Source organism: Xanthomonas vasicola (genome assembly GCF_000772705.2).
Classification (GTDB): Bacteria; Pseudomonadota; Gammaproteobacteria; order Xanthomonadales; family Xanthomonadaceae; genus Xanthomonas; species Xanthomonas vasicola.
Map to the genome: position 1 here is coordinate 1 of NZ_JSBW02000081.1, position 56,611 is coordinate 56,611.

45 protein-coding genes, 6 tRNA genes, 1 other RNA gene and 1 pseudogene are annotated in these 56,611 nt (G+C 61.7%); 31 read left to right on the plus strand and 22 right to left on the minus strand.

Annotated features, from left to right (window positions below; all coding sequences use genetic code 11):
• On the plus strand, positions 1–112 hold a 112-nt coding region (locus NX05_RS18680), incomplete at its 5' end, for an IS3 family transposase (RefSeq protein ID WP_131830002.1).
• A gap of 420 nt (positions 113–532) precedes the next feature.
• On the opposite strand, the gene NX05_RS18685 is transcribed toward NX05_RS18680, so the two are convergent.
• Together NX05_RS18685 and NX05_RS18690 are read right to left on the minus strand one after the other, a co-directional pair.
• The gene (locus NX05_RS18685) at positions 533–3,976 is read right to left on the minus strand and encodes a hybrid sensor histidine kinase/response regulator (RefSeq protein WP_053012882.1); all 3,444 of its coding nucleotides are present in this window, start codon (positions 3,974–3,976) and stop codon (positions 533–535) included.
• Between the two features lie 212 nt (positions 3,977–4,188).
• Positions 4,189–4,569 (minus strand): response regulator, encoded by a 381-nt coding sequence (locus NX05_RS18690; protein WP_039434890.1) that lies wholly within the window; start codon positions 4,567–4,569, stop codon positions 4,189–4,191.
• Between the two features lie 138 nt (positions 4,570–4,707).
• On the opposite strand from NX05_RS18690, the gene NX05_RS18695 reads away from it, so the two are divergent.
• Positions 4,708–4,794 (plus strand) — tRNA-Leu (locus NX05_RS18695).
• Positions 4,795–5,170: 376 nt separating this feature from the next.
• Positions 5,171–5,347 carry a hypothetical protein gene (locus NX05_RS24505; protein WP_010373260.1) on the plus strand — a complete coding sequence of 59 codons (177 nt, stop codon included), beginning with the start codon at positions 5,171–5,173 and terminating at the stop codon, positions 5,345–5,347.
• Between the two features lie 296 nt (positions 5,348–5,643).
• Here NX05_RS24505 and NX05_RS18700 read toward each other — a convergent pair.
• The 6 genes from NX05_RS18700 to NX05_RS18725 form a co-directional block, all read right to left on the minus strand.
• Positions 5,644–5,719, minus strand: a tRNA-Glu gene (locus NX05_RS18700).
• 48 nt (positions 5,720–5,767) lie between these two features.
• A tRNA-Ala gene (locus NX05_RS18705) sits at positions 5,768–5,843 on the minus strand.
• A 768-nt stretch (positions 5,844–6,611) separates the two neighbouring features.
• Positions 6,612–6,687, minus strand: a tRNA-Glu gene (locus NX05_RS18710).
• A gap of 47 nt (positions 6,688–6,734) precedes the next feature.
• Positions 6,735–6,810 (minus strand) — tRNA-Ala (locus tag NX05_RS18715).
• Between the two features lie 91 nt (positions 6,811–6,901).
• Positions 6,902–7,363 (minus strand): c-type cytochrome, encoded by a 462-nt coding sequence (locus tag NX05_RS18720; RefSeq protein ID WP_010373262.1) that lies wholly within the window; start codon positions 7,361–7,363, stop codon positions 6,902–6,904.
• A gap of 8 nt (positions 7,364–7,371) precedes the next feature.
• Positions 7,372–7,770, minus strand: coding sequence for a c-type cytochrome (locus tag NX05_RS18725; protein ID WP_033009810.1), 399 nt, complete (start codon positions 7,768–7,770; stop codon positions 7,372–7,374).
• 204 nt (positions 7,771–7,974) lie between these two features.
• On the opposite strand from NX05_RS18725, the gene NX05_RS18730 reads away from it, so the two are divergent.
• Genes NX05_RS18730 through NX05_RS18740 form a run of 3 tightly spaced genes read left to right on the plus strand, consistent with a single transcriptional unit; the run spans position 7,975 to position 15,700 of the window.
• Positions 7,975–9,108, plus strand: a complete 1,134-nt coding sequence (locus NX05_RS18730; RefSeq protein ID WP_039434894.1) for an efflux RND transporter periplasmic adaptor subunit — start codon at positions 7,975–7,977, stop codon at positions 9,106–9,108.
• Positions 9,105–12,617 carry an efflux RND transporter permease subunit gene (locus NX05_RS18735; protein ID WP_039434897.1) on the plus strand — a complete coding sequence of 1,171 codons (3,513 nt, stop codon included), beginning with the start codon at positions 9,105–9,107 and terminating at the stop codon, positions 12,615–12,617. The genes NX05_RS18730 and NX05_RS18735 overlap by 4 nt, the downstream gene beginning before the upstream one ends.
• Positions 12,614–15,700, plus strand: a complete 3,087-nt coding sequence (locus tag NX05_RS18740; protein ID WP_039434899.1) for an efflux RND transporter permease subunit — start codon at positions 12,614–12,616, stop codon at positions 15,698–15,700. Before NX05_RS18735 ends, NX05_RS18740 begins: the two co-directional genes overlap by 4 nt.
• 482 nt (positions 15,701–16,182) lie before the next feature.
• On the opposite strand, the gene NX05_RS18745 is transcribed toward NX05_RS18740, so the two are convergent.
• The 5 genes from NX05_RS18745 to zwf form a co-directional block, all read right to left on the minus strand.
• Complete coding sequence (locus tag NX05_RS18745; protein ID WP_039434902.1) at positions 16,183–16,842, minus strand: bifunctional 4-hydroxy-2-oxoglutarate aldolase/2-dehydro-3-deoxy-phosphogluconate aldolase; 660 nt, start codon at positions 16,840–16,842, stop codon at positions 16,183–16,185.
• Between the two features lie 51 nt (positions 16,843–16,893).
• Complete coding sequence (gene edd / locus NX05_RS18750) at positions 16,894–18,810, minus strand: phosphogluconate dehydratase (protein ID WP_039434905.1); 1,917 nt, start codon at positions 18,808–18,810, stop codon at positions 16,894–16,896.
• 126 nt (positions 18,811–18,936) lie between these two features.
• A complete protein-coding gene (pgl, locus tag NX05_RS18755) occupies positions 18,937–19,656 on the minus strand; it encodes a 6-phosphogluconolactonase (RefSeq protein WP_017115690.1) in 720 nt (239 codons plus the stop codon).
• Positions 19,653–20,660 (minus strand): glucokinase, encoded by a 1,008-nt coding sequence (gene glk, locus NX05_RS18760; protein WP_017113182.1) that lies wholly within the window; start codon positions 20,658–20,660, stop codon positions 19,653–19,655. The genes pgl and glk overlap by 4 nt, the downstream gene beginning before the upstream one ends.
• Entirely contained in the window at positions 20,657–22,087 is a 1,431-nt protein-coding gene (gene zwf / locus NX05_RS18765) for a glucose-6-phosphate dehydrogenase (protein ID WP_039434909.1), read from the minus strand. Before zwf ends, glk begins: the two co-directional genes overlap by 4 nt.
• A gap of 423 nt (positions 22,088–22,510) precedes the next feature.
• On the opposite strand from zwf, the gene NX05_RS18770 reads away from it, so the two are divergent.
• Together NX05_RS18770 and NX05_RS23170 are read left to right on the plus strand one after the other, a co-directional pair.
• Entirely contained in the window at positions 22,511–23,608 is a 1,098-nt protein-coding gene (locus NX05_RS18770; protein WP_039434912.1) for an ABC transporter ATP-binding protein, read from the plus strand.
• Positions 23,609–23,657: 49 nt separating this feature from the next.
• Positions 23,658–23,731: non-coding RNA, sX9 sRNA (locus tag NX05_RS23170), on the plus strand.
• A 1-nt stretch (position 23,732) separates the two neighbouring features.
• Here the strand turns inward: NX05_RS23170 and ygfZ are convergent.
• Complete coding sequence (gene ygfZ / locus NX05_RS18775) at positions 23,733–24,605, minus strand: CAF17-like 4Fe-4S cluster assembly/insertion protein YgfZ (protein WP_026112837.1); 873 nt, start codon at positions 24,603–24,605, stop codon at positions 23,733–23,735.
• A gap of 39 nt (positions 24,606–24,644) precedes the next feature.
• Here ygfZ and NX05_RS25050 point away from each other — a divergent pair, with 39 nt between their 5' ends.
• The 10 genes from NX05_RS25050 to lolD all read left to right on the plus strand — a co-directional run bounded on the left by NX05_RS25050 (position 24,645) and on the right by lolD (position 31,240).
• Positions 24,645–24,815, plus strand: a complete 171-nt coding sequence (locus tag NX05_RS25050) for a DUF1674 domain-containing protein (RefSeq protein ID WP_005929790.1) — start codon at positions 24,645–24,647, stop codon at positions 24,813–24,815.
• Positions 24,816–24,871: 56 nt separating this feature from the next.
• Positions 24,872–25,267 carry a succinate dehydrogenase, cytochrome b556 subunit gene (gene sdhC / locus NX05_RS18780; RefSeq protein ID WP_039434916.1) on the plus strand — a complete coding sequence of 132 codons (396 nt, stop codon included), beginning with the start codon at positions 24,872–24,874 and terminating at the stop codon, positions 25,265–25,267.
• Positions 25,264–25,650: a succinate dehydrogenase, hydrophobic membrane anchor protein gene (gene sdhD / locus NX05_RS18785; RefSeq protein WP_039434920.1), complete on the plus strand. Its 387-nt coding sequence runs from the start codon at positions 25,264–25,266 to the stop codon at positions 25,648–25,650. Before sdhC ends, sdhD begins: the two co-directional genes overlap by 4 nt.
• Before the next feature lie 33 nt (positions 25,651–25,683).
• Positions 25,684–27,474, plus strand: coding sequence for a succinate dehydrogenase flavoprotein subunit (gene sdhA, locus NX05_RS18790; protein ID WP_039434923.1), 1,791 nt, complete (start codon positions 25,684–25,686; stop codon positions 27,472–27,474).
• A gap of 9 nt (positions 27,475–27,483) precedes the next feature.
• Entirely contained in the window at positions 27,484–27,687 is a 204-nt protein-coding gene (locus NX05_RS18795) for a hypothetical protein (protein WP_026112479.1), read from the plus strand.
• A gap of 16 nt (positions 27,688–27,703) precedes the next feature.
• Complete coding sequence (locus NX05_RS18800) at positions 27,704–28,486, plus strand: succinate dehydrogenase iron-sulfur subunit (RefSeq protein ID WP_039434926.1); 783 nt, start codon at positions 27,704–27,706, stop codon at positions 28,484–28,486.
• A 110-nt stretch (positions 28,487–28,596) separates the two neighbouring features.
• Positions 28,597–28,845, plus strand: coding sequence for an FAD assembly factor SdhE (locus tag NX05_RS18805; protein ID WP_010378796.1), 249 nt, complete (start codon positions 28,597–28,599; stop codon positions 28,843–28,845).
• Complete coding sequence (locus tag NX05_RS18810; RefSeq protein WP_039434930.1) at positions 28,796–29,248, plus strand: hypothetical protein; 453 nt, start codon at positions 28,796–28,798, stop codon at positions 29,246–29,248. The genes NX05_RS18805 and NX05_RS18810 overlap by 50 nt, the downstream gene beginning before the upstream one ends.
• Positions 29,249–29,271: 23 nt before the next feature.
• Complete coding sequence (locus NX05_RS18815; protein ID WP_039434933.1) at positions 29,272–30,513, plus strand: lipoprotein-releasing ABC transporter permease subunit; 1,242 nt, start codon at positions 29,272–29,274, stop codon at positions 30,511–30,513.
• A complete protein-coding gene (gene lolD / locus NX05_RS18820) occupies positions 30,506–31,240 on the plus strand; it encodes a lipoprotein-releasing ABC transporter ATP-binding protein LolD (RefSeq protein WP_010373322.1) in 735 nt (244 codons plus the stop codon). The genes NX05_RS18815 and lolD overlap by 8 nt, the downstream gene beginning before the upstream one ends.
• A 209-nt stretch (positions 31,241–31,449) precedes the next feature.
• Here the strand turns inward: lolD and NX05_RS18825 are convergent, their stop codons facing one another.
• On the minus strand, positions 31,450–32,514 hold the full coding sequence (locus NX05_RS18825; protein WP_039434936.1) for an SDR family oxidoreductase: 1,065 nt from the start codon (positions 32,512–32,514) through the stop codon (positions 31,450–31,452).
• A gap of 302 nt (positions 32,515–32,816) precedes the next feature.
• Between NX05_RS18825 and NX05_RS18830 the strand changes: the two are divergent.
• The 12 genes and pseudogenes from NX05_RS18830 to NX05_RS18885 form a co-directional block, all read left to right on the plus strand.
• A pseudogene (locus NX05_RS18830) lies at positions 32,817–35,359 on the plus strand (DNA internalization-related competence protein ComEC/Rec2); the annotation flags it as partial.
• Complete coding sequence (locus NX05_RS18835; RefSeq protein ID WP_039434941.1) at positions 35,253–35,915, plus strand: MotA/TolQ/ExbB proton channel family protein; 663 nt, start codon at positions 35,253–35,255, stop codon at positions 35,913–35,915. The pseudogene NX05_RS18830 and the gene NX05_RS18835, both read left to right, overlap by 107 nt.
• Positions 35,916–35,918: 3 nt before the next feature.
• Entirely contained in the window at positions 35,919–36,383 is a 465-nt protein-coding gene (locus NX05_RS18840; protein ID WP_039434943.1) for an ExbD/TolR family protein, read from the plus strand.
• Positions 36,380–38,149, plus strand: coding sequence for a lipid A export permease/ATP-binding protein MsbA (msbA, locus tag NX05_RS18845; RefSeq protein ID WP_039434945.1), 1,770 nt, complete (start codon positions 36,380–36,382; stop codon positions 38,147–38,149). The genes NX05_RS18840 and msbA overlap by 4 nt, the downstream gene beginning before the upstream one ends.
• Positions 38,146–39,183 (plus strand): tetraacyldisaccharide 4'-kinase, encoded by a 1,038-nt coding sequence (lpxK, locus tag NX05_RS18850; protein ID WP_039434946.1) that lies wholly within the window; start codon positions 38,146–38,148, stop codon positions 39,181–39,183. The genes msbA and lpxK overlap by 4 nt, the downstream gene beginning before the upstream one ends.
• A gap of 321 nt (positions 39,184–39,504) precedes the next feature.
• The gene (gene kdsB, locus NX05_RS18855) at positions 39,505–40,284 is read left to right on the plus strand and encodes a 3-deoxy-manno-octulosonate cytidylyltransferase (protein ID WP_039434948.1); all 780 of its coding nucleotides are present in this window, start codon (positions 39,505–39,507) and stop codon (positions 40,282–40,284) included.
• A complete protein-coding gene (locus NX05_RS18860) occupies positions 40,281–40,745 on the plus strand; it encodes a low molecular weight protein-tyrosine-phosphatase (RefSeq protein ID WP_017121444.1) in 465 nt (154 codons plus the stop codon). Before kdsB ends, NX05_RS18860 begins: the two co-directional genes overlap by 4 nt.
• 23 nt (positions 40,746–40,768) lie before the next feature.
• A complete protein-coding gene (locus NX05_RS18865) occupies positions 40,769–42,187 on the plus strand; it encodes a nhl repeat protein (protein WP_039434951.1) in 1,419 nt (472 codons plus the stop codon).
• Positions 42,184–44,040: an excinuclease ABC subunit UvrC gene (gene uvrC / locus NX05_RS18870; protein WP_039434953.1), complete on the plus strand. Its 1,857-nt coding sequence runs from the start codon at positions 42,184–42,186 to the stop codon at positions 44,038–44,040. Before NX05_RS18865 ends, uvrC begins: the two co-directional genes overlap by 4 nt.
• Positions 44,040–44,672 carry a CDP-diacylglycerol--glycerol-3-phosphate 3-phosphatidyltransferase gene (gene pgsA, locus NX05_RS18875; RefSeq protein WP_010373338.1) on the plus strand — a complete coding sequence of 211 codons (633 nt, stop codon included), beginning with the start codon at positions 44,040–44,042 and terminating at the stop codon, positions 44,670–44,672. Before uvrC ends, pgsA begins: the two co-directional genes overlap by 1 nt.
• 36 nt (positions 44,673–44,708) lie before the next feature.
• Positions 44,709–44,784, plus strand: a tRNA-Gly gene (locus tag NX05_RS18880).
• A gap of 225 nt (positions 44,785–45,009) precedes the next feature.
• On the plus strand, positions 45,010–46,944 hold the full coding sequence (locus NX05_RS18885) for a tyrosine-type recombinase/integrase (protein ID WP_039434956.1): 1,935 nt from the start codon (positions 45,010–45,012) through the stop codon (positions 46,942–46,944).
• A 66-nt stretch (positions 46,945–47,010) separates the two neighbouring features.
• Here the strand turns inward: NX05_RS18885 and NX05_RS23180 are convergent, their stop codons facing one another.
• Positions 47,011–47,661, minus strand: coding sequence for a LysR substrate-binding domain-containing protein (locus NX05_RS23180; RefSeq protein ID WP_080764594.1), 651 nt, complete (start codon positions 47,659–47,661; stop codon positions 47,011–47,013).
• Positions 47,662–47,763: 102 nt separating this feature from the next.
• On the opposite strand from NX05_RS23180, the gene NX05_RS18890 reads away from it, so the two are divergent.
• The gene (locus NX05_RS18890) at positions 47,764–48,057 is read left to right on the plus strand and encodes a helix-turn-helix domain-containing protein (protein ID WP_039434960.1); all 294 of its coding nucleotides are present in this window, start codon (positions 47,764–47,766) and stop codon (positions 48,055–48,057) included.
• A 27-nt stretch (positions 48,058–48,084) separates the two neighbouring features.
• Here NX05_RS18890 and NX05_RS18895 read toward each other — a convergent pair whose 3' ends face one another.
• The 6 genes from NX05_RS18895 to NX05_RS18920 form a co-directional block, all read right to left on the minus strand.
• Positions 48,085–48,969, minus strand: coding sequence for a LysR family transcriptional regulator (locus NX05_RS18895; protein ID WP_039434963.1), 885 nt, complete (start codon positions 48,967–48,969; stop codon positions 48,085–48,087).
• A gap of 458 nt (positions 48,970–49,427) precedes the next feature.
• The gene (locus NX05_RS18900) at positions 49,428–50,180 is read right to left on the minus strand and encodes a hypothetical protein (protein ID WP_253956544.1); all 753 of its coding nucleotides are present in this window, start codon (positions 50,178–50,180) and stop codon (positions 49,428–49,430) included.
• Positions 50,181–50,355: 175 nt separating this feature from the next.
• The gene (locus tag NX05_RS18905) at positions 50,356–50,853 is read right to left on the minus strand and encodes a hypothetical protein (protein ID WP_216746016.1); all 498 of its coding nucleotides are present in this window, start codon (positions 50,851–50,853) and stop codon (positions 50,356–50,358) included.
• Between the two features lie 82 nt (positions 50,854–50,935).
• A protein-coding gene (locus NX05_RS18910) for an IS3-like element IS1389 family transposase (RefSeq protein WP_089504421.1) occupies positions 50,936–52,038 on the minus strand; the annotation gives its coding sequence in 2 pieces (ribosomal slippage) (positions 50,936–51,780 and positions 51,780–52,038; 1,104 coding nt in all).
• The gene (locus tag NX05_RS23185) at positions 51,938–53,359 is read right to left on the minus strand and encodes a hypothetical protein (RefSeq protein WP_207895305.1); all 1,422 of its coding nucleotides are present in this window, start codon (positions 53,357–53,359) and stop codon (positions 51,938–51,940) included. The genes NX05_RS18910 and NX05_RS23185 overlap by 101 nt, the downstream gene beginning before the upstream one ends.
• 275 nt (positions 53,360–53,634) lie before the next feature.
• Positions 53,635–56,409, minus strand: a complete 2,775-nt coding sequence (locus tag NX05_RS18920) for a DEAD/DEAH box helicase (protein WP_230597755.1) — start codon at positions 56,407–56,409, stop codon at positions 53,635–53,637.
• Between the last annotated feature and the right edge of the window lie 202 nt (positions 56,410–56,611).

Here is a 56,611-nt window from a genome sequence, read left to right on the forward strand (position 1 = left end):
GGAGGTGTTCGACTACATCGAGATGTTCTACAACCCACAACGCCGTCATGGTTCAACCGGCGACCTGTCGCCTGTAGAGTTTGAACGGCGCTACGCGCAACGAGGGTCTTGAGTGTCTACGGAACCCTGGGCGTATCATATCTCTCCGCATGACAAGCTAGCCTTTTAAGCTACCAAGACAGTCTCTGGTGCGGTGTCCTTGCCGCTTGCGGCATGGATACCACCATTGAGGCCCCACGGGTTCGCGGTGTGTCCCGCAAGCGGCGAGAGCACCGCACGCTCGAGCAGTCAAGCTTTTCGCTCTCTGAGCGCTATCGGAAGCGCACACGCGGTGCAGCTAGGCTTCGTCGATTTCGCCGATCAGTGACAAGTAATTTGCTCAGCATTTTCCGCAAGTGGCGGGGGCATCACGCCCTAGACTCACTGAGCGTTCCACCATCTCAGCCCTGTAGTAAGTAAAAGCCATCGATGCAGGCAAGCATCCTCAATGTGCCGATCGGTGACCAAGTCATCGACCAAGCACGCTGCGGCGCTATTCCACCGCATCCCGCGCCGCACGCGTCGGCAAGATCAAACGTTCGATCAGATCGACCAGGCCGGGCGGTTCCACTGGCTTACCCATGTGCGCGTCGAAGCCGGCCACCACCGCGCGGTCGCGGTCTTCTTCGCGGACATACGCGGTGAGTGCGATGGCCGGAATGTGCCGCGGTAGATCGGCGCTGCCCGAACGTACCGTGCGGATCAGGTCGTAACCATCGCGCAATGGCATTGCGATATCGCTTACCAAGACATCGAAGTGCGCATTTGCCAAACACTGCTCAGCCGCATCCACCGAGCCGGCAGCCTGCACCTGCGCGCCGGCCAGCATCAGGAACTGCATCACTGCTTCGCGCGAATCCTGATCGTCGTCGACCAGCAACAGGCGCACGCCAGCCAGACGGTGACGGCAGTCGTCCGGCAACGTGCCCGCGTGTGCGGTGTCTGCCGACGCAGGGCGCAAGTCGCTGACCCCGTTCCGGAACGGCAACACGATGGTGAACAGCGCGCCCTGGCCTTCGCCCGCGCTCGATGCACCCAGGCTGCCGCCATGCAGATCCACCAACTGACGTGAGATCGACAAGCCCAATCCTAGGCCGCCGACACGGCGTGTCGTGCCGGCATCGGCCTGCCGAAAACGGTCGAAGACATGCGGCAGAAACTCGGCCGCAATGCCGATGCCGGTGTCCTGTACGCACAGGCGCAGGCGCTCGTCTTCGATGTCCATCGCCACTCGCACGGTGCCGCCGGTCGGGGTGAACTTGAGCGCATTGCTGAGCAGATTGGTGAGCACCTGCTGCAGTCGCCCGGCATCGCCGAAGAACCACAATTCGCCATCGCAAGGCGCGTCCAGTTCCAGCGCAATTCCGCGTGCTAACGCGGTCGGCTGCATCAGTTCCAGCGTGCTGCGCACCAGCCCGGCGATGTCGAAATGCTCAGCCTGCAGGCGGATCTTGCCGGACATGATCGCGCTCATGTCCAGCAGGTCGTCGATGATCTGCTTCTGCGCACGCGCACTGCGCTCGATGATCACCAGACCCCGGCCCAGATTGGCAGATTCCGCCACGTCGGATTGCATCAACCGCGACCAACCCAGAATCGCATTGAGCGGCGTGCGCAACTCGTGGCTAAGCGTGGCCAGGAATTCGTCCTTGACCCGGCTGGCATGCTCGGCTTGGCCGCGTGCGGCGGTTTCTGCCTGCAACGACAACTTGAGCTTGGCATCCACGCGGGTGCGTTCGATCACGATGCCGGCCAGATGCGAGGCCGAGCGCGCCATTGCTTGTTCGCGTAACGAAGGCAGGTGCGGGCGGTCGTAATAAATGTTGAGCGTGCCCAGCACCTGCCCGTTGCTGGCCAGGATCGGAGTGACGCAACACGCTGCGATGCCCATCGCCGCCGAGATCGCATGATGGCTGGCGAAGCTGGCATCAGCCTGGATGTCCGCACAGATCACCTGACGGCCCAGATGTGCCGAACGCGCGCAGGGCGGCCCATCCGGACCGATCGGCGATGGTTCGAAGTGCCCGCGGTATTCGATTGGAAAATGGGCTGCCGAGCCGAAGCTCAAGGTGTGGCTGATCTCATCGCGTACCATCACCGAGCAGTACAGCGGGATTTCGCCGCGCGCCTCCACGCTCAACGCAATCGCGTCCAGCACCACCGGCAATGGCGCGCCGGTGGTGATCAAACTCAGGATTGCCCGGTCCGATGCAGTGGCATCTTCGATATGTTTGCGTTCGGAAATATCGGTGAGCGAGCCGATGTGCCCGAGAAAGCGTCCATCGCTGGCGAAGTGCGGCGATGCGGTATCGATACACCAACGGTATTGCCCATCGTGGCGGCGCACGCGGTATTCGGCGAGGAATTCGCCGCGTTGATTGAGTGCCTGTTCGAAGGCATATCGCACGCGGGCCGCGTCGTCGGGATGCATCACATCCCACCAGCCCTGGTCCAGCGCCTGATCTTCGCCCTGTCCGGTGAAGTCGTACCAGCGTGGATTCCAGTACACGCAATCCCCTTGCGCGTCGGACATCCAAATCATTGCCGGCACGGTTTCGCAGAGCGCACGGAAGCGCACCTCACTCTCGCGCAATTGCTGTTCGAACGCGCGCCGGTCATGGATATCGGTATAGGTGCCGATCCACTCGCTGATGCTGCCATCGTCGCCGCGCACCGGCAGGGCGCGCGCCAGGTGCCAGCGCGACTGCCCATCGTGACGCAGCAGTTCGCATTCCACCTCGAATGCGCGTTCGCCGCTCAACGCCAGTGTCCAGGCCTGCGCGGACAGGCGTAGGCCGTCGGCAGTGTGCGCGCGGTGCCACGTGGCATCTTCGCTGTTAGAAGGATACAGGCCGGTGTACTCGTACCAGCGTTGGTTGAAGTAGTGCGGTCGCCCGTCTGGATCGGCAATGAAGATAATCTGCGGCAGCGTGTTGGCGAGGCGACGCAGGCGCGCTTCGTTCGCGGCCAGTTGCTGCTGCGCCATGGCCCGTTGCATTGACTCCCAGCAGCGTGCCGCCACCAACCGCACCAGTTCGATCTCGGTTGACAGCCACTGCCGCGGTGCGCGCTGATGCACGCCGATCGCTGCCACCAGGCGGCCGTGTTTGTGCAATGGAATGGCCAGCGAGGCACGCAAGCCGGAGCGTCGGTACTGCTCGGCCACATAGTCCGGTGCGCCCGGTGCCATGGCATCGGTGGTGAACCAGGGACGATTTTGCAGCAACGCATCGCGCAGGCCCTGCGCCACTTCCAAGGGGAAGTCACCTTGCAGGCTCGGCATGTCCTGCACATGGTCGCTGATCACATGCATGGTGCTGCCATCGGCGGCTGCCAGGCCGAACGCGCAACGGTTCGCGTGCAGGTGTTCACCGAGCAAGCGCACGCTGGTGTCGATGATCTGTCGCGGATCGGATACGTGCTGTAGCGCGTCCTCCAGCATCAATAAAAAGCTGTCGCGACAGTCGCTGTGGCGTTGTTCGCTGACGTCAGTAGTTGAAGCCGCAACGCCGACGTACAAGGCACCCAACCGCTCGCCGGCTTGCAGCACCGGGCTGCATGACCAGGTCGCCAGATCCAGGGTTGTTGTGGTCACTTGCTCGCCATCGCCATCGCCATCGCCATCGCCATCGCCATCGCCATCGCCATCGCCATCGCCACCGACTGCGTTCGTCAGCGCCGCAAGCGGCTGCCCGAACGCCGCCGGATGGCGCGGCCCAAGCACTGCAATGCAGGCGTCGTTGTAGATGCAGCGAGCGTCGGAGCCCCATACCAACAGCATCGGAGCTTGCGCATGCAAGCAGACCGACACCGCTGTGCGCAGTGCGGGGCTTTCGCGCAGCAGGGCGTCCGCAGCGTGCGCGGATGCGGTCAGCAATGCTGCAGTTTCGCTCGTCTCCGGCAGCAAGCCGGCCAACGGCGACACGGCGATATCCATCCAACGACCCGCCCGACATTCTTCGATGCCAGATTCTAGTAGCAACCGGGACGGCAACGGCGGCGTCGAGGAGGCCACGATTCAGCCAAGCGGCTTGCTGCGCAGGCCATCAAGCACGCTGTAGGCGCGAGGGTAGGGTGGTAAAGAGGTGGCATGCCGCCGGCCCAGGCACTCGTACATTAGCGGGCTAGCGTCGCAGCAGGTCGCGCAGCTCAGCCATTGGCGCCACTCAACTCGCGCGCCCTGGACAATGCGCCAACCAGTTCTTCGGACAGGTAAGGCTTGGTCAGAACGACCCCGCGCTCGAAACCGCTCGGAATGCTGCCTGTGGCAACGCCAGTCGCCAGCACGAACGGGATACCGCGCTCGGACAACAGGCGTGCAACCGGTTCGCTGGTTTCGCCGTTGCCCAGGCGATAGTCCAGCACTGCGATGTCCGGAGCGTCGGCGCTGATCAGCTGCAAGGCATCGTGCACTTCGCCGACCGGCCCCATGACGATGGCACCCGCCTGGACAAGCTGCAGGTCGAGCAGCATGGCATTCATGTCATCGTTTTCGACCACGAGTACCCGAACTCCACGCAACACCGACATTGCTTACTCCTTCACCAAGTTCGCCAGTATATCGAGACTGCTTCCCCCCAGCGCTGCAGACCCCGCTTGCACCTGAATTCGTCAGGCGCGAACTGACACTGTTCGTTTCACCAACAAGTCGCTATACTGCGTGGCCATGCCGAAGTGGCGGAATCGGTAGACGCAGCGGACTCAAAATCCGCCGCCATTAAAAGCGTGTGGGTTCGAGTCCCACCTTCGGCACCAAGTTGTTGCAGTATCAGCGAAAGCCCCTCTGGAGAAATCTGGCGGGGCTTTTTGCTGTGTATCGTTTTGGCAGATGCAGGCCGCGATTAGCGCGATGCAATCCGCGACGCTGAAGACCGTCAGTCTTTTGGATAAGGGCAGAGTGCAGATCGTGGTATGCACTCGTGGTCGTCAGGAATGCAGCGCCTAGCGAACCTGTCTGCAGGATGCGAATGCTTGTGTACCGAGTTCCTCCATTGCCGCGCAAGTGCATCAGGAACACAACTGCTTCTGTGCACACGTGCGATGCAGTGCACAGTCAATGGATGACGTTGCAGGCACGCAACCATCACGCTGCGCGCGTACCTTGGACGTCTCTTTCGAGTAGGTGGCCTCCATGGACTTTGATTCTTCGCAACAGCTGCGCATCCTGCGTGACATCCACGACACCAAGCCGGTGGCCGACGAAGAGGGGAATTGGGCGGTACGCGCCGGCTATGCCACGCAGGCCGAAGATGGCGACATCGATCTGACCCACGAAGGCCGCAAGGCACTGGATAGCGGGCAGGTCTGAAGCGTTGCGTGCGGTACGCCACTCAGTCGGCGTACAAATCGAGCAGAGCTTTGATGCAGCGCGATGGTTGGTGGTGGGGTTGGAGTCGCAGTTGTGCGTATCGAGTGGGAATTAGCTGATATCGCGCCGACGGTGCGAACGCGTGTGGCTGTAGCGGCGTTATTGCAGACGAGCCGCAACAATGGGTCGCGGCTATGTGCGACTGGTCTGATCTCGCAATCGCCGCATATCCGCCTGATGCCCAGGCCAAGCACAGGCAAAAAAAAGCCCCGGCAGTGCCGGGGCTTTCAGATGATTGGCGTCCCCACGGGGATTCGAACCCCGGTGTCCACCGTGAAAGGGTGGTGTCCTAGGCCTCTAGACGATGGGGACGCGTATCAAAACCTCGTTGTCCATTTTCAGACGGCCTAATGTCTGAAATGGTGGAGCCAGGCGGGATCGAACCGCCGACCTCCTGCATGCCATGCAGGCGCTCTCCCAGCTGAGCTATGGCCCCGCGTTGCTGCGAGCCGGCAATCATAGCGATATCTTTACGTCATGGGAAGTGGTCTATGCAAAAGTTGTACTGAGCAAGCGATGTCATCTGTCAGGCGAGCTGCAAGGCCGTACCCGTGGAGTGCGAAGATCGAACCGCAGGGCAGCGCCCCCGCAGTGCGTCTAGATCAACCGTAGTTTCTCAGTGTCCTTTGCGCAGCGGATTGCGGTCATGGTGTGATCGACACATGGGCTTCAACGTGAGTGCGCGTTTGTTTCGACATCTATTAATGTAGCGCGCCGCCAGCTGTTTGCCGTGCAGCGCAGCGGGTGGCGTCCGATGCATCTTGTTTGCGAACGCCGATGGATGTCGCGTTCTGTGCTCGCTGCCATTCACTGCATGCGTGCAGCATCGCCATCGCGCACGTTGCCTTTCTGGCGGCGCGATCATTCGCAATGATGACGTCAACGCAGCAGCGGCAATGCGCTGGAAGAAACCTTAGACGCGAAAACGCCGGCGAGTGAATGCTTGTGCGTTTGAGTGATGTGGCGAAGTCGTCGCGCTTGAATGGAGAGGTCGGTTGGCAGAGTGAAAGCGATGGCTCGCACACGTGCCGGCGAGCCGATATTGCACCAAGGCGCTGTGCCATCCAAGCAAGGAGATTTAACTCTCTATCTATCGCGTCACGCGCATGCATGCATGCGGGCGCGCCCGACGCTGCGCCGCAGTCGATTACGCCACCAAAACACGCAAAAAAAAGCCCCGGCAGTGCCAGGGCTTTCAGATGATTGGCGTCCCCACGGGGATTCGAACCCCGGTGTCCACCGTGAAAGGGTGGTGTCCTAGGCCTCTAGACGATGGGGACGCGTATCAAAACCTCGTTGTCCATTCCAGACGGCCTAATGTCTGGAGTGGTGGAGCCAGGCGGGATCGAACCGCCGACCTCCTGCATGCCATGCAGGCGCTCTCCCAGCTGAGCTATGGCCCCACGAAACTGAGAACGAAATGATAGCGGCCTGTTAATGTGCGCGCAAGCGCTTTTTCATTCCGAATAAGACCGGGCGGCGTGCGCGATGGGCTCAGTTGACGCCGTGCAGATCGCGTAACTGCGTCTGGCGTGCGCCGAAATACGCGGCCAGGTCGGCGATATCCTGATCGCTCAGCGCAGTGGCCTGCGCCGTCATCAACGGATGCTGACGGTCGCCGCTGCGGTACGCCTGCAGCGCATGCGCCAGGTAGTCGCCATATTGGCCGCCCAGTTTAGGGTAGCTGGGATCGATCGGCGCATTACCGTCGGCACCGTGGCAGTCCACGCAACTTTGGCCGGTGGCCTTGCCCTTGGCATGCGCGAGTTTGTCGCCGGCTTCGGCGCGGCCGGTGGGCAGGCCTGCCGAAGAGCCGGAGCCGTGCTCACCGCTGGCGTGGCCGGCATCGCCAGCGGAATGGTCGGTGGATTCGACCTGGGATTGGGAACAGGCCGCCATCATCAGGGCAGCGACCAGAGCGATGGCTAGACGCGGAGCGTTTAGGGCGTTCGGCATGTGGGCGCTTATTTGAGGGTGGACAGGTAGGCGGAGATGTCGGCGATGTCCTGCTCGGAGAAGCTTTGCGCCTGTGCCTGCATGGTCGGATGTTTGCGCTTGCCCTGACGATATTCGGTCAGTGCCTGGGTCAAATACTGGCTGGTCTGGCCGCCGATCTTGGGCACGCGATAACTGGGATACGCGTTCTTATAGCCGGTGACGCCGTGGCAGCCCTGGCAGGTGTAGGCCAGCAGGCGTCCATTTGACGGATTGCCGGTCGGCGGCGCGGCGGCGGGTGTCGCCGCCACGGCAGCGGGCGCCGGCGTGGCAGGAGTTACAGGTGTGACTGACGGTGTTGCTGATGCGCCCCCGAACGGCAGGAAGACGACCAGAGCGAGACAAGCGGCGAGCGGCTGCGGGCGCATGGTTTCGTATCCGGAAGACTGATTGAGCGTCCGCACGTGGGGGCGTGACGGGACCGGACCGAGTATGCCTGCGATTTGGCGCGGCGCAAACCGGGTGAATAGGCCAACTTGAACGGACCATGACCTTTGGCGCATTGGCGGCATGTGCATTTGGGTGGTCTACTTGCCTACAACACCTGTTCACGCATCCACTAGGACACGACGATGTCGCCACTCTCCGTTTTGCCGGGCCGCAGCGGAACCTGCGCCGCCGCATTGTTGCTCACCACGAGCCTGCTGCTGGGCGGTTGCAAGGCAGGGGAGGGCGATGCCAAGGCCGCCGAGGAAAAGAAGGCGGTGGATGCGGTGCCGGTGGAAATTGCCAAGGCCGCGCGCCGCGCGGTGGCCGCCAGTTACACCGGCACCGCCGCGCTGGAGCCGCGCGCCGAGGCGCAGGTGGTGGCCAAGACCTCGGGGGTTGCATTGTCGGTGATGGTGGAAGAAGGGCAGAAGGTCTCGGCAGGCCAGGCACTGGTGCGGCTGGATCCGGATCGCGCGCATCTGGCGGTGGCGCAGAGCGAAGCGCAACTGCGCAAGCTGGAAAATAGCTATCGCCGCGCCACGCAATTGGTGGGCCAGCAGTTGGTCAGCGCCGCAGATGTAGACCAGCTCAAATTCGATGTCGAAAACAGCCGTGCGCAGCATCGGCTTGCGTCGCTGGAGCTCTCGTACACCACGGTGCAGGCGCCGATTTCTGGCGTGATCGCATCGCGCTCGATCAAGACCGGCAACTTCGTGCAGATCAACACACCGATCTTCCGCATCGTCGACGATTCGCAGTTAGAAGCCACGCTCAATGTGCCCGAGCGCGAACTGGCCACGCTTAAATCCGGCCAGCCGGTGACTCTGCTGGCCGATGCGCTGCCGGGTCAGCAATTCGTCGGCAAGGTGGATCGCATTGCGCCGGTGGTGGATTCGGGCAGCGGTACATTTCGTGTGGTGTGCGCGTTCGGGAAGGGTGCCGAAGCGCTGCAGCCCGGCATGTTTGGGCGCATCCGCATCGATTACGACCAGCGCAAGGATGCCTTGGTGATCCCGCGCCTGGCATTGTTGGACGATGGCGAGCCGGCGGTGTTCGTGGTGCGCAATGGCAAGGCCAGCCGGGTACCGGTGAAGCTGGGCTATGCCGAAGGCCCGTGGCTGGAAGTGCGTCAGGGTCTGAAGGAAGGCGATCAGGTGGTAACGGCCGGCAAGGTGGCGCTGCGCGATGGCACTGCTGTGCAAGTGATCGGTCAGCCTGATCGCAAGCCGGTCGCGACCAAGGCTGCTGCGCACGCGCACGACGAGACGCACGCATGAGCGACCACGGCAAGCCGCACGGACCCGTGCATGATCCGCACGCGCCACTGCCTGACGGTGGTGGCGGCCTGGTGGCCTTCGCCACGCGGCGGCGGGTGACCATCGCCATGATCACCGTGACCATGCTGCTGTTCGGCCTGATCGCGCTGCGCAGCCTCAAGGTCAATCTGCTCCCGGATCTGAGCTACCCCACGCTCACCGTGCGCACCGAATACACCGGTGCGGCACCGGCAGAAATCGAAACGCTGGTGACCGAGCCGGTGGAAGAAGCCGTCGGTGTGGTCAAGAACCTGCGCAAGCTCAAGTCGATCTCGCGCACCGGTCAGAGCGACGTGGTGCTGGAGTTCGCCTGGGGAACCAACATGGACCAGGCCAGCCTGGAGGTGCGCGACAAGATGGAAGCCTTGTCGCTGCCGCTGGAAACCAAGCCGCCGGTGCTGCTGCGCTTCAATCCCTCCACCGAGCCGATCATGCGGCTGGCGTTGTCACCCAAGCAGGCTCCGGCTTCTGATACCGATGCGATCCGCCAACTCACCGGCTTGCGTCGTTATGCCGACGAAGACCTGAAAAAGAAGCTTGAACCGGTGGCCGGCGTGGCGGCGGTGAAGGTGGGTGGCGGACTGGAAGACGAGATCCAGGTCGATATCGATCAGCAGAAGCTGGCCCAGCTCAACCTGCCGATCGACAACGTGATCACCCGGCTCAAGGAAGAGAACGTCAATATCTCTGGCGGCCGTCTGGAAGAAGGCTCGCAGCGCTATTTGGTGCGCACGGTCAATCAGTTCGTGGATCTGGACGAGATCCGCAACATGCTGGTGACCACGCAGAGCAGCAGCGGCAGCGCTGCGGAAGCGGCGATGCAGCAGATGTATGCCATTGCGGCGTCCACTGGCTCGCAGGCGGCGTTGGCGGCAGCGGCCGAAGTGCAAAGCACGTCCTCGTCGTCCAGTAGCAGCATCGCCGGCGGCATGCCGGTGCGGCTGAAAGACGTGGCGCAGGTGCGCCAAGGCTACAAGGAGCGCGAGGCCATCATCCGCCTGGGCGGCAAGGAAGCGGTGGAACTGGCGATCTACAAGGAAGGCGATGCCAACACCGTGTCCACCGCGGCGGCGCTGCGCAAGCGCCTGGAGCAACTCAAGGCGACGGTGCCGGGCGATGTGGAAATCACCACCATCGAAGACCGATCGCACTTCATCGAACATGCGATCAGCGATGTCAAAAAAGATGCGGTGATCGGCGGCGTGCTGGCGATCCTGATCATCTTCCTGTTCCTGCGCGATGGCTGGAGCACGTTCGTGATCAGCCTGTCGTTGCCGGTGTCGATCATCACTACGTTTTTCTTCATGGGCCAGCTGGGACTGAGCCTTAACGTGATGTCGCTGGGCGGGTTGGCATTGGCCACCGGCTTGGTGGTGGACGATTCGATCGTGGTGCTGGAAAGCATCGCCAAGGCGCGCGAGCGGGGCTTGAGCGTGTTGGATGCGGCGATTGCCGGCACCCGTGAAGTGAGCATGGCGGTGATGGCCTCCACGTTGACCACGATTGCGGTGTTCCTGCCGCTAGTGTTCGTCGAAGGCATCGCCGGGCAGTTGTTCCGCGACCAGGCATTGACGGTGGCGATTGCGATTGCGATCTCGCTGGTGGTATCGATGACCCTGATCCCGATGCTGAGCTCGCTCAAGGGTGCGCCACCGATGGCGTTCCCGGACGAGCCGAGCCATCCGGATTGGCGTCCCGAGCAGCGTTGGCTCAAGCCGGTGGCGGCCGGGCGGCGCGGTGCAGGTGAGAGCGTGCGCTACGCATTCTTCGGTGCGGCGTGGGCGATGGTGAAGGTGTGGCGTGGCATCGCGCGGGTGGTGGGGCCGGTGATGCGCAAGGCCAGCGACCTGGCGATGGCACCGTATGCTCGCGCCGAGCGTGGCTACCTGGCGATGTTGCCAGCGGCGCTGCGGCGTCCTGGATTGGTGCTGGGACTGGCGGCAGCGGCGTTTATCGGAACTTTTTTTCTGGTGCCGATGTTGGGTGCGGATCTGATTCCGCAGCTTGCGCAGGATCGCTTCGAAATGACCGTCAAACTGCCTTCCGGCACGCCGCTGGCGCAGACCGATGCAGTGGTACGTGAACTGCAGCTGGCGCACGACAAGGACCCGGGCATCGCGTCGCTGTACGGCGTCAGCGGCAGCGGCACGCGGCTGGATGCCAACCCCACCGAGAGCGGCGAGAACATCGGCAAGCTCACCGTAGCGATGGCCGGTGGCGGAAGCCCGGCAGTGGAAGCGGCAGCGACCGAGCGGCTGCGCAGCAGCATGGTCGCGCATCCGGGCGCGCAGGTGGATTTCGCGCGACCGGCATTGTTTAGTTTTTCGACGCCGCTGGAAGTGGAACTGCGCGGGCAGGATCTGGGCGAGCTGGAACGCGCCGGGCAGAAGTTGGCGGCCATGCTGCGTGCCAACGGCCACTACGCCGACGTCAAATCGACGGTGGAAGAAGGCTTCCCGGAGATCCAGATCCGTTTCGATCAGGAGCGTGCCGGTGCGCTGGGGCTGACCACACGGCAGATCGCCGATGTCATCGTCAAGAAGGTGCGCGGCGATGTGGCCACGCGTTACAGCTTCCGTGATCGCAAGATCGATGTGCTGGTGCGTGCGCAGCACAGCGACCGCGCCAGTGTCGATGCGATCCGTCAGTTGATCGTTAACCCGGGCAGCAGCCGGCCGGTGCGTTTGGCTGCGGTTGCCGAGGTACTGGCGACGACGGGGCCGAGCGAGATCCATCGTGCTGATCAGACCCGTGTGGCGATCGTGTCGGCCAGCCTGAAGGACATCGATCTGGGCGGCGCGGTGCGCGAAGTGGAGACGATGGTGCGCGAGGACCCGCTCGCTGCCGGCGTGGGCATGCATATCGGCGGGCAGGGCGAGGAACTGGCGCAATCGGTGAAGTCGCTGCTATTCGCGTTCGGGCTGGCGATCTTCCTGGTCTATCTGGTGATGGCTTCGCAGTTCGAATCGCTGCTGCATCCGTTCGTCATCCTGTTCACCATTCCGCTGGCGATGGTGGGTGCGGTGTTGGCCCTGCTGATGACCGGAAAACCAATCTCGGTGGTGGTATTTATCGGCCTGATTTTGCTGGTGGGCCTGGTGACCAAGAACGCGATCATCCTGATCGACAAGGTCAACCAGCTGCGCGAAGACGGCGTGCCCAAGCGCGAGGCATTGATTGAGGGCGCACGCTCGCGCCTGCGGCCGATCATCATGACCACCTTGTGCACCCTGTTCGGCTTTCTGCCGCTGGCGGTGGCGATGGGCGAGGGCGCGGAAGTGCGTGCACCGATGGCGATTACAGTGATCGGAGGCTTGCTGGTCTCGACCTTGCTGACCCTGCTGGTGATCCCGGTGGTGTACGACCTGCTGGATCGTCGCGCCGATGCGTACTACCTGGAGCGCGGCCGGCGCATGGCCGGGCAGCGTGCACAGGCGGCGAGCAATGCCGACGGACTGGGGGCGCTATGAGCGTTGCCGCCTTCAGCATCCATCGCCCGGTCACCACCATCATGTGCTTCGTGTCGCTGGTGGTGGTGGGCTTGATCGCCGCGTTCCGGCTGCCGTTGGAGGCGCTGCCGGATATTTCCGCGCCGTTCCTGTTCGTGCAATTGCCGTACACCGGCTCCACGCCGGACGAGGTGGAACGCAACCTGGTGCGGCCGGCCGAAGAAGCGCTGGCAACGATGACCGGCATCAAACGCATGCGCTCGACCGCCACTGCCGACGGCGCGAATATCTTCATCGAGTTCTCCGACTGGGACCGCGACATCGCCATTGCCGCATCCGATGCACGCGAGCGACTGGATGCCGTACGCGACGATTTTCCGGAGGATCTGCAGCGTTTCCATGTCTTCAAATGGTCCAGCAGCGACGAGCCGGTACTCAAGGTGCGCCTGGCGAGCCAGACCGATCTAACCGGCGCATACGACATGCTCGACCGCGAGTTCAAGCGGCGCATCGAACGCATCCCCGGCGTGGCTAAGGTAGAGATTTCCGGTGCGCCGCCGAACGAAGTCGAGATCGCGATCGCACCGGACCGGCTCACCGCGCACGACCTCAGCCTCAATGACTTGAGCGAGCGTTTGGGCAAGCTCAATTTCTCCGTCTCTGCGGGCCAGATCGACGACAACGGCCAGCGTATCCGGGTGCAGCCGATTGGCGAACTGCGCGACCTGCAGGAATTGCGCGAGTTGGTGCTCAATGCCAAAGGCGTGCGGTTGGGCGACATTGCCGAGGTGCGGCTCAAGCCGACGCGCATGAATTACGGGCGGCGCCTGGATGGGCGACCGGCGATCGGTCTGGATGTCTACAAGGAGCGCAGCGCCAATCTGGTGGAAGTCTCCAAAGCGGCGTTGAAAGAGGTTGAAGACATCCGTGCCCAGCCATCGATGCGCGATGTGCAGGTCAAGGTGATCGACAACCAAGGCAAGGCGGTGACCTCGTCGCTGGCAGAACTGGCCGAAGCTGGCGCGGTGGGTCTGTTGTTGTCGATCACGGTGTTGTTCTTCTTCCTGCGGCATTGGCCATCGACGTTGATGGTCACGTTGGCCATCCCGATCTGTTTCGCCATCACCTTGGGCTTCATGTATTTCGTGGGGGTCACGCTCAATATTCTGACCATGATGGGGCTGCTGCTGGCGGTCGGCATGCTGGTGGATAACGCGGTGGTGGTGGTAGAGAGCATTTACCAGGAACGCGAGCGCATGCCTGATCAGCCGCAGCTTGCGGCGCTGCTAGGGACACGCAGCGTGGCGATCGCGCTCAGCGCCGGCACCTTGTGCCATTGCATCGTGTTTGTGCCGAACCTGTTCGGCGAAACCAACAACATCAGCATTTTCATGGCGCAGATTGCGATCGCCATTTCGGTGTCGTTGCTGGCGTCGTGGTTGGTGGCGATCAGCCTGATTCCGATGTTGTCGGCACGCATGAAAACGCCGCCGATGGTGACGTCCGAGCGCGGCGTGATCGCGCGGCTGCAGCGCCGTTACGCCAAGGTGCTGGCGTGGACGTTGGCCCACCGCGGCTGGAGCGTGGCCGGCATCATCCTGGTCAGCGCAATCAGCCTGGTGCCGATGAAGCTGACCAAGATCGACATGTTCGGCGGCGATGGTGGCAACGAGGCCTTTATCCAGTATCAGTGGAAAGGCTCGTACACGCGCGAGCAGCTGGGCGAAGAGATCGGCCGTGTCGAGAACTATCTGGAAGCCAATCGCGCCAAGTACCACATCACGCAGATCTATTCGTGGTTCAGTGAGGTGGAAGGCAGCAATACGGTGGTGACCTTCGATGCGAGCAAGGTCAAGGATCTGCCGCCGCTGCTGGAAAAAATCCGCGAGGAACTGCCGCGTTCCGCGCGCGCCGATTACAGCATCGGCAATCAGGGCGATGGCGGTAATGGCAATCAAGGCGTGCAGGTGCAATTGGTCGGCGATTCGACCGACGCACTGAAAGCGCTGGCCGACGATGTGATTCCATTGCTGGCGCAGCGCAAAGAGCTGCGCGACGTGCACGTGGACACGGGCGACCGCACCAGCGAGCTGGCGATTCGCGTCGATCGCGAGCGCGCAGCTGCCTTCGGGTTCAGTGCGGAGCAGGTGGCCAGCTTCGTAGGGTTGGCCTTGCGCGGTACGCCGCTGCGCGAGTTCCGCCGCGGCGACAACGAGGTGCCGGTGTGGGTGCGGTTCGCGGGTGCCGAGCAGAGCAAGCCGGAAGACCTGGCCAGCTTCAGCGTGCGTACCAAGGATGGCCGCAGCGTGCCGTTGCTGAGTCTGGTGAAGGTGCAGATCCGTCCGGCCGCCACGCAAATCGGGCGCACCAATCGGCAGACCACGCTGACGATCAAAGCCAATCTCGCCGAGAAGGTCACTGTGCCGGAGGCGCGCGCGGCGATGGAGTCACCACTCAAGGCGATGCGTTTCCCGGCCGGTTGCAGCTACACCTTCGACGGCGGCGACTACCAAAACGACGGCGAGGCAATGAACCAGATGGTGTTCAACCTGGTGATCGCACTGGTGATGATTTACGTGGTGATGGCGGCGGTGTTCGAATCTCTGCTGTTCCCGGCGGCGATCATGAGCGGGGTGCTGTTTTCGATCTTCGGGGTGTTCTGGCTGTTCTGGATCACCGGCACCTCGTTCGGCATCATGTCCTTCATCGGCATCCTGGTGCTGATGGGCGTGGTGGTGAACAACGGCATCGTGATGATCGAGCACATCAACAATCTGCGCCGCCGCGGCATGGGGCGCACGCAGGCGTTGGTCGAAGGCTCACGCGAACGTTTGCGCCCGATCATGATGACGATGGGTACCGCGATCCTGGCAATGGTGCCGATCTCGCTCACCAGCACCACGATGTTCAGCGACGGCCCGCCGTACTTCCCGATGGCACGCGCCATCGCAGGCGGGCTGGCGTTTTCCACGGTAGTGAGCCTGCTGTTCCTGCCGACGATCTACGCGATCCTCGACGACATGAGCAGCGGTGCTGCTGCGCTGGTAAAACGTGCGCGTGGTGTGCCGAAGGCGGTGCCGTCAAGCGCTGCGTTGGAATCGTGAACGAGGTAAGGCGGGTTGCGCCCCTCTCCCCCTCGGGAGAGGGGTTGGGGTGAGGGTACGGTTCCTTCCTTCGGCTCGTACGACGACCAAAGCACCTGACCTCCAATCAGCGGCTCCGTTAAGGGGCGACAGCGCGGCCGAGGAGCCGCTCTTTGGCTCGACAGACATCCTGTCTGACGCGCCGTCGCGGCATCCGTGTGCCGCTTTCCGCCGATCCCCGGCCACGCTGCCGCCCCGGTATGTCGTCGCCGTTGCTTCGAGCAGATCGGTATGCCATCGCCATGGCCTCAAGCAGAAAAGCTGCGTGCCCAAGGATGCTTGGACAGTTTTTTTCTCCGGCCTACGAGCGAACACTGCAGTGTTCGCCGTCATGCAGGATTACTCGATCTCCGATGCCGTCCCTAGCGAACCCGCACATCTGTATCGACGTGCAGATTCAAACTCATCCAACGATCAACCCGCCGGATATGGCGCCCAGCAAATCAACCCGCACGCACCTGCCGCACGATCGCAGCCGCCTTGGCAGAGCCTTCCTTGACCTTGTCCCACTGGCCCTGTGCCAGCCAATCCTTGGGCACCATCCACGAACCGCCGATGCACAACACGTTCGGCTGCGCCAGGAACTCGGCCGCGTTGGTCTCGCTGATGCCGCCGGTGGGGCAGAGCTTGAGTTCGGACAGCGGACCGGCCAGGCCCTTGAGCATCTGCAGACCGCCGACGGCGGTGGCCGGGAACAGCTTGCACACGCGGAAGCCGAGGCCCATCAGGGTCAGCAACTCGGTCGGGGTGGCCGCGCCAGGTACCGCGGGAATCGGCGCGTCGGCCAGCAGGCGTGCCAGTGGTGCGGGCGTGCCCGGGGTGACCAGGAAGTCTGCACCGGCATCCACCGACTGACGCAGCTGCAATTCGCTCAGCACGGTGCCGGCGCCGATCACGATGTTGGGCAGCTCGCGCTTGAGCATCGCCAGCGCATCAATCGCGACCGGCGTGCGCAGGGTCAGCTCGATCGCAGGCAGGCCGCCTTCGAGCAGCGCATCGGCGACGCGGCGCGCCTGGTCCAGCGTGTCCACGGTAACCACCGGCAGGATGCCGGCGTCGCGCAGCAGCTGTTCGGCGGTGTTCTGGGTCTGGGCAATCGTCATTGCAACTCCGGGTGACGGCGACCGCCGGGGCGGCCGCAGAGAGGGAAGGAATCAGGCGTCCTTGGACTCGTGCGGCGCGGCGGCTGCAGCTGCATCGGCACCGAGTTCGTACTCGGCGTCGTAGCTCCACAGCGCACCGTCCGGATGGGTCGGGCCGCAGGAAATGGAAATCGCGCCCTGGTCGGCCGGGCCAACCACCTGGCGGTTGATGGCGAACAGGTTGCGGCCCAGGTCGTTGCCGGCCAACGCAGTGTTCGGTGCGACCTCGCGCGATGCCCATTCTTCGGCCGAAACCAGCACTTCCAAGGTGCCGGCTTCGCCGTCCAGTCGCACGATGTCGCCTTCGCGCACGCGCCCGATCGGGCCGCCGCGTGCGGCTTCCGGGGTCATGTGGATCGCAGCCGGGAACTTGCCCGAGGCGCCGGACAGACGGCCGTCGGTGACTAACGCCACGCGCCGGCCCTGGTTCTGCAGCAGGCCCAGCAGTGGCGCCATCGAATGCAGCTCCGGCATGCCGTTGGCGCGTGGGCCCTGATAGCGCAGCACCACCACGAAATCGTGTGGCAGTACGCCCGCCGCATGCAGTTTGTTGAGCACTTGCGGGGTGTCGATCACCACCGCTGGCGCTTGGATGCTGCGGTGCTGCGGCTTGACCGCCGACAGCTTGATCAACGAGCGGCCGAGGTTGCCGCGCAGCAGGCGCAGGCCGCCTTGTGATTCGAATGCATCGCTGACCGGACGCGCGACGCTGTCGTCGGCAGTGGTCGCGGTGCCGGGCACGTAGGTCACCTTGCCGTCCTGCAGACGCGGTTCGTTGACGTACGCGCGCATGCCGCCTTCGACGATGGTCGGCAGGTCGTCGTGCATGTAGCCGGCGTCCATCAATTCGCGGAACACGAACGCCGTGCCGCCCGCGGCCTGGAAGCGGTTCACGTCGGCTTCGCCGTTCGGGTAGATGCGTGTCAACAGCGGCACGGTCTGCGAGATCAGATCCATGTCGTCCCAGGTCAACACGATGCCGGCCGCACGCGCCACTGCGATCCAGTGGATGGTGTGGTTGGTCGAACCGCCGGTCGCCATCAGCGCGACCACGGCATTGACGATGGCCCGCTCGTCGATCAAACGACCGAACGGGCGGAAGTCATCGCCCAGCGCGGAGATCGCCAATGCGCGTGCGGTGCCTACGCGGGTCAGTGCATCGCGCAGCGGCAGCTCCGGATTGACGAACGAGGCGCCGGGCAACTGCACGCCCATCGCTTCGAGCAACACCTGGTTGGAGTTCGCCGTGCCGTAAAAGGTGCAGGTGCCGGGCGAGTGATAAGACGAGGATTCGGCCTCCAGCAATTCGGCGCGGGTGGCTTCGCCAGCGGCGTAGCGTTCGCGGACTTCGGCTTTCTGCTTGTTCGGGATGCCCGGGGTCATCGGACCAGCCGGCATGAAGATCGCCGGCAAATGGCCAAACGCCAGCGCACCGATCAGCAGACCCGGCACGATCTTGTCGCACACCCCCAGGTACACCACGCTGTCGAACATGTCATGGCTCAGGCCAATGGCCGCAGCCTGAGCGATGTTGTCGCGCGAGAACAGCGACAGCTCCATGCCGGCGCGGCCCTGGGTCACGCCGTCACACATCGCCGGCACGCCGCCGGCCACCTGCGCAGTGGCGCCAAGTGAGCGCGCGGTTTCGCGGATCAGCTGCGGGTAATGCTCGAACGGCTGATGCGCCGACAGCATGTCGTTGTAGGCAGTGATGATGCCCAGATTCGGCGTGGCCGCACCGCGCAGACGCGATTTATCGGTCGGCTCGGACGCAGCGAAGCCATGCGCAAGATTGCCGCAGCTCAACCGGCTACGGAACGGGCCCTCACGCAGGGCGGCATCGATACCGGCCAGATACGCCGCGCGCGAGGGAGCGCTGCGCTTGCGGATACGGTCGGTGACAGCTTGGATATTCGGATGCAGGCTCATTGGCTACCGGCTATGAGAAACGGGGAAGGAAATGCACTTTTATTCCCCGCACATGAATGTGCGGGTTCTTGCGAGGGACTCGCATCACATCGGCTTTTGCGAGGATTCGCATCAAACCACTCGCACTCAATTACACCAATGTACCCGCAACCGCGGACCCGGCTGCTGCAGTGCCACGCGAATCGGATATTGGTTGACATCGTCGCCGGCCAGCGCGGCCTGCAGCACGTCCAGCTTCTGCTTGCCACGCAACAGCAGCAGGCGCGTCGGAATGCTGGCGAGCCCTGCGGGCGTCAGGGTGATGCGCAACGGCCATTGGTTCGAACCCGGGCAGCCGGTGGCATCCAGCGACGCATACGGCTGTGGGCTGGCGAGCGCCTTCGGCAGGTCGGTGGCACCGGGGAACAACGAGGCGGTATGTCCATCGCCGCCCATGCCCAGCACCGCCAGACAGGCCGGTTCGGCATGGGTGGCCTGCAGATTTGCGGTATGCACGCATTCGGGCAATTGCTTGCCTGGGCGGACCAGTGGGATGAAGGTGGCGGCCGGCGCGTGGGTCAGGAAGCTGTCATTCACCAGCCAGGCATTGCTGTCCTGATCCTGCGGCGACAACCAGCGCTCATCGACCAGGCCCACTTCCACCCGCGACCACTCCAGCGGCCGGTGGGCGAGGGACTCGTACACCGATGCCGGGGTGGTGCCGCCGGACAGCAGCATGCGTGCCTGGCCGCGACGCGAGATTTCCTGTTCCAGCAGGTCGGCCATTTCGCTGGCAACCGCTTCGGTCCACTCGGCCGGGTCGTCGTAGCGCAACAGGGTAATGCGCGGGTTGTCCTGCAAGTTCATCGCTGTTCCCCGGGGTGCTGACGTTGTGCATCCACTGCATAGGCGGCGGCGCCGAGCAGGCCGGCATGCGGGTGCATGACCGCCAGTGATGGCACCCGCGACATGATCGCGGAGAAGCGGCCCTTGTGTTCAAAGCGCTGGCGAAAGCCTGAATGCTGCAGCGAATCCAGCACCTTGGGCACCAACCCGCCGGTGAGGAACACGCCGTCCCAGGCGCCCTGCATCAGCACCATGTCGCCGGCGATTGCGCCGAAGATGGCACAGAACAGATCGATGGTGCGCGACGAACGCGGGTCGCCTGCCGCAGCACGGGCAGTGATGTCCTTGGGTTGCAGCGGGCCCGGATCGATGCCGGCGATTTCGCTCAACGCGCGATGGATATTGACCAGGCCGGGGCCGCAGATCAGGCGCTCGTTGGAGACCCGGCCGAACTGTTCGGAGAGGATTTCCAGGATGCGGATTTCTTCCGGCGTGCCGGGCGGGAAGCTGACATGGCCGCCTTCGGTTTCCAGCGGGAAGCAGCGCCCGTTGCGGATGATCAGGCCGCCCACACCCAAACCGGTGCCGGGGCCGATGACACCGTAGTTGCGCGGTTGGTCGATCGGCGCCGGACGCCAGCTGGCGCCGCCCACCTGCACCACGTCCTGCGGACGCAGCAGGCTGATCGCCATTGCTTGCGCGGCGAAGTCGTTGATCAGGTGCAAGCTGCTGAAACCCAGCATGCTGGCGGTGCGCGAGCGCGAGATCACCCAGGGGTGGTTGGTGATGCGTGCTTCGTCGCCATCCACGCGGCCGGCCACGGCGAACACGCCTTGGGTGGCCTGCACGCCGATCTGGTCGAGGTAGTAGCGCGCGGCTTCGCCGAGCGAACCGAAGTCCACCACGGCAAATTCGCGCGAGGTGTCATCCAGCAACGGCACCGAAGCGTCGACATCGGCCAGCGCGAAGCGCGCATTGGTTCCGCCGATATCGGCAACCAGCACCGGCTTGGAAGGAGCGGTCATGCGTTGTTTCCCTGTGCGTCGGTGGCCGGTGGCAGGAAGTGGGTCGCCGATTCGGGGCCCCAGCTGCCGGCCGGGTAGTGCTGCAGCGGCAGCGCGGCGTCTTTCCAGGCGTCGCTGACGCTGTCGATCCACGACCACGCCGCCTTGACCTCGTCGTCGCGCACGAACAGCGCCGGGTTGCCGTTGAAGGCGTCCACGAACAGGCGCTCATAGGCAATGCGGCGGTGCAGACCGGTCGGTACCGACAGTTCCAGTTCCAGCGGCTGCAGTTCGATCGCACCCCATTCCGGGCCGGCCAGGCTGCTCATCAGGCCGAGCTCGATGTTTTCCTGCGGCTGCAATTGGAAGGTCAAGCGGTTGGGTACCGCGTTCTGACGGTCCGGACGCTCGAACAGCCAATGCGTCACCGGCTTGAGTGTGACCACGATGCGCGTAGAGCGTTCGGCCAGGCGCTTGCCGGTGCACAGATGGAACGGCACGCCGGCCCAACGCCAATTGTCGATATGCGCCGTCACTGCGACGAAGGTTTCCACGTCGCTGCCTTCCGGCGGGTGATAGGCCTGCGCCGGCTGCCCGTTGATGCTGCCGGCGGTGTAGCTGCCGCGCACGCTGTCATGCGCGGCTTGTTCGGCGGTCATCGGGCGCAGTGCACGCAGCACCTTGACCTTCTCGTCGCGGATGCGGTCGGCTTCCAGCGAGGCAGGCGGCTCCATCGCCACCAGGCACAACAGCTGCAGGATATGGCTCTGCACCATGTCGCGCAGCGCGCCGGAGCGGGCGTAGTAGGCATCGCGCCCGTCCACGCCTTCGCTTTCGGCGACCAGGATCTGCACCGACTCGATGTAGATGCGGTTCCAGACCGCCTCCAGCAGCGTGTTGCCGAAGCGCAGCGCGATCAGGTTCTGCACCGCCGCCTTGCCCAAGTAATGGTCGAGGCGGAACACGCGGTCTTCGTCGACCAGCGCGCCGATTGACTGCAGGATTTCGCGGGCGCTGTCCGAGTCGTGGCCGATCGGCTTTTCCAGCATCAAGCGATGCGGTGCTGCCAACGCGCCACCTAGCGCCAGACCTTGGCAGGTGCTGATGTACAGGCCCGGCGGGATCGCCAGATAGCTCACGCAGCGGCGGCTCGCCAGCTCGCGCACCGCGTCAGCCACCGATTCGGCATCGCGCAGATCCACCGAGCGGTAGTCGACCCGCTGCAGCAGCGCCTGGATCTGTTCGGGCGTGGCGATCGGCAGCGCTTCGGTCAGACGCGGCCGCAGCACTTCACGAAACGCATCGGTGTCGTGCGGTGAGAGTGCTAGCGCGCGGATGCGAAAGTCCTCCGGCAGCAGGCCATCGATGAACAGACGCAGTAAGGAGGGAAACAGGTAGCGCTGGGCAAGATCGCCGGTGGCGCCAAACAGGATCAGGGTGTTATGCATGGACCGCGTTTCAGATTCTGGAGACATCGTTATCAGCAACTAGTCGGAAAGGCGCCGGACGGCCGGCGGTCGGTACGTCTGTTCCTGCGCGACACTTGCGTGCGCGCAGCGGTGGGGATGGACGCTGACGCCCAATCCCCGATTGTTGCAGCAACTTGCGATCAGCGGTTAGCACCGTGGTGGAATATCTGCACCTGCGCGCTGGCATGCATGCCAGCGCGCAGCGAGCTGCACCGTCGACAATGGCGTTGAACGGCGTGGCGGCATGGTCACTCCCCAGATCGATGTTGCCATGTGAAAACGATTACATGTCAGAATAAACCAATGCATTCGTTTGCAGGAAACTTCCTTGCAAGCGCATGCCGCGTCACCGCCATCGGGAGGGCCGAGGGCAGGGCGCACAACTTACGTTGAGGCCGAACGATGGCGAAAGTGCAGTTGGAAGGTGTCCGCAAGGTCTACGAAAACGGCCAGGTGGCAGTGCAGGGCGCGAGCTTCGAAGTCGCCGACGGCGAGTTGATGGTGCTGGTCGGGCCGTCCGGCTGCGGCAAATCGACGCTGCTGCGCATGATTGCCGGCCTTGAAGACATCAGCGCCGGCACGCTGAAGATCGGCGAGCGCGTGGTCAACGACGTGGCGCCCAAGGACCGCGACATCGCCATGGTGTTCCAGAGCTACGCGCTGTATCCGCACATGACTGTGGCCGAGAACCTGGCGTTCGGGCTCAAGCTGCGCGGGCACCCCAAGCAGGTCATCGCCGAGCGCGTCAACAACGCCGCCGAGCTGCTGGGCCTGACTCCGATGCTGGATAAGTTGCCCAAGGCGATGTCCGGCGGTCAGCGCCAGCGCGTGGCGCTCGGTCGGGCGATGGTGCGTGAATCGTCGGTGTTTCTGCTCGACGAGCCGCTGTCCAACCTGGACGCCAAATTGCGCCACAGCGTACGCACCGAGATCGCGCAGCTGCACCGCAAGCTCGGCACCACCATGATCTACGTCACCCACGACCAGGTCGAAGCGATGACGCTCGGCCAGCGCATCGTGGTGCTCAAAGACGGCGTGATCCAGCAGATCGATAGCCCCATCGCGCTGTACGACCGCCCGGCCAATCTGTTCGTCGCCGGTTTCCTCGGCAGCCCGGCAATGAATGTGTTGCAGGGACATTTGGACGCGCAGGACGGCCTGCATCTGGTCATGGCCGATGGTTGGCGCGTGCCGCTGGGCGCGGCACGGGTGGATGCAGCCTGGTTCGGCCAGGACGTAATTGTCGGCGTGCGCCCGGAACATTTGCAGCCCTCCGAGGACGCAGTGCTGGGTTTCGATGCGCGGGTCGATGTGATCGAACCGGTCGGCAACGAGATCTTCCTCAATCTCGACCGTGGCGGTCAGCCGCTGGTGATCCGCGTCCCGCCGCAGAGCTTGCCAGCGGTGGGCCAGTCGCTGCGTCTGGCGCTGCGCAGCGATGCCTTGCACTTCTTCGACCCGGCCACCGGGCAGCGGCTGGAAGCGGCGCAGGGCAGCTAACTAACAACTGTGCAGCCACCCGATGGGCGCGGCGGGTGCTTGGGGCAGCGTGTACCGCGCGTACATTGCAGTTCCTGCGTGCCGTCCACGCCCACCTAACGACTGCTCGCGACGTTTTTTGCTCTTACCGCTCCAGCCCTGGCATGATCGCGCGCGGCCGTGCGCCGTAGGCACCAGCCTGCAAGGTGGCGTCGGCGTCCAGCGTCAGCTCCAGCGGCAACACCGCCAGCGCTAGGGTGCCAGCTACGCTCACCACCGTGCCGATCGTAGTGCCGTCCATTGCGACGGCATCGCCTGCCTCTACCGCACTATCGGTGTCCAGCAGCTGCAAGGCGCGCTTGGCTTTGCCGAGGAAATGCGTGCGCGCCACGATCTCCTGACCCGGGTAGCAGCCTTTTTTGACGCTGTAGGCCTGCAGGCGGTCGAGTGCCAACTGCTGCGGCGTCCACTGTTCGCGCTGGCCCTCGACCAGGCGAGCGAGCCCCAGCTGCAGATCGGCATGGCGCCACTGCGCATCTACGCTTGGCACTTCGATAGGCGCTGCCAATGCATCTTCGGCGTACAGCAACAAGGTGCGCGGAAACGCAGCGCTCCCCAGATCCAGCTCGATACGCTGCGTTCTGATATCGGCGTGCGCGGCGTGTGCGTGTTCCGGTGCTGCGAAGCCGCCGAAGGCAAACAGCGCGGCAGTGGTGATTTTCAGCTTGCGGCGGAATACGAACCGGCCGAGTTGCACGGCGATCTCGGCCGCGTTGCCGTCGGGCAATACCATTAGTAAGTGTGCGTCGTCCTCACGCAGGAGTGCGAAGATGGCAATTACGCGCCCCTTTGCCGTCAACCACGCATTCCACTGCCACTGCCCAATCGCCAGCGCCTGTACGTCATTGGCAAATTGGGCATGCGCGAACGCCACTGCATCCGCACCGACCAATCGGACGTATTGCATGTCGTGCAGGGAGCCAAAACACTGCGGAATAAGATTCAGGTTGTCAGCCACGGAAGGGGAGGACTAAAATCGCAAAGTTGTGAGAGCACTATGATAGGCCATCCAACCCCCACCCCAGCGCAGGATTCCGAGACGCAGCCTTCCTCTCAGGAGCATATTCCCGAGAAAAAGCCACTGCCGAAGGAGATTGGTGGGCGCGACGGCCCTGAGCCAACGCGCTACGGCGACTGGGAAAAAAATGGACGCTGCATCGATTTTTGAGCAGCTTTTAGCCACAGCGGCCTAGTGCCGCCCAGCCGAGAAAACGAGCCCAGCGAATGGCGATCCGCGAACGTCCTCTCTCCCCGCATCTCCAGGTGTACCGCTGGCAGATACAGATGGTGACCTCGATTCTGAATCGAGCCACCGGCATCGTACTGTCCGTCGGCGCACTGGTGATTGCCGCCGCCTTGCTGACCTTGATGCTTGGCCCCGACCACTGGAATTGTTTCCGCGATCAGGCGGCAACCTGGTATGGACAGGTGTTCCTGTTTGGCTGGACCTGGTCCTTTGCCTTCCACCTGTTCGGTGGGCTGCGCCACATGCTGCAGGATTTCGGCCAAGGCTATGCCGTGCGCTCGTTCATTAGCATGGGTTGGCTGTCGGTGATTCTGAGCTTCGTGCTCACCGGCGCTGTCTGGGCCTATGTGCTGTTGTCTGGAGGTGCCGTATGAGTCGTTACCGTACTCCGTTGAAAAACGTGCGCGGCCTGGGCGCCGCCAAGACCGGTACCGAACATTTCGTGATCCAGCGTCTTACCGCGGCCGCATTGGTGCCGTTGTCGATCTGGTTCCTGATCTTCGTGCTGAGCCTCATGGGTGCCGATCACGCTGCCGCAACCGCCGCAGTGGCCAAGCCATGGAATGCGATTCTGCTTGTCGCTTTCCTCATTGCCTCGTTCTGGCACGCGCAACTGGGCATGCAGGTGGTGCTGGAAGATTACGTACACGACTCGCTGCTCGCACTGATGGCGCAGACACTCGTGCGTTTCGTTGCCGTGCTGGGCGCCATCGTCAGCGTGTTTGCCGTGGCGCGTATCGCGCTGGGCATGAGCTGAGTCGTCAGCGACCAAACAGGAATCCATAATTCGATGTCCGCTTACAAGATCACAGAACACAAGTACGACATGGTCGTGGTAGGCGCCGGCGGCGCTGGCCTGCGCGCCACGTTCGGCCTGGCTCAGAAGGGCCTGCAGACGGTCTGTCTGACCAAGGTCTTCCCGACCCGTTCGCACACCGTCGCAGCGCAGGGCGGTATCTCCGCAGCGCTGGGCAACATGGGCGAAGATGACTGGCGTTATCACTTCTACGACACCATCAAGGGCTCCGATTGGCTGGGCGACCAGGACGCGATCGAGTACATGTGTCGCGAAGCGATTCCGGCCATCATCGAACTCGAACACTACGGTGTGCCGTTCTCGCGTACTGAAGACGGCAAGATCTACCAGCGCCCGTTCGGCGGCATGACCACCAAGTACGGCGAAGGCCCGTCCGCGCAGCGCACCTGCGCCGCAGCCGACCGTACCGGCCACGCGATGTTGCATACGCTTTATCAGCAGTCGCTGGCACACAACGCCCGTTTCATGATCGAGTACTTCGCACTCGATCTGATCTTCGACGAAGAAGGTGTCTGCCGTGGCGTGCTCGCGCTGGACATGGCCGAAGGCTCGCTGCATCTGTTCCGCGCGCACGGCGTGGTGCTGGCAACAGGCGGTTACGGCCGCGCCTACTTCAGCGCCACCTCCGCACATACCTGTACGGGTGATGGCGGCGGTTTGGTGATGCGTGCCGGTTTGCCTGTGCAGGATATGGAGTTCGTGCAATTCCATCCCACCGGCATCTACGGTGCGGGCTGCCTGATCACTGAAGGCGTACGCGGCGAAGGCGGCATTCTGCGCAACAGCAACGGCGAGCGCTTTATGGAGCGCTACGCACCGCACTACAAGGATTTGGCGTCGCGCGACGTGGTGTCGCGCTCGATGACGGTTGAAATCCGCGAAGGTCGTGGCGTTGGCGAGCACAAGGATCACATCCTGCTCGACCTGACCCACCTCGGCCCGGAAGTCATCAACGAAAAGCTGCCGGGCATTGCCGAAAGCGCGCACATCTTTGCCGGTGTGGACGTGACCAAGCAGCCGATTCCGGTGCTGCCGACCGTGCACTACAACATGGGCGGCATTCCGACCAACTTCTACGGCGAAGTCGTGCGCAAGCAGGGCGACGATCCGGATGCGGTGGTGCCGGGCCTGTACGCCATTGGCGAAGCGGCATGCGTCTCCGTGCATGGTGCAAACCGTCTGGGTTCGAATTCGTTGCTGGACCTGGTGGTGTTCGGCCGTGCGGTGGCCAACCGCTGCGCCGAGACGGTCAAGCCCAATCAGCCGCACAAGACCTTGCCGTCGGATGCCTGTGACAAGGCGCTGGGCTTGCTAGACAAGTTGCGTCATGCCAACGGCTCCACGCCGACCTCGGTGATCCGCGACAACATGCAGCGGACCATGCAGTCGGATGCGGCCGTGTTTCGCACCAGCAAGACGCTGAAAGAGGGCGTGGACAAGATGGCCGAGATCTTCGCCACCTTCGAAGACGTCAAGGTGTCGGATCGCTCGCTGGTGTGGAACTCGGACCTGATCGAGACCTACGAGTTGAACAACCTGCTGCTCAATGCAGTGGCGACGATCAATTCGGCCGAACAGCGCAAGGAAAGCCGTGGTGCGCATTCGCACGAGGACTTCCCGGACCGCGACGACGTCAACTGGCAGAAGCACACGCTGGTGACCGTCGACGACAAGGGCAAGTGCGAGTTCGATTACCGCCCTGTACACATGTATACGCTGAGCAAGGATGTGGACGTGGTCCCGCCGAAGCCGCGCGTTTACTGATCGATGCGCATGCAGCGACCCACTGTTGCCCTGTCATTGCTCGCCAACGCGTCCGCGCGTAGCGGTAATGCATCGCTGCAAAGGTGTCGCCACATGACGCTTGGGCAGCGCCGGCAAATGGCCGGCCGCTGCGCAACTGCTTCGGCAGTGGCATCCGTCATCTTTACCTTCATGCGCACGGTGCGGTTGTCGTTTGCACCGCGCATCGCCTGAGCCAACGAGAGCAGCTATGGCAGAGTTCACCCTCCCCAAGAATTCAAAGATCGGCAAGGGCAGGCATTACCCTGCACAGGGCGCCAAGAACACGCGCACCTTCAAGGTCTACCGCTGGGATCCGGATGTCGACGCCAATCCGCGTACCGACAGCTATGAGATCGACCTGGATAAGTGCGGCCCGATGGTGTTGGACGCGCTGATCAAGATCAAGAACGAGATCGACCCGACGTTGGCGTTCCGTCGTTCCTGCCGCGAGGGCATTTGCGGCTCGTGCGCGATGAACATCGACGGCACCAATACGCTGGCCTGCACCAAGGCGATTGCCGCGTGCGGCAAATCGGAAGTGCCGATCTATCCGCTGCCGCATATGAGCGTGATCAAGGACCTGGTGCCGGATCTGACGCATTTCTACGCGCAGTACGCGTCGATCAAACCGTGGATCCGCACCCAGACCCCGCCGCCGCCGGATCGCGAGCGCCTGCAATCGCCGGAAGACCGCCGCAAGCTCGATGGCTTATACGAGTGCATCCTGTGTGCCTGCTGCTCGACCAGCTGCCCCAGCTACTGGTGGAACGGGGAGCGTTACTTGGGCCCGGCGATCCTGCTGCAGGCATACCGCTGGATCATCGATTCGCGCGACGAAGACACCGGTGCGCGTTTGGACGATCTGGAAGACCCGTTCAAGCTGTATCGCTGCCACACCATCATGAACTGCGCACGGACCTGCCCGAAGGGCTTGAACCCGGCGCTGGCGATCGCCGAAATCAAGAAGTTGATGATGGCGCGTCGCGCCTGATCGCACGACATTGAGTCCCCGCGAGGGGATCTGGTTCGCAGCGGCACCGCCCCTTGGGTCAGGTGCCGCTGTCGTTTTCGGCCCGCCACGCGGCGCGGTGGAGAGATGAGATGGACGAGCAAACCCTGCTGAAAAAACTGCGCTGGCGCTGCCGGCGCGGCATGCGCGAACTGGATCAATTGTTCGGGCGCTATCTGGATCAACGCTGGGCGCGGGCGCCTGAAGCCGAGCGCGCGGTTTTCCTACAGCTACTGGATTGCGAAGACGATAAGTTGTGGCGCTGGTTCATGGGTTACGAGGCTTGCCCCGATGCTGCCAACGCCGCACTCATCGCCGATATCCGCGCCTTGCCGGCTTGAGTGGCGACCTTCGCGCTGGTTGATTTGCGCATTAGGCGTGTTGGCGATGCTCGCGTTGTATGCGGTGTGGCGCAGCGGTGTACCGCTGTGGCTGGCCGTGGTGCTGTCAGCGTATGCGCTGCTTGCAGGCGGAAAAGCATTGCGTCAGCTGTTGCGTCCGCCAGTGCGGCAGTTGCTGGTGCCTTGGACGGAGACGCCCGCCAGCATTGACGGTGTGCAGATAGAAGGGCTGCAGGTGCGCTGGCGTGGGCCGCTGGCAGTAGTGTGGTGGACATGGGCGGATGGTCGGTGCGAGCGCCTGCATTTCTGGCCCGATACCTTGCCGCCGCCGCAACGACGTGAACTGCGTCTGGCCGCTCAAGCCCATGCCATTTCGTCCCGGCGGCCGCTAGTGGCACCATAGCGTCCCTTTCCTGGTTGAACCGCATGTTCAAACCTATCCCGGTTGCCATCGGCTTGCGCTACCTGCGTGCCAAGCGGCGCAATGGCTTCATTTCGTTTATCTCGATGGCGTCGATCCTGGGCATTGCCCTGGGCGTGACCGTGCTGATCACCACGCTGGCAGTGATGAGCGGTTTCCAGAAGGAAATCCGCGACCGCCTGCTGCAGATGGCCGCACATGCCACCGTCAGCGCAGAAGGCGCGCCGATGCGCGATTGGCAGCATGCGGTCGAGGTCGCCATGTCCGATCCGCGCGTGGCCGGTGCCGCACCGTACATCGAAACCGAATCCTTGTTGCAGGGCCCGCGCAAGCAGCCGGCGATCGTGCGCGGCGTGATTCCTGCCGAAGAAGGCAAGGTGTCGGTGCTGGCCAAGAAGATGCAGCAGGGCTCGGTCGACAGCCTGACCCCTGGTTCGTACAACATCGTCATCGGCAAGGAGCTGGCGTTGTGGCTGGGCGTGGATGTCGGCGACAGCGTCGTCGTGTTGCTGAGCGACACCCAGGCCACTCCGCTGGGCGCGATGCCGCGGCTCAAGCGTTTCACCGTCAGCGGTATTTTCGAAGCCGGCTACAACGAAATTGATCGCGGCTTGGCCGTGGTCAACATGCAGGATCTGGCGCGCGTGCTGCGCATGGATGGCGTCACCGGTGTGCGTCTGCGCCTGCACGACATGGATCAGGCCTGGCCGGTGGCGCGCGATCTGGCGGTGAAGTTGCATGGTCCGTATCGGGTCAGCGACTGGACCCAGGAAAACGCCAACCTCTACCACTCGTTGAAGATGGAAAAGACCGTGATGGGCATCCTGCTGTCGCTGATCGTGGCGATGGGGGCGTTCAACCTGGTGTCGTCGCAGGTGATGCTGGTGACCGATAAGCAGGCCGATATCGCCATCTTGCGCACGCTCGGGTTGTCGCCGGGCGGGGTGATGCAGGTGTTCATGGTACAAGGCTCGCTGATCGGCTTCATGGGTACTTTCATGGGCGTGATCGGCGGCATCGTGCTGACGCTCAACCTTGAACGCATCCTCGGCGTGATCGAAGCGATTTTCAGCGTCAAATTGCTGCCCGAAGACGTGTACTACATCACCGGCCTGCCCACCGATATGCAGGCCCAGGACGTGGTGGTGATCACCGTGGTGGCGTTGGTGATGAGTTTCCTGGCGACCCTGTACCCGGCATGGCGCGCTTCGCGCACCCAGCCGGCGGAGGCGCTGCGTTATGAATGAGTTTCGCGGAGCTGTTGTGCAAAAACCAGAACAGGCAACTGCGGTCATTCGCGCCGAGGCGTTAGCCAAGACCTACGCCGAAGGCAAGATGCGCACGCCAGTGTTCGATGGCCTGGATCTGTCGGTGGCCACCGGCGAAACCGTGGCGATCGTCGGCGCTTCCGGTGCAGGCAAGAGCACCTTGCTGCATCTGCTCGGCGGGTTGGATATTCCGACCTCCGGCGAGGTGTATGTGGCGGGCGAGCGCATGTCGGCGCTGTCCGACGCGCAGCGCGGCAGGCTACGCAATCAGTCGCTTGGCTTTGTGTATCAATTCCATCATCTCTTGCCCGAATTCACCGCGCTGGAAAACGTGATGATGCCGGTGCTGCTTTCTGGCAAGGATGTGGCGGTGGCCAAAGGGCAGGCGTTGCAATTGCTGGAATCGGTCGGGCTCGGGCATCGCATCGAGCACAAGCCCAGCGAACTGTCCGGCGGTGAGCGTCAACGCTGCGCCGTTGCGCGTGCTCTAGTGAATAAGCCGGGCTGCGTGCTGGGCGATGAACCCACCGGAAACCTCGACGACAAGACCGCGGGCACCGTGTTCGAGCTGATGCTGGAGCTCAACCGCGCGCAGCGCACTAGCCTGGTGTTGGTGACGCACGACCGCAGCCTGGCGCGGCGTCTGGATCGTGTGCTGGAACTGCATCAGGGCAAGCTGCGCGAATTGGCGCCGTCTGCGGTGTAAGCGCGGGCAATGTGATCGGTTAGCAGCCTGATCGCATTGCGTTTAAACGTGGAATGATTAGTAGAACCTGACGCTGTGCCCGCTAGATGAAGCGCGGTCGCATTTGCAGTGCAGGCGCAGCGCATTAGTGAGCAAAGGCCTGATACCTAAGCCCACGCCTGTCTACATCATCGCAGGCCGTTGGGCCTGCGATGATGCCAATGCATCGGTCAAGGAATGATGCGCAATGCCCGTAGGCGGGTGAATAGTTCGAAGAACGAGGCACGGCTGTCGTAGAAGTCCATAAAGCCCAGTTCGCGGCTCTTGGTCATGTCGTTGACGCACTCGATCTCGCGCCCGAGGTCGGCGTCGGTGTGCCACCACGACGCCAGTCGATTGACGTCCGCTTCCACCAGGCCGTGTTGCGCGGCCAACTCCGCCCACAGGCCAGGTGCAGTCTGGCTCATGCGTGGCTCCAGCGGTTCCGGCGTCGCCGGGCACGGCGCAGCGTCGAGTTCGAAGAACTTCGCGATTTCGCCCCACATCCAGCGCCAGCGGAACACATCGCCATTGACGGTATTGAACGCCTGATTGCGCGCCGCAGGGCTTAGCCCGGCCCAGGCCAGTTGGCGGCCAAGCAGGCCGGCATCGGTAAGGTCGGTGAGGCTATTCCATTGTGCTTGCGAGCCTGGAAACACGAACGGTTGCCCGGTGTGCTTGCACAGCGATGCATACACTGCCAGCGTCACGCCCATGTTCATGGCGTTGCTGCCGTTTGCTATGCCGATCATGGTGTGCGAGCGATGCACGCTCCAGCCGAAACCGTGCTGCTGCGCATGTGCGAACAACAAGTCCTCCAGCGTGTAGTAGAAGTTTTCGCCCGGCTGGCGTGGCTCGCTTTCGCGGAACGGCGTCTCCGCCTTGCCGCTGCCGTAATTTTCGAACGCACCCAGATAGTGCTTGGTCCCGGTGACCAACGCCATGTGCTGCAGCGGCGCATCACTGAGCGCATCGCACAGGTGCCGCATCATGGCGCCGTTGGCTTCGACGTTCTCGCGTTCGGTATCGCGGCGCGTCCAGGTGCAGAAGAACACATGGGTGATCGGCAAGCCGCGTAGTGCGTTGCTGGTGCTTTCGGCATCCAGCAGGTCTGCCGCGACCGGAATGACGCCGTCATGGGGGAGGGGGCGACGTGCAAGGCCGTACACGGTCCAGCCGTCGGCGAGCAGCACGTTGGCAAGGTTGTAACCGGAAATGCCGGTCACACCGACGATCAATGCAATGCCTTTACGCATGGGGGAGGCTCCTGGAAAACAACGGTGACCATAGCGCCGGCACCATGAAATCGAGGCGAATGCGAGCGAAAGGGGCGGCTGACATCGCTGGTCGGCCGATCTGCTGTGGAACATGCACCTCCATCTACGCACTGTCCTATGCATCGCATGAGGGGATTACTGCGTGCTGTGGCGCGGTTGTTGCGTGGTCGCAATCAGCGACCGCAACGACAGTGGTCTTCCTACCCGTGCGCAGGCGGACCTCCGCTGTGCGTGAAACGCGTTGCGACCTAAGCTGAAGGCGTTGATTGATAGGGGCCAGGATGGCGACCGGCAGCATGGAGGTGTCAGTGCACGAAGCCCCACCGCAGGTGGGGTCGGCCGTTGCCATAGCTGCGGCCTTGTTGCTTGGCGTGGTGGCATGCGCTTGGTCGCCCGCACTGCTGCCGCGAATGTTGTATGCCAGCTGCGTATGCGTGGCGCTGCTAGGCATCGGCATGACGATGTGGCGGGGCCCGCGTTGGAGAGCGCGGCTGGTGTTGCTGACCACTGTGTTGCTCGGATTCGGCTTGATGGGATGGCAGGTGGGCGGTGCCCTCCAGGCGCAACTACTCCCGCAGGACGAAGCACGTGAGATGGCCGTGCGCGGACGGATCGTTGGGCTGCCAATCGCCGAGCAACGCCGCACCCGCTTTCAGCTGCGCGTCGATGAAGATCAGGCACAGCCTGCAGCTCTACGTGGAAAGCTCGTGCAGCTGGCCTGGTACGACGATTTCGGCGCCGAGCGCATCGGCCCGCGCGCAGCGCTGCATGCCGGCGCGCATTGGCAACTGCGACTGAAGCTGCGCGCGCCACGCGGCTTGCGCAATCCCGGTGGCTTGGATGCGGAGCGCCAGGCGCTGGCGCAGCGCATCGCCGCAACCGGCTATGTGCGCGTGCCTGCCGCCGCACACCAGACTGCAACACCGCACGGCGTGGATGCCTGGCGCGAACGCATGTCGCAACGTATTGCCGAGCGCGTCGGTGGCCCCTCTGGGCCGTACCTGCGCGCGCTCGCGCTGGGTGATACGCGTGGGCTCGACGATGCGGCATGGGCGACGTTGCGCGCGACTGGGCTGAGTCATCTGATCGCGATCTCGGGATTTCATGTCGGGCTGGTCGCGGCATTCTTCGCATTGTTGGTCGCGGGCGTGTGGCGTTGGCAGCCGCGACTTGGCACCTTGCTGCCCCGTCTGCATGCGGCATCAATTGCTGCGTTACTTGGCGCTGCCGCCTACGCGGCAGTGGCAGGCCTGGCGCTGCCGACGGTACGCACCGTACTGATGATTGCGGTGGTGGCCCTGGTGAGAGTGCTACGGCGACGCGCCTCGACCGCCCACATCCTCGCGCTCGCCTTGTTGGCGGTGTTGCTGTGGGACCCGCTCAGCGTGCTGGTGGCTGGCTTCTGGCTCAGCTTCGCCGGCGTGGCATGGTTGGTGTGGTGCCTGCCGTCGGACGATCGCGCCATCATGCGCGGCTTTCTGTCCGCGCAGACCGTGGCCACCGTCGGCCTGCTGCCGTTGACGGTCAGCCTGTTCGGGCAGGCATCGCTGGTCGGGCCGTTCGCCAATCTGGTCGCCATTCCGTGGTGGACCTTCGTGGTAGTGCCGCTGTGCCTGGTGGGGACCGCGCTGGAAGCGATCTACCCAGGTGCGGGCGTGTGGGCGTGGCAGCTTGCCGGTTGGTGTTTCGAGCTGACCTGGCCGGGGTTCGTCTGGCTCGGGCAAACAACGGCGGCATTGTGGTGGGTACCCGAGTCCGATGGGCTTGCCCTGATTGCGGCCTTGCTCGGTGCGTTCTGGCTGTTGCTGCCGCGCGGGACGCCGGGTAAATCGTTGGCGGCGCTGCTGTGGTTGCCGTTGCTTTGGCCGGATCGCGAACTGCCGGCCCAAGGCGAGGCGGAAGTGCAGGTGCTGGATGTAGGGCAGGGCTTGGCAGTGCTGGTGCGCACGCACCGGCATGCGCTGCTTTTCGATACCGGCCCGGCGGTGCGCGATGGCTTCGATTCCGGCGAGCGCGTGGTGCTGCCGGCATTGCGTGCGCTTGGCGTGCGCCGGTTGGACGCCATCGTGCTCAGCCATGCAGACGCCGATCATGCCGGTGGCTATGTCGCGGTGCGCACGGGGCTGCCGGTCGCATTCACCGCTGCACCACCGGATGCAGCGCTGGACGTCAGCACACGCTGCCGCGCCGGACAACAGTGGGAATGGGACGGCGTGCGCTTTCGCTTCCTGCATCCCAGCGCTGGGTTTCCGTATCTGCGTAATCAATCCAGCTGTGTGCTGCGGGTCGAAACCCGGCACGCGAGCGCGCTATTGCCGGGCGACATCGACGAAATCATCGAACGCCGCCTGCTACGCGGAAAAGTCTCAGACCTGCATGCGGATCTGGTGATCGTCCCGCACCATGGCAGCGCTGATGGCTCGGATGCCAACTTCATCGCTGCGACCGGCGCACGCCTGGCGCTGGTGTCGTCCGGCCACGGCAACCGCTTCGGGCATCCGCGCGCCGAGGTCGTGCAACGCTGGCAGGCGGGCGGGGCGGAAGTGCTGGACACCGCGCAGACCGGCGCGCTCCGGGTCTGGCTGGGCGCCGATGGCCTGCAACTGCGCGAGCGACGGCACTGGCAGCCACGGCTATGGGATGCTGCGGAACGGCGGCGGTCGGCTGCTATCCTATCGGCCAGCGAATAGGCGGCGCGTTGCCGGAGGAATCGAATCGTGTTGGAGCTGGTCAAGGCAGGCGGTTGGCCGATGGTGCCGTTGCTGTTGCTGGGCGTAATTGCCCTGGCAATCGTGCTGGAGCGTTTGTGGAGCCTGCGCCGCAACGAGGTGACGCCGCCGGGCCTGGGCGAAGAGGTTCGCAACTGGGCCGCGCGCGGCAAGCTGGACCCCACCCATATCGAATCGCTGCGCCGCAATTCGCCATTGGGCGCCTTGCTGGCCGCCGCGCTGGACGTGCGTGGCCGCCCGCGTGAGTTGATCCGCGAACGTATCGAAGACACCGGCCGGCATGTCGTGCACAGGATGGAGCGCTATCTGAACGCGTTGGGCACCATCGCATCGGCCGGGCCATTGTTGGGCCTGCTAGGCACCGTGGTCGGCATGATCCAGATGTTTTTGGGCATCCTCGACCATGGCGTGGGCGATGTGAATCAGCTGGCCGGCGGCATCGGCAAGGCGCTGGTGTGCACCGCTACCGGCATGATCATTGCCGTGCCGGCATTGATGGCGCATCGTTTCTTCAAGGGGCGCATCGCCGGTTACATCATCGAGATGGAACAGGAAGCCACCTTGTTGCTGGACACCATGGATGGCCGCCTGGTGCCAGCCGCCGTGGCGCCGGCTGCAGCGGGCGCCAAGCCCGTCACGGCAAAGGGCTGACGGATGCGCATCGGCAGCGACCGAAGCCAGGATGAACCACATATCGACCTGGTGCCATTGATTGACGTCATCCTCGTCCTCATCATCTTTTTCGTGGTGACCACGACCTTCGACGCACGCTCCACGCTGCAATTACAGCTGCCGACCGCCAGCGACCAACACACCAGCACGCCGCCGCGTTCGTTGAGCGTGCTGGTCAACGCCGATGGGCGTTATTTCATCAACGACCAGGAAGTGCTGCGCTCGGACGTGGATTCGCTCAAGCAGACCATCGCGCAGATTGCCGGCGACGATCGCCAACAGACCGTGTTGATGCGCGCCGATGCACGCACGCCGTATCAGGCTGTAGTTACCGCGCAGGATGCGCTGGGCCAGCTCGGCTTTCGACGTATCGCGATTGCCACCGCGCCCCCGGCCGGCGCCACCAGCACGACCGGAAAGACAAGCAGCAACGGAACCCGCCAGTGACCAACTCCACCGACCGCCCGGCGCCAGTCTCACCCTGGCGCACGTACCGTCGCCTGTTGGCATTCGCCAAGCCGTATCGGCTGCTGCTGGTCGCCGCATTGATCGCCGCATTGATCGAAGCGGCCGGTACCACCGGTTTTCTGGCATTGATGAAGCCGATCACCGACGAGACCTTCATCTACAAGAACGCCGAAGTCAGTCGTTGGCTGCCGGTGCAGATCATCCTGTTGTTCGTGGTGCGTGGCATCGCTGGCTACATCACCGACATGGCGATGGGAAAATCCGCGCGCAGCATCGCGCGCGATCTGCGCATCAAGGTAATGGCGAAGTATCTACGTCTGCCCGGGTCGCGCTTCGATTCCGAGCCGGTGCCGTCGATGCTGATACGGTTGGGTTCGGATTCTGACCAGGTGGCGCAGGCTGCGGTGGATGCGGTCAAAGTGATGATCCAACAGTCGCTGCAAGTCATCGGCGCCTTGGCGCTGATGCTGTGGCATAGCTGGCAGGTGACGTTGACCATTCTGGTGCTGGCCCCGGTGCTGGCCTGGGTAATGGACAAGGTCGCGCGGCGTTATCGGCGTATCAGCCACAGCATCCAGGAAAGCGGCGCGCAGCTGTTGCAGGCCGCCGACCAGACCTTGTCCAGCCATCAGGAGGTCAAGATCTACGGCGCCCAGCAGACCGAGATGGAGCGCTACGGCGCGCTAGCCGATCGCAATCTGCGCCTGGCAATGAAGGTCGAATCCACGCGCGGCATTTCCACCGCCACGGTGCAGATGATCGGCGCGATTGGCTTGTCGGCATTGTTGTTCGTGGCCGGTGCACAGGCACTGGCCGGGCGCCTGACGGCCGGCGATTTCGTCGTGCTGATGACTTCGATGCTGACGATTATTCCCGGCCTCAAGCAGCTCACCAATGTGCAGAACATGGTGCAGCGTGGCCTGGCATCGGCGGAGCGTCTGTTCTCGGTGCTTGATAGCCCGGACGAGCCGGATCAAGGCACCGTGCCGCTGACGCGTGCCAAGGGCTTGATCGAATTTCGCGACGTCACCGCGCGTTACCCGGGCCAGGTTAATCCGGCCTTGGCCGATGTCAGCTTCATCGCGCAGCCGGGCACGGTCACCGCGATCGTTGGGCGCTCGGGCAGCGGCAAATCCAGCCTGATCAAGTTGATTCCACGATTTTACGAAGCCGAGGCCGGGCATATCCTGCTCGACGGCCACCCGGTGCAGGCATACGCATTGGCGGATCTGCGCCGGCAGATAGCACTCGTCGGCCAGCAGGTGATGCTGTTCGATGGCAGCATCGCCGACAACGTGGCGTTCGGCGAAATGCGCAATGCCGATGCCAGCCAGCTGGAACGCGCGATTCTGGGCGCCAACGCGATGGAATTTGTGGCGCAACTGCCCGAAGGCTTGCAGTCACACGTCGGCACTAAGGGTGGGCGCCTGTCCGGCGGCCAGCGCCAGCGTCTGGCGATCGCACGCGCAATGCTCAAGGACGCGCCGATCCTGATTCTGGACGAAGCCACCGCCGCGCTGGACAACGAATCCGAACGTTTGGTGCAGGACGCCTTGCACAAACTGATGCCGGACCGCACCACGCTGGTGATCGCGCATCGTCTGTCCACCATCGAGCATGCCGATCAGGTACTGGTGATGGACCAGGGCCGGATCGTCGAGCGCGGCACCCATGACGAATTGCTGGCGCAGGGCGGCTTGTATTCGCACCTGCACGGCATGCAGTTCCGCGAACGGCAAGCATGAGCAAGCGCGGCACTCGCACCCCGGGTTACTGGTACGACAACACGCCGATCCCCTTGCCGGCGCGCATCCTGGCGCCGGTCTATGGCGCTGCAATCGCGTTGCGACGGGCGCTGTATCGCCGCGGTTGGCGCAAGCGCCACGGCGTTCCGGTGCCGGTGATCGTGGTCGGCAACGTGACTGCCGGCGGCACCGGCAAGACACCGCTGACGATTGCTTTGGTTTCGAAGCTGCAGGAAGCCGGCTGGACGCCTGGTGTGGCCAGCCGTGGCTACGGCCGCGATGACGCTGGTACCGCGCGATGGGTCGAGGCAGACACGCCGGTGGCGCTTGGCGGCGATGAGCCGGTGCTGATCGCCTGGAAAACTGGTGCACGCGTACGCGTCGATAGCGACCGGCTTGCTGCTGCACGCGCACTGGTCGAGGCGGGCTGCGACATCGTGATCTGCGATGACGGCTTGCAGCACTACCGTCTGGCGCGTGATGTCGAGATCGAAGTGGTTGATGGCCAGAGACGTTATGGCAACGGACGTTTGTTGCCTGCCGGGCCGCTGCGCGAACCGGTTGCGCGCGCGCGCGATTGCGACTTCCGCGTGGTCAATCTCGGTCAGGCCAGTGCCACCGCAGTGCCGCAGGCGCCGGATGATGCGGGGTTCGGCGAGTGGCAGATGCGCTTGAGCATCGACAGCGTGCAGCCGATGGACGGCAAACGTGCGCAGCCGCTGAGCATGCTTGCCGGACAACGCGTGCATGCGGTGGCAGGTATCGCGCACCCGGAACGCTTCTTCGCGATGTTGCGTGCGCGTGGCATCGGCGTGGTGCCGCATGCCTTTCCGGATCATCACGTCTATCACGCTGCAGATTTCAGCTTCGGCAGCCGCCTGCCGGTGCTGATGACGGAAAAAGATGCAGTGAAATGTCGTCCGTTTGCGGACGAGTGGTTGTACAGCGTGCCGCTCAAGGCGGAGCTGCCGGCCGCGTTCTGGGTGAGCCTGTTGGACCGGCTGAACAAATTGGCGAGCCGGCAGGGCGTGTGAGGGCTGCGCGTGCAATGGTGAGCTTTGGCTTGGCTGCACTAGGTTCTTGCCCGCCTACCTTCGAAGGCCCGGCTTTGATTACGTTCCTGCGGGCTCTGATGCAGAGCCGTGCTGCACAAAATTTTGCAGCGCTCAGGCAACGGCCCACTTAGGAATTTCGGTGCGCATGGTTGCGAGCAACGCATACAACGGCGCTTCAGTCCCGACGTAGCACATCGCGGCTCCAACTGACTACCGCGACTTCGCTCAATCACACGGAGACAGCCGGCGATTCGGTTCTCTCGCTTCTCCACTTTCTACTGCACACCAGAGCGCGCACGTATGACACCCACAACACCTGCTAATTTCGTCGTCGCCATTCCGGCTCGTTACGCCTCCACGCGTCTGCCGGGTAAGCCGCTGCAACGGATCGGCGATCGCCCGATGATCCAGCACGTTGCCGAGCGCGCATTGCTGGCGGGCGCGCACGCGGTGTGGGTGGCCACTGACGATGCGCGCATCGCCGAAGCGATCGAACATCTGCCCGGCGTGCATGTAGCGATGACCGGCACGACGCATCTCTCCGGCACTGACCGCCTTGCCGAATGCGCACGCATTGCCGGTTGGGATGAACAGACCTGCGTAGTCAATCTGCAAGGCGACGAACCGTTCGCGCCGGCTGCCGGTATTCGCGCGGTTGCCGATCTGCTGCAGCACTCCGGTGCCGAGATGGCCACGCTGGCCGCGCCGGTGGATAACGCGCACGACCTGTTCGATCCCAACGTGGTGAAGCTGGTGCGTACGGCCGCCGGCGATGCGCTGTATTTCAGCCGCGCGCCGATTCCCTGGCACCGCGACAGCTTCGCCAGCCAGCGCGACAGCGTGCCTGCAGCAGGTCAGTGGCTGCGCCACATCGGCATCTACGCCTATCGCGCCGGCTTCCTGCATCGCTTTGCGGCAATGCCGCCCGGCATGCTGGAGCGCATCGAATCGCTGGAACAATTGCGCGTGATGGAAGCCGGCTATCGCATTGCCGTGGCAGTGACGCCCGAGCCGTTTCCGCCGGGCATCGACACCCCGGACGACCTCGTCCGTGCACAGACGCGGGTGGCGTCGGCATGAAGCTGCTGATCGTCTGTCTGGGCAATATCTGCCGCTCGCCGATGGGCGAGGGCGCCTTGCGTGCGCAACTGGATCAGGCGCGGCTGTCGCGGCGCATCGAGGTCGATTCGGCCGGCACCGGCGACTGGCATGCCGGCGATCCGCCGGATCCGCGCGCAATCCGCTGCGCGCGTGGCCATGGCGTGGATATTTCGGGTCTTCGCGCACGTCAGGTGACGCGTTCGGATTTCGAGCATTTCGATTGGCTGTTGTGCGCAGATGGCAACAATCTGCGCGATCTGCAGCGGCTCGCCCCGGCAGCGCAGCGCGACAAGGTGGCCCTGTGGCTGCCCTGGGCCGGCATCGACGAGCGCGATGACATCCCCGACCCGTATACCGGCAGCATGGATGACTTCGAGCAGGGATGGCAGCTGGTCGATGCTGCCGCGCGCCTGACCGTGGCCAGGCTCACCCGCGGCTAATCGCGCTTGGGCATAATTAACGCATGAATGCCCAGCTCACCCAGGAACTGCCGGAATTTCCCACTTGGCTCAATGCCAGGCCATCCACACTGCAGGAGCACCGCGGCCGTGCGCTGGTGCTGGCGTTCGTCAATGCCAGTTCGGTGTGGTGCGCCGAGCGCCTGGCCGAGCTGGCGCACTGGCAGGCGCGAAGCCCTGGCCGGCTGCAGGTGATCGTGGTGCAGGTGCCGCGTTTCGACAGCGAACGCGTGCCGCAACGCGCGTTGAAACAACTGCGCGGGCATGGCGTGAGTGCGCCGATCCTGCTCGACAAGGACTGGGAAACCTGGCGCCGCTTCGGTATTGAATCCTGGCCTACGCTGGTGCTGCTAGATGCCTACGGCCGCGAACGGCAGCGCCTGGTAGGCGTCACCGGCGATCTGGACAAGGCGCTGACATCGCTGTGCGAAGGCCAGCAGCCGCCATCGGATGCCGACCTGCACGGCGTGGCCGAGCGCGGTCCCGAGCCGCATCTGGCGTTGCGTTTTCCGACCGGACTGGCCGCGACGGAAGACCGCTTGTATGTCGCCGATACCGGCCACCACCGCGTGCTTGAGTGCACGCACAGCGGACGCGTATTGCGCCAGTTTGGGCATGGCAATGCCGATCTCATCGACGGCGGCGTCGGCGAAGCGGCATTCCGGCGTCCGCAGGGCTTGGCGCTGGAGCGCGATCAGTTGTACGTCGCCGACACCGGCAATCACGCGCTACGTCGCATCAACCTGCGCAGCGGGCAGGTGGACACCTTGTGTGGTACCGGTCGCTCCGGCGAGCCGGTCGAAGGCCCGCTGGCGTCCGCTGGCGCGTCTGCGCTGAACTACCCGCAAGGCCTGGCCATCGCCGATAACCAGGTGTTGATCGCCATGGCTGGCGATAACCGCATCTGGAGTTATCACCTGGGCCGCGCCGCGCTGAACGCGCGCGCAGGCACCGGTGCACTTGAAACGCGCGACGGCAGTGGCCATTTCGCAGCTTTCGCACAGCCGGCCGGTTTGGCCTCGGTGCAACAAATGGCCTATGTGTGCGACGGGCTGGGCTCGTCGATCCGCACCATGCAATTGCGCGGCGATCTGGTGCAGACCTTGGTCGGCGGGCAGGGCACCTGGCAGTTTGGCGATCAAGACGGCCCGCGCAGCACCGCGCGTCTGCAATTCCCACAGGCCATCGCACTGGCGGCCGATTCGCCGCTGCTATGGATCGCCGACACCGGCAATGGCCGCCTGCGCTGCCTGCGTTTAGGGGGCGGTGAATTGACCACGGTCGAGTTGCCGCGCCGCTTGCATGGCCCAGCTGGCCTCGCGGTCGCTGCCGGAGCGGTCTGGATCGCAGAAACCGATGCACACGCCATCTTGCGGTACGACCTTGCAAGCGGCGCACTGAGTGATGTTTCGATAGACGAATGAGCGCAAGGCCCCAAAGCGATTTCGATGGAAAAGCGTTTGCTGCGCAACTGAGCACCGCGCCTGGTGTCTACCGCATGTATGCGGGCGACGACACCTTGCTGTACGTCGGCAAGGCCGGCGCGTTACGCAAGCGCGTGGGCAGCTATTTCAACGGCACGCCGAAAAATGCCCGGCTGACCTCGATGTTGTCGCAGGTTGCGCGCATGGATGTCACTGTCACCCGCAGCGAAGCCGAAGCACTGCTGCTGGAAAACCAGCTGATCAAGTCGCTGTCGCCACGCTACAACGTCTCGTTGCGCGACGACAAAAGCTACCCATACGTTTTGCTGACACGCGAGGATTGGCCCCGCATCGCCTTGCACCGCGGTCCGCGTGCGGTGCAGGGGCGTTATTTCGGTCCCTATACGGGCGTGACGGGCGTGCGCGAAACGCTCAGTTTGATGCACAAGTTGTTCAAGCTGCGCAGCTGCGAAGACAGCGTGTTCCGCAATCGCTCGCGGCCTTGCCTGCAGTATCAGATTGGCCGTTGCAGCGGACCGTGCGTCGACTTGGTGGCGGCACCGGATTACGCAGAATCGGTGCGTCGCGCCACCATGTTTCTCGAAGGCAAGAGCGATCGGCTCGGCGAAGAGATCATGCAATCGATGCAACAGGCCAGCGAAGCGCTCGAATTCGAACGTGCGGCGCGTCTACGCGATCTGCTGTCCTCGTTGCGCAGCATGCAGAACCGCCAGTACGTTGATGGCCGCGCAGCCGATCTGGATGTGCTGGCCTGCGCAACGCAATCCAGCCAGGCCTGCGTGTTGCTGCTGAGTTTTCGCGATGGCCGTAATCTCGGTACGCGCTCGTTTTTTCCAAAGACCAATGGCGAAGACAGTGCCGACGAAATCCTCGGCGCGTTCGTCTCGCAGTACTACGCCGAGCACTCGCCGCCGCGCGAGATCTTGCTCGACCGCGAAATTCCGGAAGCCGAACTGATCGAAGCCGCGCTCAGTACCGCTGCCGAACACAAGGTGGCGCTGAAGTGGAACGTGCGCGGCGAGCGTGCCGGCTATCTGCTGCTGGCCACGCGCAACGCGCAGCTGACCCTGGTCACCGAGCTCACCAGCCAGAGCGCGCAGCATGCGCGCAGCGAAGCCTTGCGCGAGATGCTTGGGCTGGCCGAGCCAGTCAAACGCGTGGAGTGCTTCGACATCAGCCACACCATGGGCGAGGCGACCGTCGCCTCGTGCGTGGTGTTCGATGCCAGCGGCCCGGTACGTGGCCAGTATCGACGCTTCAATATTTCCGGCATCACCCCGGGCGACGATTACGCAGCCATGCGACAGGCGATCGAGCGCCGCTTCCGTCGCGCGGTCGAAGAGAACGGCGTGCTCCCCGACTTACTACTGATCGACGGCGGCGCCGGCCAGCTGGCGCAGGCGCAGGCTGCGCTGGCCGACCTGGGGGTCGAGAACGTGTTGCTGCTTGGTGTGGCCAAGGGCGAAGAGCGCCGGGCAGGGCACGAGGCGCTGATCCTGGCCGACGGTCGCGAGCTGCGGCCGGGCGCGGCGTCGCCGGCGCTGCAATTCATCCAGCAGGTACGTGACGAAGCGCACCGCTTTGCGATCACCGGCCACCGTGGGCGCCGGCAGAAGGCGCGTATGACCAGCAAGCTCGAGGATATCCCCGGCATCGGCCCGCGGCGCCGCGCGAGCCTGCTCAAGCATTTCGGCGGACTGGTCGGCCTCAAAGCCGCCGGTGAGGCCGAGATTGCACGGGTGGAGGGGGTCAATGCCGCACTTGCTGCGCGAATCTACGCTAACCTGCACGGGCTGGCGCTTCCCGATGCGGCAGGCGAGGCAAGTCCGTAATGAAGTTGACCATCCCCACGTGGCTGACACTGCTGAGGATCTTGATGATCCCGGTGTTGGTCGTGGTGTTCTACCTGCCGTACACGTGGACGAATTTTGCATCCGCTGGCGTGTTCGCGCTGGCCGCCATCACCGACTGGCTGGATGGCTGGGTCGCGCGGCGTTATCACCAGTATTCCGCATTCGGCGCGTTCCTCGACCCGGTTGCCGACAAGTTGATGGTCGCAGTGGCCCTGTTCCTGATCGTGCAAGGCCACCCCACGCCGTGGATGGCGTTCTGGGCTGCGGTCATCGTCGGGCGCGAAATTGCCGTCTCTGCACTGCGCGAGTGGATGGCCGAGATCGGCCAGCGCGCCAAGGTGCGTGTGGCGGCGATCGGCAAGATCAAGACCACCGCGCAAATGGTCGCCTTACTTTGTTTGTTGTACTCGGTCACGCCGGGACAGATGCCCACGCATGAAATCTGGCTGGGCAACCTGATTTTCCGCGCCGGTTACTGGACGCTGGCGATTGCCGCATTGCTGACACTGTGGTCGGGTTTCCAGTATTTGCAGGCCGCTTGGCCAAGCCTGCGCGCCGATGAAAAAGCAGCGATCAGCAGCAAGCCGAAAAAAATCGAAAGCAACAGTTGACAGCTATGCTGTTCGCTGTAGAATTTCGCCTCCCAAGCGGGAATAGCTCAGTTGGTAGAGCGCAACCTTGCCAAGGTTGAGGTCGCGAGTTCGAGTCTCGTTTCCCGCTCCAAATATTGATCTACAGACTTCCACTGGCATCTGTAGGTCGTTGAAAAGAGGAGCTTCGGCTCCTTTTTTCACTCCAGCAAACGCCACGGACATCCACCAACAGCCAGCGTTTTTGAGGCCAAAATTGAGGCCAAAGAATGTGGGTGGTGCCGGTTCCGGGTTGTTGCTGGGGTTGGATCGGGATGACCAGCAGCATTGAGCCTAAGTCTCATGACTTAGGAGTTTAATGATGGCACTCTCTGATCTGACCGTGCGGCAAGCCAAGGCCGCCGAGAAAACCTACAGCATCCCTGACACTGACGGCCTCGGCCTTGTAGTCGCCCCCACCGGCGGCAAATCGTGGCATCTGCGCTACTACTGGCTCGGCAAGCAAAAGCGCATCTCATTGGGCAACTACCCCGAGGTCGGACTGCGCGAAGCACGCACCTTGCGTGATGAAGCCCGAGCGCTCGTGGCGAAGGGCATCAATCCCCATGCTGACCGCAAACAGAAGCGACGCGCTATCAAGCTAGCCTCGGACTACACGTTTAAGGCCGTCTTCGATGCCTGGGTCGAGCATCGCGCGAAGGAACTCAAAGAAGGCAGAAACAGCACGCTGTCGCAGATCCAGAGAATCTTCGGAAAGGACGTGCTGCCCAGCCTTGAGAGGATGTCGATCTACGACATTCGCCGACCTCAACTCCTGGGCGTCCTGGCGAGGATCGAGCGGCGCAAGGCTTTCACCACTGCCGAGAAGGTCCGCACTTGGCTGAGCCAGTTGTTCCGCTACGCCCTGGTCATTGTCGAGGGCATGGAGGCCAATCCGGCCACAGACCTCGACGTGGTGGCCGAGCCCAAGCCGCCGGTGAGCCACAACCCCTACCTGCGTCTGCCCGAACTGCCCGACTTCCTCCAGAAGCTCAGGCTCTACAACCCGCGTGGCTGGCAAACGCAACTCGGCATTCGACTGCTGTTCCTGACCGGGGTGCGCACCGGCGAACTGCGACTGGCTACACCGGACCAGTTCGACCTCGACCGCGGTCTGTGGATTATTCCGCCGCAGATCGTCAAGCAGCTTCAAGACGAGATGCGCAAGGCCGGCAAGCGCCCGCATGACATACCGCCTTACATCGTGCCTCTGTCTGTCCAGGCGGTCGAGATCGTGCGCTACCTCCTGGGCGTAATGCGGCCTGCCCAGACGCATCTGCTGGCGCACCGCAGCGAACTCAAGAAGCGCATCAGTGAGAACACCCTCAACGCTGCCTTGAAACGAATGGGCTATGACGCCCAACTGACCGGCCATGGCATTCGGGGAACGATTTCTACGGCGCTCAACGAGATCGGCTATCCCAAGATTTGGGTGGACGCGCAGCTTTCGCACTCCGATCCGAACAAGGTGAGTTCGGCCTACAACCACGCCAAGTATGTCGAGCCGCGCCGCCGGATGATGCAGGATTGGGCCGACCGTCTTGACCTGCTCGAACAGGGCCAAGTGGAAGCTGCCAGTGCACATCTAACCATCCATATCGAAGGGGTGCCAGCGATGGCGGAAGAGCCGGCGGCCACCGCCGCTGTTTCTGCTAAAGCCGCCGTGTCGTCCACGCCGATCGTTGTGGTGCCAAGTACTGAGGCAACTACCTTCCAGCGGCTGTCGCAGGTGCCTCCGCCCCCCACTCGAACGCCGGAACCGGAAGCGTCCGCAATCCAGCGCGAGCGTGAGGAAATGCTGGCCATGTACGAGTCGCCTTGCTGTCTGCCGGTGCCGCTGTTCGGCAAGCTGGCCGGTAAGTCCAAGGACCAGATCAGCCGCGAACTGAAGGCAGGCAAGCTGCTGTCCATTAGCCTGGGTAATCGAGGGCAGCGTGTTCCCGATTGGCAACTGGTGCCACTCAAGCACAAGCTGACCCAGGTCCTCATGAATCAGTGCCAAGGAGCGGACTCGTGGGACCTGTTCCGAATGCTGACCCGACCGCACACGGATCTTGGTGATCGCGCAGCGATTGATGTAGTCACGCCGACCAACGTGCTCGCGATCGTTCGGACCATCATGGGCGACCAGTCTTTCGAAAAGGTGCGAACGCTGCAAAGCAGTGAATCAGTAGGGGAGCGCGCACAGCAGCAACCTCTTTACCAGATTTCGGACCAAGAAGCGCGGGAGCGGCCGAGTTCGCCTTCGCTGTAACCTCTTTGCCGAGAGCAGCGATGCACGACAACGCCATAAACGGTCTATCAAATCACGCTCCTTTCTTCACCAAGAGCGCTTGTTTTCCGTGGACATCGCTACCCGTGACGCTCGCTCGACAAACCTTTCAACTGCAGGTGATAGAGCATTTGCCGATCGAAAAAGACAGGTGTAAACCCATCGAGGAGTGCCGAGGATCTGACGCATGACGATACCTCGATTGCGGGCCCTGACTATGTAGCTCTGCGGCGCAATACCGATGCCATAGCCAGCCGCAACGAGTACCGTCAGAAGATCGAAGGATGTGACTGCAATGCGGCATAGATGAGCGCTTCCATCATCCGTTTCTGCCTCCGTATCAAGCCCTTCAACACAAGGATTCGGATGCCAACAAATCAGGGGGTAACTGAGTGATACCTGTAATGAAATAGCATGCTGTGCCAGCAGTGGGGACCGAGCGGGCAAAGCGATGGCTAATCGGTCGCGCCACAGTGGCAGGACGGCCAGGGCAAGGGTGGATACCGGCCAACCGATGCCTAGATCGTAGGTTCCTCCGAGGATGCTAGTCGTGAGCACGTCCTGGGTGACCTCTTGCAGTAGCACAGGTGTTTCAGGCTCTTCTGTTCGCTGAAGCGCAAGGAGATCAGCCAACTCTGGGGACAGCACTGCTGGAGCGACGGCAACTCTGATGAATTGCGAGCAACAATTCTGGTTCATGGTCTGCCCCTCCGGAGTATGTAAGGAAAAAGTCACCAAACATCATGCATAGAGTTAAGTTTAACGTGGTTTAGTTAAGCTTAATGCGTAACGCTTTTGCCGATGCAGAAGCGCACAATGAAACCAGGACGCCCAGTGGGCGCCACCACCTATGAAGCTGAGCCGGCGATTGCGTTCGGGAAGGCTGTACGTGCCGCACGGATTGCGCGCGACATATCTCAAGAAGAGCTGGCAACCCTCGCCGGCATTGAGCGCTCTCACATGGGAAAGATCGAGCGGGGGCAACACATGCCTACATTGGCGCTGATTTTGCGGGTATCCATCGCATTGAACGACAGTGCAGCCAACCTGATGACTGCTACTGAAAGCATTTTGTACGCTGACTCAGAAGGGTGAGGTGTTCGATTTGATTGTCCCGATTATCTAATTTCTATCTTTCAAACGTGTTGTGAAGCGATCCACAGAGATTGAAGGCGCAGCACTGGCAGCTTTCAGCATGTACGTCGTAATCACCGCTGATTGATTTGCCAATGGACGGATGACGATATCAGAATGCTTGCACGGTTCCAGCTTCGCGCCAGATGCGAGGCCAATCCCGTAACCAGCCGCAACTAGAGCTAGCATAACGTCGAGCGAAGCTGCGCGCTCGATGACGTTCGGTTTCTCATCCAAGCCTCGCAACAGCTTTGTAAAGGCCTTATCGTAGCCCTCATAGGCTTGGTGGTTCCACATGATCAATGGGGCGCGGAGAAGTTCTTCGATGGGCACTTCTTTGAAAGCGAGTAGCGGATGACGGGCTGGTATCACTGCAACCATTCGTGCATGCCAAATGGGTTCAGCAACAATGCCATCGCCAACCTCTTCTGTGTGTGAGAGCCCAATGGTGAAGTCTCCCGACCTTAGTCCATGGAGGAGCTCAGAGAGCGTGACTTCTGTGAGGCGAATTTCAACATCAGGCTCCTCCTCGCGACAACGTGCAAGAAGATCAGATAATCTGGAATCGATCGCTCCGTCAGATACTGCAATCCGCATACTTACCCGGAAGCCCGCGGAAACCGCCTTCACATTTTCTCGGGCCTGATCCAAAGTGGTAAATAAACGGCGTACGTCCAAGAGAAATGTTTTGCCAGCATCGGTCAGCCGCGTTCCTCTTCGATCACGGTTGAACAGTAAAGCGCCCAAGTCGTCTTCCAGTTCCTTGATAGTCCTGGATAAAGGAGATTGTTCGATATGGAGGCGTTCAGCTGCTCTTGTGAAGTGCAGTTCCTCGGCTAATACCACAAAGCAGCGCAGATGTCGCAGCTCCATCCGCAAGACTCCTTAACAGTCACAATCATCTGTGCCAACAGCAGAGGGCAAGGTTGATTCGGTTGCTGGCTCGTATAATCGCGTAGGTTAGCGATGAATTTCCTGACGCAATTCATGATATGTCGACGAGATGCTCATCAACTCAAAATAGGATATCTAGTATAAATACCATTGAAATGCTGGCACTGAACAATCAAACAAGTCGACATGCAAGCTGCACATATCTCAACTTCTTCTAAACCCACTCACTTCGGAAGCTGAACTGCTTGATTAACATAGATGGCTTGGCTCGGGCTGCCCATAGCACATCCGTACTATTGAATCCAGCAAATCAGGTGGCTAAGCTTTCGAAGATCTCGAGTTAAAAAATTCACTGTGACACATGCAAGGAGTCAGCCTTAATTACGCACCATCAAAACGACTATTACTGTTCATTGTATTGCCTAAGTTATTCTGCTCTAGGGTTTTACTGTTAAATCGTGTTGTTTCGCGTGACGAGTAACCAGCTCCAGCAGAGCTATCACCTGATCGGGGCGTTCCCGTCTACCGGTCGCATAGAAGGCGATCAGATAAAAGCAACAGGCCAGGATCAAGGGCGCCCACAGCATGAAACTACTGTCTTGCTTGGCTAGGATAGTGACAGAGATTGCGGCAGCTGCAAAAGCTGGGAAGATACCGATTTTTCGAATATCACCGACCAGGAGCGAGACTCGTCCGTCAACAGTACTCCAGCGATGCTTATATTGTAGCAATCCATATTCAAGGGTTATTTTGTCAAATTCAGCTAGCCTTCCGAGAAACTGCGCATCGTCCAAAAGATCGCTTTCCAACCGTTTCAATATAAGTGCAGAGCTTTTTCTCCGGTGTTGCCGAAAGAATTGATAGAACCCAATGCTGAGGGTGCCAAAGTAAAGCAGTGCAATTAAAAGTAGGACCCAATTGCTAACCTGCATTGCACCGATCATCTGCACGACTGGCGCATCTGGACCATAGCGATACCACGCTGCAAAACATAGAAATACCAGAATCGTGATCAAGAAACTGATCATCAGCCATTTTTCGATTTTATTCAGCCATTCAGATGACAAAGAGGAAAAGTGTTTGTCCTCGGCAAGAGTCATCTCTTCAAGTAACTCATACAATGCAGCAAGCTCTTCGTTTCGTGGCGCCATGATCACACCGTAAAAAGTGAGTAATAGTGCATAATTCAACTAGTTGGGGAATTGCATTCCACTTGACCACCGTTTGCATTACCACTGACCAGTCATTTGCATTCGACGTGACTACGCGTTGCGCGAGACTTGACCGGCTCACTGCATGCCCTCGACCGGCTGGAGTCTACCCGAAGCAGGCCTTCGTTAAGGGCTGCTAACGGGCCAGAAGCAGTCATTGCTGTTCGTCCAAGTCATCAGTCTCGCCGAACAAGAATTTCCCTGTGTACCAAATCGACTGCCCAACGTTGTGGATGAGTTGCTCTCCTTGCCGCAATGGCGAGTTTTCTTCATCGACGCCAGCGAGCTTGATCGCGTCTGTAACCTTTGAGCCAGTAGGGTGTGCATCTCCCACTCGCATATCATAAGAACCGGCAATCTCAGCAAATACTTGCCTAGCTTTGTTGTCTCCAATTTTATCAGCCAAAATACTTTGGAGTAACTTGTTTGAGCCGAGTTTGGCTTTCTCTTGGTGTGTAGAAAGCTTGCGTAGCTCGGTTATGTTGAGCCTGTCCGAGAATACGCGAATGATGTCCTTGGCTAACCTGAGTAGGGACGCTCTGTCTTTGCTTGCAAACCTGGATATTTGCTGCCCCGCTTCGGCGTCATCAATCTCATGGGTGAAAAGAGATATTCCATATTTATGCCTGAAGCCGTCGGCCAAAAGCCTCATGCTTCCGAAAAACATTTCTTCAACTGCATATGTTGACGCCGGTTTCGCCCCGACGTCCCCCCGCCCTGAGTAGCGGCCGCGTTTAGAGTCCGGGGTTGATGATATCGGTGTTTGCCAGATGTTGGGCATAAGCGGACGGCGTCATGCCGCCAATTGCTTTCTTAGGTCGGTCCTCGTTGTATTCGCGTCGCCAGCGTTCGATCTCGGTGCGTGCATGCAGCAGCGTTGGGAACCAGTGTTCGTTGAGGCATTCGTCGCGCAGCCGGCCGTTGAACGATTCGACGTAGGCGTTCTGGTTTGGTTTGCCCGGCTGGATGAGCCGTAGCTGCACACCCCGGTCATGCGCCCAGGCAACCATCGCTTTGCCGCAAAACTCCTTGCCGTTGTCGGTGCGGATCACCTGCGGCAGGCCGCGACTGTGTGCCAACCGATCCAGCACGCGCGCAACGCCGTGCCCGGAGATCGCGCGTTCCACCTCGATGGCGACCGCCTCGTGCGTTGCGTCGTCCACGATCACCAGACACTTGATCACTCGGCCGTCGGCGGAGCGGTCGAACACGAAGTCCATCGACCAGACCTGGTTGGCCTGCGCTGGCCGCAGCAGCGGCTGACGCTCGCCAACCGGTACCTTCTTGCGCTTGCGGTGCCGCACTTGTAGCTGCTGCTCGCGATACAACCGCTCCACGCGCTTGTAGTTCACCAGGCGTCCTTCCTGTCGCAGCTTGAGATAGATCATCCCCACGCCGTAGCGGCGATGGCGATGCGCCAACGCAAGAATGCGCTCGCGCAGTTCGCCATTGCGGTCTTGGCGTGGGCAATAGCGCAGCGCGCTGGCGCTCATGCCAATCGCCGCCAAGGCACGACGCTCGCTAGCACCACGCCCGATCCACTCGCGCACCAGCGCACGACGCGCCGGTGCGCTCACCACTTTTTTCGCAACGCATCCTTGATCAGGTCGTTCTCGAACAACTGCTCGGCCAGCAACTTCTTTAGCCGCGCGTTCTCGGCCTCAAGGTCCTTGAGCCGCTTGGCGTCGGGCACGCTCATGCCGCCGAATTTGCTGCGCCACAGATAGTACGAGGCCTCACTGAAGCCATGCCGCCGGCATAAGTCCTTGATCGCTATGCCCGCTTCGGCTTCGCGCAGGAAGCCGATGATCTGTTCTTCGGAAAAACGCTTCTTCACGTCCAATCTCCTTGGGGTAGGGAATTGGACTCCAAACTGAGGTGCTACTCAAAATTGGGGGGACGTCGGCCCTGATCTGTGCGTCTAGCAGTTCACTCGAAACCTTTCCTTCAGGAGCAATATTATGGCCCGCCCAAACATGCTGCTCCCATGGGGCGAGTCGTGCGATGTCATAAGCATATACGGTGATAAGGTCCGAACTGTTTATCCCGAAATGAGTTTTATATCCTGACGTCGAATTAATAGCTCCAGTTTCAGCCGTGTACCACTCTAACTTGAATCCCCGGCTATTCAGAAGCTCATTTACAGCGCTGGCTCGAAACCATAGCCAGCGGCCTATGTCCTCGTTATCAAGCTCTGCTGATCTCATTCGCGCTCCATCGGTTTCCACGATGAATTGCGGGAGGTTCGGATCTGCATCTCCACGAACGCGTAGGCTTCTTGATTGGTGGTCTATCCATTCCTCACGCCAAAACTCCCCCTCTACCCGCACACCTGTATAGCCTCCACGACGCCCTTTTGAACTTTCATGGTCAGTGTTCGAGTCATTCTCAGGGCCCATCACTGGGGCGTCCTCATCCTCATCTACATCCGTTCGCCAGGCTCGAAACATCGCCCAGCTTCCCCCGAATACGTCATCAAGCTTGCGAACGACTAGGGAGAATTTTCCGTTATCTCTTTCCTCATTGTGAGGCTGCAAATTTGAATATGCGCTGTCCTCGAAGACGGTGACGTTTTCGACCCTCTGTCTGTAGTATGCAAGGCGGAGCGACAGATTTCTGGCTGCTAGATAGTCAAGTAAAAATTCTCTTTTTATTTCTATCTGACGATGTTCGCCATCTTCACTCACTGTCTCGCGGACTACCACAACGAAGTTTTCTTCAGGTCTGACCCAGTTGTTGCCCTCTTTAACCAAGTGCAGCGCGACTACCAGATCAGGGCTTAGTATCCATTTTCTGCCACCGACAACAGGTTGCGGGTGTTCGTAAACTAGATTGACACCTATTGGCTCTTTATCGTTGTATTGATATTGGTCAATGGACGCATAATATCCATCTTCGTAAGCATAAGGCGCCACCGTGTGCCCAATGCCTATGTCGCTCCATCCAAGACGCTCCTCAACCCGCTGGCGATGCTCTGGTGGGAATGCTACGGAGCCACAGCCGAAATATTCACTGACATGGCCTACCTCTTTTACATCCCCTTTCTTGCTCTCAACTGTAGCTCTCAAAGGAACCCACGCCGCGTTAGAAAATACCCTGCGGGTTTCCTTGGTCTGGAGAATCCACTCTTCACTCATGATCGAATTTCCGTTATTCATGTCAGCATGTTGGGATTAAGAAGTGGCCTTCTCGGGGCCCTCGACAGGCTGGTTTGCACGAGCTGGCAGATCAACAGGGCCATCTCTGGAAATCGCAAATATCATAATTAATATCCCCTTATTTACTAGTCACTCGATGACTGCTTCTGGCCGATTTCTGCCGGTCAAAGTCGGCCAGCGGACTGGTCAAATCCGATGCAAACGACTGGTCAAGTCCATGCAATTACTCACAGTAAAGCGAAAATTCCATCCCCCTATGCTGCGGTGAAAGCCCATTACTCGTGGGCCCGAATATCCTGAAGCGGTAGTAGATCCATGACATCGCAAACCAGTGGGCGATGCTTCCAGTCATTTCTGTCGCCAATCACATAGAGGCGCCGCTTGGCGCGCGTCGCCGCCACGTTCAGCAGGTTTGGTTCCGAAACAGCCCAGTTGCGAGCGCCAGATCCTGCCGTGTTGCCCCCCAGTACGACTATGACGACCGACGCCTCTTTGCCCTGCATAGTGTGGATGGTGCCGGACACCATCTTGCCTGGGAGCATGCGCTTTAGGTTCTGCTGCACAGCCTTGAAAGGAGTGATGACCGAAATATCTTTCGCCTCTACGCCATCGCCATGTAGCCGCTTGAGCAGGTCTCGTAAGACTTGGCCTTCTGCAGGCACCCAATTTCCTTCGGATGTGCCACTGATATGTATCCACCCTGTCGGCAGACTGGCGCGGGTTTCTTTGTCGGCGCGCGGCGCGATCGTTCCATACACCATCGCTCCGTCGTAGGCGATACGGTTGGCGAGTGCATACATGGGCCTGTCGCAGCGGCGATGCACGACCAGTGGCAATCCTACCCAAGACTTGCCACCGGCAGGCCCAGCCATGCGCCCCCAAGGGGTGGCTTCGTCGGCCAGTACCTGCGCAGATTTTTGGTTGGGAATCCAGTGCGCGTCAACGCCGTAACGTGTACGCATGTGTTCTAGCACTGCATCGGAGACAGTGACTATGGGCTTGAGTTGCAGAGGGTCTCCAACCAGCAACGCACGCCTGGACCGCCATAGCGCACCGACTGCAGCTTGAGGAGCGGCCTGACCAGCCTCATCCACGAGTAACCAGCCAATTTCACTTGCGCCCAATGAGCCAAACGAACGAGCGAATGATGCAAAAGTGCTGCTCAACACTGGAACGACCATGAACAAAGAAGCCCATGCTGAACGGATTGCGTCGCGCGACATCCCTTGAAAGCGTGAGCCACCCAACATCCCGTTAATCATGAACAAATTAGAGCGCAGTCTTGAAGCTTCCAGCTCGAAAAACGTCCGGTGGAGCTTCAATGCCTGGATGAAAACCCGCGCCCGAGCCTTCCGCCAGCCTTCAATGCGCCAGGGCTCGGCCAGTTCAATGACATCCCCACGCCCGATAGCATTGTCTTTCAACCAAGCGAGCAGATGGTCAACCTGATGAGTGGTTGCGAGTTCAAAGGCATCGCTCGTAAGCGTTTTGTCCTGCTGCTGCGATCCCTGAAGCACTCGACGCGCTTCAGCGATTTTTCCTTCCACCTGGGCCTTTTCGCTATCGAGTTGTTGAGTGAGGCGCGTGATCCGCGCGAACTCAGCCTTAGCGATGTCATGCTGGCTTTCTAGCAGTGCCCGAGCGGTACTCCAATCGCGTCGAGCATTTCCGAGACTGAATAAATTTGACCAGAAACCGGGCTTTTTTGGCAGCTTCTCAAGCGCGTCAATACACTTCTTGAGCGCCATGTTGGCGGGGCCACCTTCCTCGTTATCCAAGCGCGAGAGTTTATTTGCTACCTCAATCAGCGACTGTTCGAATGCTCGGAGTTTTTCGGAGTCTTCGGCAATCGTCTTCCTGATTTTGAGAATAGCCAAGATCAGCTCACGAATTCGACTGGCGTCATTGCATGCTTTGCGTTCTTCCGCCTTGACCGCCTCGTAATCAGAGACAGCTTGCTGCCACAACGCTTGACGTTGCTCTGGGGAGCGGTCCGCATTCGCTTCTACACTCACATTGAGCCAGCCCCAAAAACCCTTCGGGCCCTTGTCCTCCTCGGGTGGTGCATCTTCGTTCTGGTTCTCGCTATCGTCAGCGTGTTCCGTCTCAGCAGAGGGAGTCGAAAAGAGTGCCTCCACAATGTTGTCGACTTCCTCATCAGGCTCTACCTCAGTCTCGTCTTCTACCTCCGCAGCAGCCTTGCCTTCGCTGCCAAACGGGAGCTGACCATAGAAGTAACGATCGACGAACTTGTTGCGTCGTGCCTTGCTCCCCAATGCCCCAGAAATCAATCCCCAAGCAGGTTTGCCCGAGACCAGCTCCCCCAGCTCGGCGAAGTACTCTGCTTCTGGCAACCAGCTTTCATCAATCTTGTCTCGCTGAGGCAGTTCGAGCGTGACATTTTCCACAGCACCGTTGTTGGATGAAGCGACCACGATTTCAAAGCCATAAAGTGCAGGATTGAGCTTGTAACTGTATTGCTGCTTACCACCGTCGTTGGCAGCTTCGCGTCCATCGCTCGCGAATGCATCTGATGCGCGACGTAGCTTGGCAAGCGTATCGGCGCGGCTGGTAATAATCGCTGCGATCAGGTCGCGCAATAGCGTCGTCTTGCCCGTACCAGGTGGGCCGTTGACGCCAAGCAGCCCGTGACCATCGGCAAGAGTAGACTGGATTGTGTTGACTGCTAGCTGTTGGGAATGTACTAGGCCCAAATGGTGTTCTGTAGGCCAACAGCTACTGGCATACGCATCCGGCATCAGTCGTCCCATCAATGGCAGCGACGCACGCTGATCGTCCACATGCAGGCGAGGCTTTGGATCGTGATGACGCAGGTACTGATCCAGTGGTTCGCTTTTCACCCCTCTAGAGATCGCATCGGCGACATCTGCAAGATCGTCCAGCAAAAAGCTGTTCAGCGGATCGTCTTCCGACTCGGGTTTGTCGGGCTTGATTGGTTGTGAGCGAAAGCGAAAAAGATGGTGGTCCATCTCACCAAAAAAGTCCCCCAACCCCAGGAACTGGAGGGTCCAGTGAGTCAGTTCGCGCAAGCCTTCGCTTGATACCTCCCCCTCGAACTGACTGTTAGCGCGCTCCCTGAGGGTTTTTTGGTCAGTCTCGAACCCTCTAGGGAAACTCTGAACAACTCCCCTTGATCCTGCGACAATCACACAGACGCAACGGACAACGACGATGCAACTGACCTTCGGCGATGCGGAGTACAACGGCAAGCGCAAGCGGACGCGGCGTGAG

Bases quoted from the DNA above. Each gene is read 5' to 3' on its own strand.
- NX05_RS18685 (WP_053012882.1), bottom strand. From the start codon at position 3,976: ATGGATATCGCCGTGTCGCCGTTGGCCGGCTTGCTGCCGGAGACGAGC.
- NX05_RS18690 (WP_039434890.1), bottom strand. From the start codon at position 4,569: ATGTCGGTGTTGCGTGGAGTTCGGGTACTCGTGGTCGAAAACGATGAC.
- NX05_RS24505 (WP_010373260.1), top strand. From the start codon at position 5,171: ATGGACTTTGATTCTTCGCAACAGCTGCGCATCCTGCGTGACATCCAC.
- NX05_RS18720 (WP_010373262.1), bottom strand. From the start codon at position 7,363: ATGCCGAACGCCCTAAACGCTCCGCGTCTAGCCATCGCTCTGGTCGCT.
- NX05_RS18725 (WP_033009810.1), bottom strand. From the start codon at position 7,770: ATGCGCCCGCAGCCGCTCGCCGCTTGTCTCGCTCTGGTCGTCTTCCTG.
- NX05_RS18730 (WP_039434894.1), top strand. From the start codon at position 7,975: ATGTCGCCACTCTCCGTTTTGCCGGGCCGCAGCGGAACCTGCGCCGCC.
- NX05_RS18735 (WP_039434897.1), top strand. From the start codon at position 9,105: ATGAGCGACCACGGCAAGCCGCACGGACCCGTGCATGATCCGCACGCG.
- NX05_RS18740 (WP_039434899.1), top strand. From the start codon at position 12,614: ATGAGCGTTGCCGCCTTCAGCATCCATCGCCCGGTCACCACCATCATG.
- NX05_RS18745 (WP_039434902.1), bottom strand. From the start codon at position 16,842: ATGACGATTGCCCAGACCCAGAACACCGCCGAACAGCTGCTGCGCGAC.
- edd (WP_039434905.1), bottom strand. From the start codon at position 18,810: ATGAGCCTGCATCCGAATATCCAAGCTGTCACCGACCGTATCCGCAAG.
- pgl (WP_017115690.1), bottom strand. From the start codon at position 19,656: ATGAACTTGCAGGACAACCCGCGCATTACCCTGTTGCGCTACGACGAC.
- glk (WP_017113182.1), bottom strand. From the start codon at position 20,660: ATGACCGCTCCTTCCAAGCCGGTGCTGGTTGCCGATATCGGCGGAACC.
- zwf (WP_039434909.1), bottom strand. From the start codon at position 22,087: ATGCATAACACCCTGATCCTGTTTGGCGCCACCGGCGATCTTGCCCAG.
- NX05_RS18770 (WP_039434912.1), top strand. From the start codon at position 22,511: ATGGCGAAAGTGCAGTTGGAAGGTGTCCGCAAGGTCTACGAAAACGGC.
- NX05_RS25050 (WP_005929790.1), top strand. From the start codon at position 24,645: ATGATAGGCCATCCAACCCCCACCCCAGCGCAGGATTCCGAGACGCAG.
- sdhC (WP_039434916.1), top strand. From the start codon at position 24,872: ATGGCGATCCGCGAACGTCCTCTCTCCCCGCATCTCCAGGTGTACCGC.
- sdhD (WP_039434920.1), top strand. From the start codon at position 25,264: ATGAGTCGTTACCGTACTCCGTTGAAAAACGTGCGCGGCCTGGGCGCC.
- sdhA (WP_039434923.1), top strand. From the start codon at position 25,684: ATGTCCGCTTACAAGATCACAGAACACAAGTACGACATGGTCGTGGTA.
- NX05_RS18795 (WP_026112479.1), top strand. From the start codon at position 27,484: ATGCAGCGACCCACTGTTGCCCTGTCATTGCTCGCCAACGCGTCCGCG.
- NX05_RS18800 (WP_039434926.1), top strand. From the start codon at position 27,704: ATGGCAGAGTTCACCCTCCCCAAGAATTCAAAGATCGGCAAGGGCAGG.
- NX05_RS18805 (WP_010378796.1), top strand. From the start codon at position 28,597: ATGGACGAGCAAACCCTGCTGAAAAAACTGCGCTGGCGCTGCCGGCGC.
- NX05_RS18810 (WP_039434930.1), top strand. From the start codon at position 28,796: ATGCTGCCAACGCCGCACTCATCGCCGATATCCGCGCCTTGCCGGCTT.
- NX05_RS18815 (WP_039434933.1), top strand. From the start codon at position 29,272: ATGTTCAAACCTATCCCGGTTGCCATCGGCTTGCGCTACCTGCGTGCC.
- lolD (WP_010373322.1), top strand. From the start codon at position 30,506: ATGAATGAGTTTCGCGGAGCTGTTGTGCAAAAACCAGAACAGGCAACT.
- NX05_RS18825 (WP_039434936.1), bottom strand. From the start codon at position 32,514: ATGCGTAAAGGCATTGCATTGATCGTCGGTGTGACCGGCATTTCCGGT.
- NX05_RS18840 (WP_039434943.1), top strand. From the start codon at position 35,919: ATGCGCATCGGCAGCGACCGAAGCCAGGATGAACCACATATCGACCTG.
- lpxK (WP_039434946.1), top strand. From the start codon at position 38,146: ATGAGCAAGCGCGGCACTCGCACCCCGGGTTACTGGTACGACAACACG.
- kdsB (WP_039434948.1), top strand. From the start codon at position 39,505: ATGACACCCACAACACCTGCTAATTTCGTCGTCGCCATTCCGGCTCGT.
- NX05_RS18860 (WP_017121444.1), top strand. From the start codon at position 40,281: ATGAAGCTGCTGATCGTCTGTCTGGGCAATATCTGCCGCTCGCCGATG.
- NX05_RS18865 (WP_039434951.1), top strand. From the start codon at position 40,769: ATGAATGCCCAGCTCACCCAGGAACTGCCGGAATTTCCCACTTGGCTC.
- uvrC (WP_039434953.1), top strand. From the start codon at position 42,184: ATGAGCGCAAGGCCCCAAAGCGATTTCGATGGAAAAGCGTTTGCTGCG.
- pgsA (WP_010373338.1), top strand. From the start codon at position 44,040: ATGAAGTTGACCATCCCCACGTGGCTGACACTGCTGAGGATCTTGATG.
- NX05_RS18885 (WP_039434956.1), top strand. From the start codon at position 45,010: ATGATGGCACTCTCTGATCTGACCGTGCGGCAAGCCAAGGCCGCCGAG.
- NX05_RS23180 (WP_080764594.1), bottom strand. From the start codon at position 47,661: ATGAACCAGAATTGTTGCTCGCAATTCATCAGAGTTGCCGTCGCTCCA.
- NX05_RS18890 (WP_039434960.1), top strand. From the start codon at position 47,764: ATGCAGAAGCGCACAATGAAACCAGGACGCCCAGTGGGCGCCACCACC.
- NX05_RS18895 (WP_039434963.1), bottom strand. From the start codon at position 48,969: ATGGAGCTGCGACATCTGCGCTGCTTTGTGGTATTAGCCGAGGAACTG.
- NX05_RS18905 (WP_216746016.1), bottom strand. From the start codon at position 50,853: ATGAGGCTTTTGGCCGACGGCTTCAGGCATAAATATGGAATATCTCTT.
- NX05_RS23185 (WP_207895305.1), bottom strand. From the start codon at position 53,359: ATGAATAACGGAAATTCGATCATGAGTGAAGAGTGGATTCTCCAGACC.